At 69.7% G+C, this 40471-nt stretch carries 38 protein-coding genes, 1 tRNA gene and 1 pseudogene (1 of these 40 only partly in view); 15 read left to right on the top strand and 25 right to left on the bottom strand.

Translation table 11 applies throughout. The features are described from left to right. Positions 1-195: 195 nt before the first annotated feature. Genes WFI16_RS22015 through WFI16_RS22005 form a run of 3 tightly spaced genes read right to left on the bottom strand, consistent with a single transcriptional unit; the run spans position 196 to position 3270 of the window. Positions 196-1242, bottom strand: coding sequence for an AEC family transporter (locus tag WFI16_RS22015; RefSeq protein WP_419899997.1), 1047 nt, complete (start codon positions 1240-1242; stop codon positions 196-198). Next, positions 1236-2174 carry an NAD(P)-dependent oxidoreductase gene (locus tag WFI16_RS22010; RefSeq protein ID WP_419899996.1) on the bottom strand — a complete coding sequence of 313 codons (939 nt, stop codon included), beginning with the start codon at positions 2172-2174 and terminating at the stop codon, positions 1236-1238. Before WFI16_RS22010 ends, WFI16_RS22015 begins: the two co-directional genes overlap by 7 nt. Position 2175: 1 nt before the next feature. Further along, positions 2176-3270, bottom strand: coding sequence for a branched-chain amino acid aminotransferase (locus WFI16_RS22005; RefSeq protein ID WP_419899995.1), 1095 nt, complete (start codon positions 3268-3270; stop codon positions 2176-2178). 147 nt (positions 3271-3417) lie between these two features. Here WFI16_RS22005 and WFI16_RS22000 point away from each other — a divergent pair, with 147 nt between their 5' ends. Beyond that, on the top strand, positions 3418-3888 hold the full coding sequence (locus WFI16_RS22000) for an Lrp/AsnC family transcriptional regulator (RefSeq protein ID WP_419899994.1): 471 nt from the start codon (positions 3418-3420) through the stop codon (positions 3886-3888). A 13-nt stretch (positions 3889-3901) separates the two neighbouring features. Here the strand turns inward: WFI16_RS22000 and WFI16_RS21995 are convergent, their stop codons facing one another. Beyond that, complete coding sequence (locus WFI16_RS21995; protein WP_419899993.1) at positions 3902-4339, bottom strand: MerR family transcriptional regulator; 438 nt, start codon at positions 4337-4339, stop codon at positions 3902-3904. A 94-nt stretch (positions 4340-4433) separates the two neighbouring features. On the opposite strand from WFI16_RS21995, the gene WFI16_RS21990 reads away from it, so the two are divergent. From WFI16_RS21990 to WFI16_RS21975, 4 genes are read left to right on the top strand one after another with little or no spacing between them, the layout of a single operon-like run. After that, a complete protein-coding gene (locus tag WFI16_RS21990) occupies positions 4434-6662 on the top strand; it encodes a heavy metal translocating P-type ATPase (protein ID WP_419899992.1) in 2229 nt (742 codons plus the stop codon). Beyond that, positions 6659-7288, top strand: coding sequence for an SCO family protein (locus WFI16_RS21985; RefSeq protein WP_419899991.1), 630 nt, complete (start codon positions 6659-6661; stop codon positions 7286-7288). Before WFI16_RS21990 ends, WFI16_RS21985 begins: the two co-directional genes overlap by 4 nt. Further along, positions 7281-7742 (top strand): disulfide bond formation protein B, encoded by a 462-nt coding sequence (locus WFI16_RS21980; protein ID WP_419899990.1) that lies wholly within the window; start codon positions 7281-7283, stop codon positions 7740-7742. The genes WFI16_RS21985 and WFI16_RS21980 overlap by 8 nt, the downstream gene beginning before the upstream one ends. Further along, positions 7739-8383: a DsbA family protein gene (locus WFI16_RS21975; protein ID WP_419899989.1), complete on the top strand. Its 645-nt coding sequence runs from the start codon at positions 7739-7741 to the stop codon at positions 8381-8383. Before WFI16_RS21980 ends, WFI16_RS21975 begins: the two co-directional genes overlap by 4 nt. 25 nt (positions 8384-8408) lie before the next feature. Here the strand turns inward: WFI16_RS21975 and WFI16_RS21970 are convergent, their stop codons facing one another. The 13 genes from WFI16_RS21970 to WFI16_RS21910 all read right to left on the bottom strand — a co-directional run bounded on the left by WFI16_RS21970 (position 8409) and on the right by WFI16_RS21910 (position 22619). Continuing rightward, positions 8409-9314: a cation diffusion facilitator family transporter gene (locus tag WFI16_RS21970; RefSeq protein ID WP_007003887.1), complete on the bottom strand. Its 906-nt coding sequence runs from the start codon at positions 9312-9314 to the stop codon at positions 8409-8411. Between the two features lie 168 nt (positions 9315-9482). Next, the gene (locus tag WFI16_RS21965; RefSeq protein WP_419899988.1) at positions 9483-10715 is read right to left on the bottom strand and encodes an OprO/OprP family phosphate-selective porin; all 1233 of its coding nucleotides are present in this window, start codon (positions 10713-10715) and stop codon (positions 9483-9485) included. A gap of 261 nt (positions 10716-10976) precedes the next feature. Continuing rightward, positions 10977-11321 (bottom strand): hypothetical protein, encoded by a 345-nt coding sequence (locus WFI16_RS21960; RefSeq protein WP_419899987.1) that lies wholly within the window; start codon positions 11319-11321, stop codon positions 10977-10979. Between the two features lie 140 nt (positions 11322-11461). Continuing rightward, positions 11462-12109 (bottom strand): hypothetical protein, encoded by a 648-nt coding sequence (locus WFI16_RS21955; RefSeq protein WP_419899986.1) that lies wholly within the window; start codon positions 12107-12109, stop codon positions 11462-11464. Between the two features lie 230 nt (positions 12110-12339). After that, entirely contained in the window at positions 12340-12972 is a 633-nt protein-coding gene (locus tag WFI16_RS21950) for a hypothetical protein (RefSeq protein ID WP_007003883.1), read from the bottom strand. Positions 12973-13343: 371 nt separating this feature from the next. Next, positions 13344-14687, bottom strand: coding sequence for an Nramp family divalent metal transporter (locus WFI16_RS21945; protein WP_419899985.1), 1344 nt, complete (start codon positions 14685-14687; stop codon positions 13344-13346). 129 nt (positions 14688-14816) lie between these two features. Further along, entirely contained in the window at positions 14817-15221 is a 405-nt protein-coding gene (locus tag WFI16_RS21940) for a hypothetical protein (protein WP_419899984.1), read from the bottom strand. A gap of 72 nt (positions 15222-15293) precedes the next feature. Further along, positions 15294-18533, bottom strand: coding sequence for an efflux RND transporter permease subunit (locus WFI16_RS21935; protein ID WP_419899983.1), 3240 nt, complete (start codon positions 18531-18533; stop codon positions 15294-15296). A gap of 13 nt (positions 18534-18546) precedes the next feature. After that, complete coding sequence (locus WFI16_RS21930) at positions 18547-19788, bottom strand: efflux RND transporter periplasmic adaptor subunit (RefSeq protein ID WP_419899982.1); 1242 nt, start codon at positions 19786-19788, stop codon at positions 18547-18549. Further along, the gene (locus WFI16_RS21925) at positions 19788-21098 is read right to left on the bottom strand and encodes a TolC family protein (RefSeq protein WP_419899981.1); all 1311 of its coding nucleotides are present in this window, start codon (positions 21096-21098) and stop codon (positions 19788-19790) included. Before WFI16_RS21925 ends, WFI16_RS21930 begins: the two co-directional genes overlap by 1 nt. Before the next feature lie 77 nt (positions 21099-21175). Beyond that, complete coding sequence (locus WFI16_RS21920; RefSeq protein WP_419899980.1) at positions 21176-21544, bottom strand: hypothetical protein; 369 nt, start codon at positions 21542-21544, stop codon at positions 21176-21178. Positions 21545-21639: 95 nt separating this feature from the next. Continuing rightward, positions 21640-22179 carry a signal peptidase II gene (gene lspA, locus WFI16_RS21915; RefSeq protein ID WP_419899979.1) on the bottom strand — a complete coding sequence of 180 codons (540 nt, stop codon included), beginning with the start codon at positions 22177-22179 and terminating at the stop codon, positions 21640-21642. 17 nt (positions 22180-22196) lie between these two features. Then, positions 22197-22619: a hypothetical protein gene (locus WFI16_RS21910; protein ID WP_419899978.1), complete on the bottom strand. Its 423-nt coding sequence runs from the start codon at positions 22617-22619 to the stop codon at positions 22197-22199. 546 nt (positions 22620-23165) lie between these two features. Between WFI16_RS21910 and WFI16_RS21905 the strand changes: the two genes are divergently transcribed. The 3 genes from WFI16_RS21905 (at position 23166) to WFI16_RS21895 (ending at position 25877) form a co-directional block, all read left to right on the top strand. Further along, positions 23166-23540 carry a hypothetical protein gene (locus tag WFI16_RS21905; RefSeq protein ID WP_419899977.1) on the top strand — a complete coding sequence of 125 codons (375 nt, stop codon included), beginning with the start codon at positions 23166-23168 and terminating at the stop codon, positions 23538-23540. 214 nt (positions 23541-23754) lie between these two features. Then, entirely contained in the window at positions 23755-24534 is a 780-nt protein-coding gene (locus WFI16_RS21900; RefSeq protein ID WP_419899976.1) for a response regulator transcription factor, read from the top strand. After that, positions 24525-25877: an ATP-binding protein gene (locus WFI16_RS21895; protein ID WP_419899975.1), complete on the top strand. Its 1353-nt coding sequence runs from the start codon at positions 24525-24527 to the stop codon at positions 25875-25877. The genes WFI16_RS21900 and WFI16_RS21895 overlap by 10 nt, the downstream gene beginning before the upstream one ends. A gap of 16 nt (positions 25878-25893) precedes the next feature. Here the strand turns inward: WFI16_RS21895 and tnpB are convergent, their stop codons facing one another. The 3 genes and pseudogenes from tnpB to WFI16_RS21885 form a co-directional block, all read right to left on the bottom strand. After that, positions 25894-26043: an IS66 family insertion sequence element accessory protein TnpB gene (gene tnpB, locus WFI16_RS26955; RefSeq protein WP_442970721.1), complete on the bottom strand. Its 150-nt coding sequence runs from the start codon at positions 26041-26043 to the stop codon at positions 25894-25896. A 131-nt stretch (positions 26044-26174) separates the two neighbouring features. Next, positions 26175-26474, bottom strand: a complete 300-nt coding sequence (gene tnpA / locus WFI16_RS21890; protein WP_419899974.1) for an IS66-like element accessory protein TnpA — start codon at positions 26472-26474, stop codon at positions 26175-26177. Between the two features lie 86 nt (positions 26475-26560). After that, positions 26561-27551: pseudogene (locus WFI16_RS21885) on the bottom strand (IS110 family transposase). A 185-nt stretch (positions 27552-27736) separates the two neighbouring features. Here WFI16_RS21885 and WFI16_RS21880 point away from each other — a divergent pair. The 3 genes from WFI16_RS21880 to WFI16_RS21870 all read left to right on the top strand — a co-directional run bounded on the left by WFI16_RS21880 (position 27737) and on the right by WFI16_RS21870 (position 30653). After that, the gene (locus tag WFI16_RS21880) at positions 27737-28540 is read left to right on the top strand and encodes a hypothetical protein (protein ID WP_419899973.1); all 804 of its coding nucleotides are present in this window, start codon (positions 27737-27739) and stop codon (positions 28538-28540) included. Positions 28541-28613: 73 nt separating this feature from the next. Then, entirely contained in the window at positions 28614-29057 is a 444-nt protein-coding gene (locus WFI16_RS21875; RefSeq protein WP_419899972.1) for a hypothetical protein, read from the top strand. A 381-nt stretch (positions 29058-29438) separates the two neighbouring features. Continuing rightward, complete coding sequence (locus WFI16_RS21870) at positions 29439-30653, top strand: Fic family protein (RefSeq protein ID WP_419899971.1); 1215 nt, start codon at positions 29439-29441, stop codon at positions 30651-30653. A 2041-nt stretch (positions 30654-32694) separates the two neighbouring features. On the opposite strand, the gene WFI16_RS21865 is transcribed toward WFI16_RS21870, so the two are convergent. From WFI16_RS21865 to gatC, 5 genes are all read right to left on the bottom strand, one after another. Further along, positions 32695-32787, bottom strand: a tRNA-Ser gene (locus tag WFI16_RS21865). Between the two features lie 143 nt (positions 32788-32930). Then, the gene (locus WFI16_RS21860) at positions 32931-33560 is read right to left on the bottom strand and encodes a glutathione S-transferase family protein (protein WP_419899970.1); all 630 of its coding nucleotides are present in this window, start codon (positions 33558-33560) and stop codon (positions 32931-32933) included. A gap of 89 nt (positions 33561-33649) precedes the next feature. After that, positions 33650-35101, bottom strand: a complete 1452-nt coding sequence (gene gatB / locus WFI16_RS21855; protein ID WP_419899969.1) for an Asp-tRNA(Asn)/Glu-tRNA(Gln) amidotransferase subunit GatB — start codon at positions 35099-35101, stop codon at positions 33650-33652. Continuing rightward, entirely contained in the window at positions 35098-36579 is a 1482-nt protein-coding gene (gene gatA, locus WFI16_RS21850) for an Asp-tRNA(Asn)/Glu-tRNA(Gln) amidotransferase subunit GatA (RefSeq protein WP_419899968.1), read from the bottom strand. Before gatA ends, gatB begins: the two co-directional genes overlap by 4 nt. Positions 36580-36585: 6 nt before the next feature. Further along, the gene (gene gatC / locus WFI16_RS21845) at positions 36586-36873 is read right to left on the bottom strand and encodes an Asp-tRNA(Asn)/Glu-tRNA(Gln) amidotransferase subunit GatC (RefSeq protein ID WP_419899967.1); all 288 of its coding nucleotides are present in this window, start codon (positions 36871-36873) and stop codon (positions 36586-36588) included. Positions 36874-36940: 67 nt separating this feature from the next. On the opposite strand from gatC, the gene ruvX reads away from it, so the two are divergent. The 4 genes from ruvX to WFI16_RS21825 form a co-directional block, all read left to right on the top strand. Continuing rightward, positions 36941-37423 carry a Holliday junction resolvase RuvX gene (gene ruvX / locus WFI16_RS21840; RefSeq protein ID WP_419899966.1) on the top strand — a complete coding sequence of 161 codons (483 nt, stop codon included), beginning with the start codon at positions 36941-36943 and terminating at the stop codon, positions 37421-37423. Positions 37424-37513: 90 nt separating this feature from the next. Beyond that, positions 37514-38686, top strand: coding sequence for a helix-turn-helix transcriptional regulator (locus WFI16_RS21835; protein WP_419899965.1), 1173 nt, complete (start codon positions 37514-37516; stop codon positions 38684-38686). Positions 38687-38816: 130 nt separating this feature from the next. Next, positions 38817-39758: an aspartate carbamoyltransferase catalytic subunit gene (locus WFI16_RS21830; protein ID WP_419899964.1), complete on the top strand. Its 942-nt coding sequence runs from the start codon at positions 38817-38819 to the stop codon at positions 39756-39758. Between the two features lie 8 nt (positions 39759-39766). Then, positions 39767-40471, top strand: partial view of a dihydroorotase gene (locus WFI16_RS21825; RefSeq protein WP_442970720.1) — the 5' portion only. Its footprint extends 585 nt past the window's final position; the window shows 705 of its 1290 coding nt (coding positions 1-705); it begins with the start codon at positions 39767-39769; the stop codon falls past the right edge of the window.

The raw sequence follows: 40471 nt of genomic DNA, 5'->3' as shown, positions 1-40471 counted from the left end.
CGACAGCGCTCTGCTCATCACCACCGGCCTCCTCCCGGCCAACAGGGTGAATCAGATTTCCAGCCGCCCGGGAATCCCCGTCCGAGTCAAACAGGTCGGATCATGCTCTAGCTCCGGCTGTTCTTCGGCGTATAGGCTGGCAAAGCAGCGCTGGCTAATCCACTGCGACCGAAGTGGCCACGAAATGCTGGCATCTTAGGAGCGCCGCCATACTCTCAGTAGGCGACGTTGCGGCGCAGGTCGACATGGTGTGATCGACTCATTGCTCTGTACTGTCTCGACCCGCCATATAAGAGTTTTGCGCGCGACTATTAGTTGGGTGACTTCAATCACGCGGATCTTGAGCGCCTGGCCGAGAGCCTTGGCGGCATCAAAGGCCAGTTCGTGTTGTCCCGGAAGCGGCGTGGAAATCGGGATGGTGCGCGACGTTGTCACCAGGCCGATGCGGTATCCGTCGGCCGCCGTGAAAAACGCCCTGGCGGTGGGTACGGCGGCCATCAGCAGGAGGACGCCCATGGCCTGGGACGGCAGATCGCACAGCGCGATGGTGATCAGGCCGGAGACGATCGGCTGCCGGTGCCGTCGCGGCAGGGGCTGCGAAGAAAAGGCCGAGCGCCACCAGCGCGCACGGGCTTGCCGCCAGGCCAATCTATGTCGACGGCTGTCGCAACCGATGCAGACAGGGGGATCCCGAGCGCCGCCCCCCGGCGCCGAGGAGGGGCGCGGTGACCATGGGGTTCCGCAGCAGGGAGAAGCCGATCTTCCGCCGCAGAGCCGGGCGCAGACCCCGGGCTGCCGCGCCGCCTCCAGGAGGATGAGCGCCGCAGGGAAGATCAGGGTGTCCGTCAGCACCGCGGCGATCGACACCATCCCGAAGCTCTCCCGCCCGAAGACGGCCTCGGCGATCGGAAAGCCGACATAGCCGATATTCGCCGAGCTGGCGTTGAGCCCGTTCAGGGCTGCCTGGCCCAGCCCGTCGCCGCGTCGCCGGCGCCACAGCACGGTGCCGAACAGGATGGCCAGGCCGCCAAGGGAGAAGGCCGCGATGAAGCCGGGCTGCCACAGCACGGCCCAGTTCGCCCTGGCCATCGCCCCGAACAGGATCGCAGGCAGCCCGAGCCAGGCGACGAAGCGAATGAGCTCCTTGCTGGCCGCCTGCCCCAGCCAGCCGAGCCGCCCGGCCACATAGCCGACGGCGGTGACCAGGACGACGGGCAGGACCGCGGCCGAGGCTGTCAGCACCCGGCAGCCTCGCCGGCGCGGCACGGGCCAGCTGCGGTGCGCGCCTCGATTGCCTTCCGGACGGCCACCATGTCGAGCGCGCCATGCCCTTGCGCGACGGCTTCCGCGTAGAGCGCGCGCCCGCAATCCAGCAGCGGCGTCGCGATCCCGGCGGCCCGCGCCGCCGCCGTGATCATCCCCTGGCTGTTCAAGGCGTCGTTCATCACCGCCTGCGGGAAATAGTCGCCGGACACCAGCTTGGGCAGCTTCACCCGGGTGACGTCGCAGGCCATCGGCCCGGCATCGATCGTCGCCTGGAAGCTGGCCAGGTCCAGGCCATGCCGATCGGCAAAATGGACGGCCTCCGCCAGGCCCGCGAGCATCTGGTTGAGGTAGAGATTGACCGACAGCTTCATCAGCAGCGCCTGGCCGAGCCCGCCGCAGACGATCGTCTCGCGGCAGACGGGGCGCAGCAGCGGCCGCACGCGCTCGACCGCCGCCGGGTCGCCACCCAGCATGCCGACGAGCTGGCCCGCTTCGGCAGGCTTGCGCGAGCCGGAGACCGGCGCCTCGACATAGCAGCCGCCCGCCGCTTCGATCTCGGCGCCCAGGGCCCGGGAATAGTCCGGCGGATTGGAGCCCATGCAGATGACCGTGCGGCCCGCGACCATCGCGGCAAAGCCCGGTTGGCCGCGGCCGAGCACCGCGTCGGTCGCCGCCGCGTCGACCAGCATGACGATCACCGTCCGTGCCTGGGCGAAGACCTCGGCCGGGCTGGTCGCGACCCTGGCCCCCGCGGCGCGGAAAGGCCCATAGGCCGCTGCCGATCGGTTCCAGACCACCAGGGCGGTCCCGGCGGCCATCAGGTTCCGGGCCATGGGCTGGCCCATGATGCCCAGGCCGATGAAGCCGATCCGATCACGCCCTGGGTCGGCTGAGGTCGCGGCGCCCAAGTCAGAGGACACGGGACAGCCAGCCATGCGGGTCCGGCGCCGTGCCGCGCTGGATGCCTTCCAGCATGGCGCGCAGCCGCGTCGTGACCGGCCCTTCGCGCCCGCCGCCGATGGCGAGGTCGCGGCCGCGATGGCGCAGGTGGCCGACGGGCGCGACCACCGCCGCCGTCCCGCAGGCGAAGGCCTCGGCCAGCTGGCCGGACCGCGCATCGCCTTCCCATTCGTCGATGGAATACGGCGCTTCCTCGACCTTCAGCCCGGCACCGCGGGCCAGGGTCAGCAGGGAATCGCGCGTCACGCCTGGCAGGATGCTGCCGGACAGCGGCGGCGTCCACAGCCTGCCGTCGGCGAAGACGAAGAACAGGTTCATGCCGCCCAGCTCCTCGACCCAGCGGCGCTCGACGGCGTCGAGGAAGACGGGCTGGTCGCAGCCCTCGCGGCGGGCCTCGGCCACGGCGGGCAGGCTGGCGCCGTAGTTGCCGCCGCATTTGGCGAAGCCGGTGCCGCCGGGCCCGGCACGGTTGATGCTCTCCGAGACCCACAGGCGCAGGGGCGCGGCGCCGGGCCCGAAGAAATTGCCGACTGGCGACGCGATGACGCAGAACAGATAGTCCGAGGAGGCCTTCAACCCCAGCGTCGCCTCGGTGCCCATCAGGAAGGGCCGCAGGTAGAGCGCCGCGCCCGGCCCGGTCGGGATCCAGCAGCGGTCGGCCCGGACCAGGGCCTGCAGCGCCTCGATGAACAGCGGCTCCGGCACCGGCTGCATGGCCAGCCGCGCGGCCGAGCGCTGCAGCCGCCGGGCGTTCTCCTGCGGTCGGAACAGCGCCGCCCCGCCATCGGGCAGCGCGTAGGCCTCCATCCCCTCGTACACGACCTGAGCGTAGTGCAGCACGATGGCGGCCGGATGCAGGCCGAGCTCGGCGAAGGGCGCGATCTCGCCGCCGTGCCAGCCCCGGTCCGGCGTGTAGCGCAGCAGGGCCACGTGGTCGGTGAAGTGGCGGCCGAAGCCGGGATCGCCCAGGGCGGCCTGGCGAATGGCCTCTGGCTGACAGCCGGGATGCGGCGGCGTGGCGCAGACCGGGACGGACGCGTCCATAGGTTGCTCCTGATGCGGTGGGGCCTGGTTCTGGCGTCCCGCATGCTATGCTTCTGCTGGAGCAATTACCTTGCGAAGGTCCCCCAAAGATCGGGTATAGCTGGCATAGAAGTTCGGGAAATACTCAAATGCTGGCTGATCGTGCCAATGCCGCTGGATGACATCGACCGTCGCATCCTGACCGCCCTGCAGCGCGACGGACGCCTGACCAACGTGGAGCTCGCGGACGCGGTGGGGCTGTCGCCCTCCCCCTGCCTGCGTCGCGTCAGGCTGCTGGAGGAGGCGGGCGTCATCGAGCGCTATGTCGGGTTGCTGAACCCGCCCAAGGTGGGCCTGGGCTTCACGGTCTTCGCCAGGATCTGGCTGAAGGGGCAGGACGAGGAAACCGTCGGCCGTTTCACCGCCGCCATCCTCAAGCTGCCGCAGATGGTCGAATGCTACCTCATGGCGGGCGATTGCGACTTCCTGCTGAAGGTGGTGGCCCCGGACCTCGAAGGCTATCGGCGGTTCCAGATCGAGCATCTCGGGCGGATCGAGGCCGTCCAGAGCATCAAGTCCGACATCCCGATGCAGCGGATCAAGCAGACGACCGAGCTGCCGCTGCAGGAGACCTGCTGAGCGGCGCAGTGCGTCACTCCCTGCTGGCGATCGCCGGGCTCCGCTCCCGCGGTGCCAGCGCCTCGACGATCCGGCAGTCCGACACCGTGCCGCAGCCGCACTGGTCGATCAGCGATCCCAGCTCGCCCCGCAGCGCCTGCAGGTCGGCGATCTTGCGGTCGATCTCTGCCAGATGCTCGCGGGCGATGGCGTCTACGGCGCCGCAGGGCAGGTCCGGCTGCCCGGCCAGCCCCAGCAGCGCGCGCACCTGGTCGAGCGAGAAGCCCAGCTCCCGCGCCCGGCGGATGAAGCTCAGCCGGGCGAGATGCGGTGCGCCATAGCTGCGGTAGTTTCCGGTGCTGCGGGCGGGCGGCGGCAGCAGCCCGACCTTCTCGTACCAGCGGATGGTCTCGACCTTCGCCCCGGTGGCCCGTGCCAGGGCCCCGATCGCCATCGTGCTGTCCGTCGACATGGCATTGACCCTGTAGCGGCTACAGGGTGCATCTAGGGAGCCCGAAGGGCCCTCCGCAAGAGCGCGGCCGCCCGCGACACGAAAGGTCCGAGGCATGGTGCAGGCTGCGGCGGCGCTGGATCCGGCGGAGGTCAGCCTCCGCTACCACATCCAGGGGATGGATTGCCCCTCCTGCGCCAGCAAGGTGGAAACGGCGGTCGGCCGGCTGGAGGGCGCCGCCGCCATCCGGCTGAACTTCCAGACCGAGGTGCTGGCGCTGCGGCTGGACGAAAGCCGCACCCCGCGCGCCGAGGTCGAGGCGCGCATCCGCCAGCTCGGCTTCGGCGTCGCCGCGGTCGAGGGGCCGCGCATCCTGGCGACCCTGGCCGAGCCCGAGGCGGCGCCGCCGCCCTCGCTCTGGCGCAGCCTGCTGGCCGAGAAGAAGCTGAAGCTGGCGCTGCTGATCGGCGCGCTGCTCGGCGCCGGCGGCCTCGTCGCCGGGGCTTGGCCGCAGGCGGGCGCCTGGCCCTATCTGCCGCCCGCCCTGCTCGGCCTGTGGTTCTTCGGTCGCAAGGCGATCGCCGGCGCCCGCACCGGCTCGCCTTTCAGCATCGAGATGCTGATGTCGATCGCGACCGTCGGCGCCATCCTGATCGGCGCCACCTCGGAGGCGGCGACGGTGGTGCTGCTCTTCACCCTGGGCGAGGTGCTGGAGGGTGTCGCCGCCGGCCGCGCCCGGGCAGGGATCACCGCGCTGACCGCGCTCGTCCCGCGGACCGCGCTGCGCATCGAGGGCGGCGTCGCCCGCTCGGTGCCGGCGCTCAGCCTCGCGGTCGGCGACCTGGTGCTGGTCCGCCCGGGCGACCGCGTCTCGGCCGACGGCGCCATCGTCGAGGGCCGCTCGGAGATCGACGAAAGCCCGATCACCGGCGAGTCGATCCCCGTCGCCAAGGCCGAAGGCCAGCCGGTCTTCGCCGGCAGCATCAACGGCTCGGGCAGCCTGCAGATCCGCGTCAGCCATCCGGCGACCGACAACACCATCGCCCGCATCATCCGCCTGGTGGAGGAGGCGCAGGAGGCCAAGGCGCCGACCGCCCGCTTCATCGAGCGCTTCTCCGCCCTCTACACCCCGGCCGCGGTCGCCGCCGCCGCCCTGGTGGTCGTGGTGCCGCCGCTGTTCCTGGGCGGCGCCTGGGTCGACTGGATCTATCGCGGCCTGGCGCTGCTGCTGGTCGCCTGCCCCTGCGCCCTGGTGCTCTCGACCCCGGCGGCCATCGCCTCGGGCCTGGCGGCGGGCACCCGGCGCGGCCTGCTGGTCAAGGGCGGCGCCGCGCTGGAGGCGATCGGCCGCGTCCGCAGCATCGCCTTCGACAAGACCGGCACCCTGACCGAGGGGCGGCCGCAGGTGACCGACCTGCTGCCGCTGGCGGGCAACGAGCGCGCGCTGCTCGGGCTGGCCGCCGCGGTCGAGAACGGGTCGAGCCATCCCCTGGCCCAGGCCATCCTGCAGCGCGCCGAGGCGGAGAAGATCCCGCTGCGCCCGGCCCGCGACGGCCGCGCCATCCCCGGCCGCGCCGCCGAGGCGACGGTCACCGGCAAGCGCGTCTCGGTGGGCTCGCCCGGCTTCGCGGCGACGCTCGCGGCGCTGCCGCCGGAGGCCACCGCCCGCGCCGGCGCCTGGGAGGCCGAGGGCAAGACGGTGGTGGTGGTCACCAGCGGCGGCATCCATGCCGGGCTGATCGCGCTGCGCGACGAGCCGCGCGCCGATGCCGCGGCGGGTCTCGCCGCGCTGCGCCGGATGGGCGTGCAGCCGGTGATGCTGACCGGCGACAACCCGCGCACCGGCCAGGCGATCGGCGCCGCGCTCGGCCTCGAGGTGAAGGCCGGGCTGCTGCCGGAGGACAAGCTGCGCGAGATCGGCGCGCTGAAGGCCAAGGGCCCGGTCGCCATGGTCGGCGACGGCATCAACGACGCGCCGGCCCTGGCCGCCGCCTCGGTCGGCAACGCCATGGGCGGCGGCACCGACGTCGCGCTGGAGACCGCGGATGCCGCGTTGCTGAACGGCCGGATGCTCGACGTCGCGGCGCTGGTCGGGCTGTCGCGGGCGACGCTGGCCAATATCCACCAGAACGTCGCCCTGGCGCTCGGGCTGAAGGCGGTCTTCCTGGTGACCACCGTCGCCGGCGTCACCGGCCTCTGGCCCGCCGTGCTGGCCGATACCGGCGCGACCGTGCTGGTGACGCTGAACGCGCTGCGGCTGCTGCGCCACCGCGGCCTGCCGTCCACCCTGTCGCCCACCCTGGCGACCCCCCTGCCCTTCCCTGATCCGAGGAGCCCCGCATGAGCCGCAGAGCCGTCCTGATCACCCTGGCGGTCGGCATGCCGATCAGCGGCGGCCTCGGCTGGCTCGCCTCCGAATGGATGCTGCCGACGCCGCGACCGGCCCCTGGCAGCCGCGGCAGCGGGCTGGGCGCGCCGATGGGCAGCCCCTTCGCGCTGACCGAGCATACCGGGCGGCAGGTGACCGACGCGACCTATGCGGGCAAGGTCCGGCTGGTCTTCTTCGGCTTCACCCACTGCCCGGATATCTGCCCCACCGGCCTCGGCTACATGGCCGACGCCATGGACGGGCTGACGCCTGCCGAGGCCGCACGGGTGCAGCCGCTGTTCATCAGCGTCGATGCCGGGCGCGACACGCCGGAGCTGCTGGCGGGCTATGTCGCGGCCTTCCACCCGCGGCTGGTCGGGCTGAGCGGCACCGAGCCCGAGGTGGCGCAGGCGGCGCGCGCCTTCGGCACCCTCTACGCGAAGGTCCCGACCGGCGGCGATTCCTACGTGATGGACCATTCCGCCTCGATCTACCTGATCGGCGCCGATGGCCGGCTGCAGGGCTTCCTCGACACCCACGAGCCGCCGGCGACCGCCATCGGCAAGATCCGGCTCGCCCTGGCCAGCGCCCCCGATGCCTGACGCGACCCTGAACCCCGCGCCCGCGCCGGGCGAGCGGCGGCGCTGGACGGCGCTGTTCCTGGCCTGGCTGGTGGCGCTGGCCGCCAGCCTCGGCGCCCTGTTCATCGGCGAGGTCATGGGCCAGGCGCCCTGCAGCCTCTGCTGGTATCAGCGCATCTTCATGTTCCCGCTGGCGGTGCTGCTCGGCATCGCCTGCTATCGCGGCGACACCGGCATCGGCCGCTACGCCCTGCCGCTGGCCGCCATCGGCTGGCTGCTGGCGGTCTGGCACGCGCTGCTCTTCCACGGGCTGGTGGCCGAGGCCGTGCAGCCCTGCAGCGCCGCCGGTCCCGCCTGCGACGGCGCGGGCATGTTGCTGGCCGGGCTGGTGCCGCTGCCGCTGCTCTCGCTCGCCGCCTTCAGCCTGCTGCTGCTCCTGCTGAGCCTCGCCGCCCGGGGAGAGCGCCAGCCATGAACCGCCGCTTCCTCACCCTCGGCACCGGCGCCCTGGCGCTGGCAGGCTTCGGCGCCGGCGCGCTGCTCTGGCCGGGCACAGACCTGGCCGGGCCGGTGCCCGCGGGGCAGGACGACCGCTTCGTCCGGCCGCATTCGCCGGTGATCGGCAAGCGCGACGCCGCGGTCACCCTGGTCGAGTTCTTCGACCCCTCCTGCGAAGCCTGCCGCGCCTTCCACCCGCTGCTGAACCGCATGCTGGCGCAGCATGCCGGACACCTGCGGATGGTGCTGCGCTACGCGCCGTTCCACGAAGGCTCGGACGAGGCGGTGCGCATCCTCGAGGCGGCGCGGCTGCAGGACCGCTTCGAGCCGGTGCTGGACGCGCTTTTCGCCCGGCAGCCGGACTGGGCGATGCATGGCGCGCCGGATCTGGAGGCAGCTTGGCGCATCGCCGGCATCGCCGGTCTGGACCTGCCGCGGGCCCGGCGCGACGCCCGCCGCCCGGAGATCGGCCGGGTGCTGGCCATCGACGGCGAGGACCTGCAGGCGCTGCAGGTGCGCCAGACGCCGACTTTCTTCGTCAACGGCAAGCCGCTGCTCTCCTTCGGCCCACGCCAACTCTACGAGCTGATCCTGAGCGAGATCGAGGCGACCGGCTGACGGCGCCTCGATCGCGCTCCGGCGCTCAATGCCGGGCTGCTGCGATGCGGCCCGGCGGATCGACCTGCACGGTGACATGGTCGATGCCGTGCATGGCGTGCAGCCGCGCGGCCACCGCCGACGGCAGGGCCAGCGGATCGGCGCCCGGCGTCGGCGCGACATGCAGGGTCGCCACCACGCTGTGGTCGGACAGGGTCCAGGCATGGAAATGACCCGCCTCGGCGACGCCCGGGACGGACAGGACATCCTGCTCCACGGCAGCGCCATCCAGTCCGCGCGGCATCGCCTGCAGCAGCACCTGCAGGGACTCCGTGACCAGGCTCCAGGCCGCCCGCACGACCAGCGCCGCGACCAGCACGGAGAGGATCGGGTCCAGCACCGTCCAGCCGGTCAGCATGATGCCGACGGCCGCGGCGATGGCGCCGACCGAGCCCAGCAGGTCGCCCATCACATGCAGCAGCGCGCCGCGCAGATTGGCGTCGCCCTGGTCGCCGCCGCGCAACACCAGCGCGCCGATGATGTTCACGGCAAGACCGATGGCCGCGACGATCAGCATCGGCCCTGCCAGCACCTCGGTCGGCGCGCGGAAGCGGCCGATCGCCTCCCAGGTGATCCAGGCCACCAGCAGCAGCAAGGTGGCGCCATTGGCCAGCGCCGCCAGCACGCGGACGCGGTGGAAGCCGTAGCTGCGCGCTGCATCCGGCGCCCGCGCCGCGACGCGATAGGCGATCAGCGCCAGCAGCAGCGCCGCCGCGTCGGAAACCATGTGGCCGGAATCGGCGATCAGCGCGAGCGAGCCAGAGAACCAGCCGCCGATGGCCTGCACCACGGCGTAGCTCGCAGTGCCGATCAGGACGAAACGGACGCGCCGCTCGCTGCCTGCGGTGACGCGCGTGCCGTGGTCGTGGTCATGCCCTGCCTCAGCGCCCATGGTGGGCCGCCTTTACCGTCAGTCCTGGGCCGCGCCCGTCGATCCTGTCCATGTCGGGAACCTCGATGTCGTTTCGACGCAGGATATGCAACCTCTAGTGACTAGAGCTTCAAGCAGGATCGACAGGCCTCGGGCGCATGGCTCGGTCGAGCCATGCGCCGTTCACCCTCAGAGGCTGAAGACCACCGCGAAAGCCAGGCTCTGGAAGTCACGGTCGCGCCCGGGCAGGCCGAGGCTGCCATTCTGGTATTGCGTCGTCAGCTTCAGCTGCTGCGTCGGATACCAGTTCAGCGCGGCGGTCCAGATCGACTGACGGCCGCCACGGACAGGGCTGTCGCTGAGATCGACGGTGCTGTAGCCGGCGACGGCCTCCAACGCCCCCCAGTTCTGATTGAAGTCGATGTCGGCCGCACGCCCGCGCCGCCAGGTCGCATTGTTGTCGGCACGGCGGCGCGGCTCGCCCAGCAGGGGATAGGCGAGGTTGAGGTACCAGCCATCGAAGCTGCGGCTTGGACCACTGGGCGTGTCGATGCCGATGATCTGGTACTCGGCCGCGTAATGCATCTTGCCGACCATGCCGGACAGCTCGGGGCCATAGGCCCAGGAGGAATCGGCCGCCATGCTGCGGGTGTCGATGTAGCGGAAGCTGTTCAGCCGCAGCTCGGGATAGTCGCGGAAGCGCTGCGACGAACCGCTGTTCGAGCCGGGATCGGCCTGGAAGGCGCCGTTGAAGCCGAGCTGCACCTTGGTCTCGGCATCGAGCGCCAGCCAGGCGGCGCGGCCGACGACGCCGCGCTGGTCGTTGTCATAGGGGGTGGAGGCCACGCCCTGGGTCGCGAAGGCCGAACCGTAGAAGCGCTTGCCGAAGACCTCGCCGCCGGCGGCGAAGCGGGTATCGCCCGAGGCGACGCTGGTCGCCATGGCGGTGATGCTCGGCCGCTCGATCGTCAGCAGCTCGGAGGAGCTGCTGGCATAGGCCAGGGTATGCGGCAGGGTCCAGGCGCCGACCTGCAGGTTCACGCCGTTGATGCCCTTATAGGCGATCGAGGCCTCGAAGATGCGGCCGCCGCGCGGCGGCTCCTGCGGCGTGGAGGGGCCGAATTCCCAGGTGAAGTTATAGCTGAAGTCCTGAGCGGCGGTGCCGCGCAGGCCGAGGCGTCCGCGACGCATGTTGGCGCCGCTGGAGAAGCGGTCGCCGAGACCGTCCGGCTGGCCGAAATAGGAACCGGCATGCAGGTCGAGGCGGGCCACCGGCGTCATGGTGAAGTTGCCGTCCGCCAGGCGGAGCGTCGGACGGATGCCGGACCAGGAGAGGCCGTCTGCCGGGGGCGTGGATTGGGCATGGGCCTGGCTGCCGAGCGTCGCCGCCAGGGCGCCGACAGCAAGAGTGCGGAAGATCAAATCTCTGACTCCGATGGGGAACGGGCTCCCTCTACGAACCAAGGAAAATACCGACAACAATAAATCAGAAATTAATTCGTGAATTTTCGAATTTACCCTCAAATATTTCTAGATTGAATTCTTCCATTATTATTTTGAACCAATCCAGAAACATCTCGAGACAAATCAGGCCTGCGAACGGCCAGGATTGAACTTCTCTTCCTGCTGGCCGCGGGGTCGAGGACCTGGCCAAGCGGCGAGCGCGGCTGGACACCCCGAAGGTCACGGCGGCGCATGCCGGCCTTCGTGCCGGAGATGGCGGGACAGCGGGTGGCCATCATGGCTGATGCCGTCGGCGTCGCTGGCCGGCGCATTGTTGGTGAGCGCCAGGGTTTCCTCGAAGACCGGCAGATGCCGCCGGGTGGTCGCCATCCGCCGTGCGAAGGGACTGCCCATGGCAGACTGCGATTCACCCGCGCCGCCGGCGCCCATGGCGCCTCGCGTCACAGCCATCGGCGTGGCCAGAGGGTCGCCGACGGCGTTGTCGCTTTCATTGGCGAAGGTTGGGGTCGCGACGAGCGCGGCCATGACGGCGAGGGCCGTCAGGATTGTTCTGCCCAGGGACATGCCGTGAGCCTCCTTCGATCTGCTGCTGACCCCGTCCCGTTCCAGGAATGCGTACAGGGGTCCGAACGGGGCGCGCGACCCAAGCCGTCTCCGGCAAGGCGCGGAAGGGCCGGCACGATGGGATGCCGGCCCGCTTGAAATCAGGGCTGGCCGGGCAGCTCGAGCTCGGTGACGCGGTAGGGGCGCGCAAAAAGATTGGCGCCGGTGCGCGAGGTCATGTTGAAGGCCAGGACGACGCCGGTCTGCTGGTCGACGACATAGCGCATGTCGTAATTCGCCTGCGGGTCGATCTGGCTGCGCAGCACGCTGTCGACCACCCAGGTCGGGCGGTTCGCGCCGTTGAGGTCGAAACGCCCCTCCCCGCTGACACGGAAGCTTTCCTCGAAGGGGAAGAACTGCGGATGCGGCACCAGCGCGCTGACCAGGGAGTAGCTGACCTGGGTCGTCTTGCCGACCGCCATCGGGAAGAGGCCGGCGATCGCGGCGCGACGCTCGGCGTCGTTCACCGGATGGGTGCTGATCAGGCCGCCGACGAGACGTTGCGTGGAACCGTCGGGATTGCGCAGCAGGCAGGTCGCCGGATCGGCAGGATCGGCGCCGGCATAGCGGACGCGAAGGACGTCGTTGCGGACCGCCACGGTGCCGGCCGGCGGGCAGACCACGCCGGCGATCGGTGCCGTGCTGGTCGGCGCCTGCGCGCTGGGCCTCTGCGCGCCAGTGGTTTGCGCGCATCCCGCCAGAAGGCCGACCGCCCCCAGCACCAGAAGGATTGCACCTGTCTTCGCCATGATCCTGCTCCTAGGGCGTTGCTTGCCCCTGGTCTTAAGAGCGGCAGCGAAGAGAGAATAACAATTCAATATGAGACGCCGAATATCGTTGATGCGCCCCTGAATTACTTAGGAATACAGCGTTAACCTGGAAGAAATATAGCGACCTCGATTGTTGCTCCGGTTTACGTCCGGCAATGCTGCGAGGTTGCGGGCTGGCCCCTGACGATGGCCAGCCCGCCAGCTTCGCCTTATCGGCTGGCGACTTCCAACTGGGTCACGCGGAAGGGACGCGCGAAGAGGTTGCCGCCGGTCCGCGACGTCAGCGTGTAGGACAGGATGACGCCGGTTTCCTTGTCGATGTTGTAGATCATCGTGTAGTTGCCGGCCGGATCCATCTGGCTGCGCATTCCGCCCTCGACCACCCAGGCCGGCCGCGCCGCACCGTTCAGGTTGTAGGAGGTCTCACCGGCGACCCGGAAGGTCTCCTCGGTCGGGAAGAACTGCGGATGCGGCACCAGCGCGCTGACCAGCGAATAGCTGACCTTCGTCGACTTGCCGACCGCCAGCGGGAAGAGCCCGGCGATCGCCTCGCGACGCTGCGCGTCGTTGACGGGATGCGTGCTGATCAGCCCGCCCACCATGCGCTGCGGCGCGCCGCCCGGCGTGTTGACCAGGCAGGTGCCCGGGTCGGACGGGTCGGCACCGGCGTAGCGGACATGCGTGTTGTCGTCACGCACCGCGACAAGGCCAGCGGGCGGGCAGACCACGCCGCTGATCGAACGCGGCGCCGCCTGCGCCGTGTCGACGCCCCGGCTGGCGCCGCAGCCGGACAGGATCGTCGCTGCGCCCAGCAGCAGAAAAAGTGCTCCAGCCTTCGCCATAACATTGCTCCTCGGGTGTTTGTTGCCCCGAGTTTCTATGCGCTTCACCGACGCAACCGAACAAGAAGCGGCGCGAGGCATCTGCAATACTGCAGCTCAATGATGCCAAGCATTATTGGAACCCAGCATTCCATTTACAATCGAGCAATCCTGGCGCCGGATTGTTAATGGCTGCACGTCTCGCGACACGATCGGAAACGCTGCAGCGCGGCGATGTGCAAGAGCCTCGGCCCGAATCGCGCGGCGATGCCGTCAAAGGTGAAGTTTTGAGGCTGGGACATGATTCTGCGGCGAGGCAGCAGGCGCGACGGGCGACTGGACCGGCAGGAGGAGGGCTGCCTTCGGCCTCCTCCGCCCCGCCGACGGCGCGATCAGCCGCCGAGGATCATGTCGAGCAGCAGCTTCACGTTCAGCCCGGTGATCAGCGCCGCGATCGACCAACCGAGGACGAGCTGCCAGCGCGGCGCGGTGAACGCGCCGAGGCGTGCGCGGTCGGAAGCGAAGAGCATCAGCGGGATGATCGCGAAAGGCAGCTGCAGCGACAGCACCACTTGGCTCAGGATCAGCAGCTGGGCGGTGCCGGAGGCGCCGTAGAACCAGGTGACCAAAACCGCCGGCACGATGGCCACCAGCCGCGTCAGCAGGCGGCGCAGGAAGGGCGGCAGACGGAACCGCAGGAAGCCCTCCATCACCACCTGCCCGGCCAGCGTCGCGGTCACCGTCGCATTGATGCCGCAGAGCAGCAGTGCCAGGGCGAAGAGCGTCGCCGCCAGCCCGCTGCCCAGCAGCGGCGCCATCAGCCGGTAGGCGTCGCCGATCTCGGCGATCTCGGTATTGCCGCTGGTGTGGAAGGTGGCCGCCGCGGTGATCAGGATGGCCGAGTTGATGAACAGCGCGAGCACCAGGGCGATGGTGCTGTCGAGGGTGGCGAAGCGAATCGCCTCCTTCTTCGCCGCGACCGTGGGGGCCACGTCACGCGACTGCACCAGCGCGGTGTGCAGGTAGAGGTTGTGCGGCATCACGGTCGCGCCGAGGATGCCGAGGGCAAGATAAAGCTGGGTCTGGTCGGTGACGATCGAGCGGGCCGGGACATAGCCGCGCAGCACGTCGCCCCAGACCGGGTCGGCCAGGGCGATCTGCGTGGCGAAGCAGCCGAAGATCAGCAGGATCAGGCCGAGGATCAGCGCCTCCAGCCAGCGAACGCCCTTGTGCTGCAGCCAGAGGATCAGGAAGGCGTCGAGCGCCGTCAGCATGACGCCGTAGAGCAGCGGGATGCCGAAGAGCAGCTCGAGCGCGATGGCGGTGCCGATCAGCTCGGCCAGGTCGGTGGCGCAGATGGCGAGCTCCGCCAGCAGCCAGAGCGGATAGGCCACGATCTTGGGGAAGCGGTCGCGGCAGAGCTGCGCCAGGTCGCGCCCCGTGGCGATGCCGATCCGCGCGCAGATCGCCTGCAGCAGCATGGCCATCAGCGAGGAGGCCAGGGCGACGCTCAGCAGCGTGTAGCCGTAGCCCGAGCCGCCGGCGAGCGCCGTCGCCCAGTTGCCCGGATCCATGTAGCCGACGGCGACCAGGTAGCCCGGGCCGAAGAAGGCGAAGAAGCGCTTCAGCGCGCTGCCGGCATTGGGGACGGGGACGGAGCGGTTGACCTCCGGCAGGCTGGGCGGCCCGAGGCTGTCCGGTCGCGCGGCGGGCTGCGTGGTCTCGGCCAGGCTCATGCCGGTCCTCCAGAGTGTAGATTCAGCTACACCTTAAGGTCGGCGCTTACGCAGACAAAGTGACGTCGCAGTAATGTCCCATGGGCAAGGAGAGACGGCGCCCGCTCCAGGCCGGCGCCGTCCCGTTCCTCAGAAACGCGCCTGGGCGCTGCGCCCGGCCGGGTTCTTGATCTGCATCGTCACCGCCGCCCCGCGGGCCGGCGCGGTGCGGGCCTCGCCGACCAGGCTGTTGCCCTCGCCCGGGACCAGCTGGACGACCTCGCGCGCCTGGCCGGTGCCGATCAGCAGCGAGCCGGAGAAGCCCGCCGCAGGCACCGGCTTGCTGCCCTCGTCGTAGAGATGGATGGTGACCTTGCGCTCGGTCACCAGCAGCTCGGCATGGACGCCGACGACATCCTGCATGCGGCCGCCATGCGGGCCCTGGTCGGCATGGCCATGCCCGCCGCCGGCGCTGCCCGGGGCAACATTCCCCTGGGCCAGGACAGGCCCGGCCAGGCTGGCCGCCGCGAAGGCGGCGAGAAGAAGCTTCCTCATCGTGTTTCCTTTCCACATCGAAGGCTGGAAGGGCGCCGCCACCGCGGCGGCGCCGATGTCATGCCAAGGGTGTCATTCCGCCGGCGCAGGCGCCGGGGCCGCGGCCTCCGCCTCGGCCGGCCGGGCGACGCGGCCGAAGCGCACATAGAGCGCTGGCAACACGAGCAAGGTCAGCAGCGTCGCGCTGATCAGCCCGCCGATGACGACGGTGGCCAAAGGCTTCTGCACCTCCGCCCCGGCGCCGGTGGCGATGGCCATCGGCACGAAGCCGAGCGAGGCCACCAGCGCGGTCATGGCGACCGGCCGCAGCCGGGTCGTGGCCCCCTGGAAGACGGCATCCCGAAGCGATAGCGTGCCGCGCGCCAGCAGGTCCTTGATCGAGCTGGCCATGACCAGCCCGTTCAGCACGGCGACGCCGGACAGCGCGATGAAGCCGACCGCCGCGGGCACCGAGAAGGGCAGGCCCCGCAGCCACAGCGCCAGCAGCCCGCCGGACAGCGCCAGCGGCACGCCACTGAACACCACCAGCGCGTCCCGCACCGAACCCAGGGCGGCATAGAGCAGCACCAGGATCAGCGCGAAGCAGGCGGGCACCACGACCATCAGCCGGGCGCGGGCCTTGGCCAGGTTCTCGAACTGGCCGCCCCAGGTGACGCTGTAGCCGGGCGGCAGCTGCACCTCGCGCTCCACCCGCGCCCGCGCCTCGGCGACGATCGAGCCGATGTCGCGGCCGCGCGCATTGGCCTGGATGACGACGCGGCGCCGCCCCTGCTCGCGGCTGATCTGGTTTGGCCCTTGCACCACGGTCAGGCTCGCCAGCTGCTGCAGCGGCACCGAGCTGGCCGGGCGCCCGGCGATCGGCGGCAGCGGCACCGGCAGGCTCTTCAGCGCCTCGAAGTTGTTGCGCATCGCCTCCGGCAGGCGGACGACGATGGCGAAGCGACGATCGCCCTCATAGACCATGCCCGCCTCGCGGCCGCCGACGGCGGTGGCCAGCACCGCCTGGACATCGGCGACGCTGAGGCCGCGCCGCGCGACCTCGGCGCGGTTCACCGTGACCTCGAGGAAAGGCAGGCCCGTCGCCTGCTCGACCTTGACGTCGGCCGCCCCCTGCACGCTGTTCAGGATCGTGGCGATCTGGCTCGCCGCCTGCAGCATCGGCCCGTATTCGTCGCCAAAGACCTTCACCGCCAGGTCGCCGCGCACGCCCGCCAGCAGCTCGTTGAAGCGCATCTGGATGGGCTGGGTGAATTCCAGCGCGTTGCCGGGGATGCCGGCGACCGACTGCTCGATGCGGCGGACCAGCTCGGCCTTGGACAGCGACGGGTCGGGCCACTGGTCGCGCGGCTTCAGGATGATGAAGGTGTCGGAGGCGTTGGGCGGCATCGGGTCGGAGGCGACCTCCGCCGTGCCGGTCTTCGAATAGATGATCTGCACTTCCGGCAGGCGCGAGATGCGGCGCTCCAGCACCGACTGCATGGCCTGCGACTGCTGCAGCGAGGTGCTGGGGATGCGCAGCGCCTGCATCGCCAGGTTGCCTTCGTCCAGCGTCGGGATGAATTCCTGGCCAAGCCTGGAGAACAGCGTCAGGCTACCCAGGAACAGCAGCGCGCCCAGGCCGATCACCGGCAGCGGCGCCCGCAGCGTGCGGTTCAGCAGCGGGACATAGGCCGTCTTCAGGCCGCGGACGATCGCGACCTCCTTCTCCTGCACCTTCCCGGTGATCCAGATGGCGATCAGCGCCGGCACCAGCGTCATCGACAAGACGAAGGCGAAGGCCAGCGCCAGGATGACGGTCAGCGCCATCGGGATGAACATCTTGCCCTCGACGCCGGTGAAGGTCAGCAGCGGCGCATAGACCAGAATGATGATGGCCTGGCCGTAGAGCGAAGGCCGGATCATCTCCTTGGCGCTGTCGGCGACCGTCCGCAGCCGCTCCTCGAGGGTCAGCAGCCGGCCCTTCTCGTGCTGCCGCTCGGCCAGGTGGCGCAGGCTGTTCTCGGTGATGATGACGGCGCCGTCGACGATCAGGCCGAAATCGAGCGCGCCGAGCGACATCAGGTTGGCGGAGATGCCGCCGCGCACCATGCCGAAGGCAGTTAACAGCATGGTCACCGGGATGACCAGCGCGGTGATGATCGCCGCCCGGATGTTACCCAGCATCAGGAACAGGATGACGATGACGAGCAGCGCGCCCTCGCCCAGGTTCTTCGCCACCGTCTGGATGGTGGCGTCGACCAGGATGCCGCGGTCGAGCACGGCGGTCGCCTCGATGCCCGGCGGCAGCATGCGGCCCAGGCCTTCGACGCGGGCATGCACGGCGGCGGCGACGGTGCGGCTGTTCTCGCCGATCAGCATCAGCGCGGTGCCGACCACCATCTCCTGACCGTTGCCGCTGGCGCTGCCGGTGCGCTGCGCCTGGCCGATGGCGACGCGGCCGACGTCGCGCAGCAGGATCGGCGCGCCCTCGCGGGTCGTCACCACCACCTGCTCCAGCTCGGCGACGCTGGTCACCCGGCCGCCGGAGCGCACCACCAAGCCCTCGCCGCCACGGTCGATATAGCCCGCGCCGGTGGAGACGTTACTGCGCTCGATGGCGCTGGTCAGGTCGCCGAAGCTCAGGCCCAGCGCCATCAGCCGCGCCGGGTCCGGCTGCACCACGTATTGCTTCACGTAGCCGCCGATCGCATCCACTCCGGCGATGCCGGGGATGTTGCGGATCTCGGGGCGGATGATCCAGTCCTGCACGGTGCGCAGATAGGTGGCGCGGTCGGCCTCGCTGGCCAGCTTCTCGCCTTCCGGCGTGACGTAGCTGCCATCGGCCTGCCAGCCTGGACGGCCATTTGCGACGACGTCGCCCTGGCGCCGCGCCGCGAAGCGGACCGTCCACATGGTGACCTCGCCGAGGCCGGTGGAGACCGGGCCGAGCCGCGGCTCGACGCCCTCCGGCATGCTCTCGCCCGCCTCGATCAGGCGCTCCAGCACCTGCTGCCGGGCGAAGTAGATGTCGGTCGACTCGCTGAAGACCGCGGTGACCTGGCTGAAGCCGTTGCGCGAGATCGAGCGCGTGCTCTCGAGCCCCGGGATGCCGGCCAGCGCCGTCTCGATCGGGAAGGTCACCTGCTTCTCGATCTCGTAGGGCGAGAGCGAGGGCGCGACGGTGTTGATCTGCGCCTGGTTGTTGGTGATGTCCGGCGTGGCGTCGATCGGCAGCCGGGTCAGCGCCCAGCCGCCGATGCCGATGGCGACCAGCGCCATCAGCAGCACGGTCCAGCGGTTGCGGACGGAGAAGTCGAGGATGGGACCGATCATCGGGCTGCGGTCCTCAATGCCCGTGACCGGCTTCGGACTTGCCGAGCTCGGCCCGCAGCACGAAGGCGTTGCCCACCGCGATCCGCGCGCCCTCGTCGAGGCCGAAGATCACCTCGACATTCTCGGCATCCTCGCGGCCGAGCGCGACCTCGCGCATCTCGAAGCCTTCCTCGTTGCGCAGGAAGACCACCTGCTTGCCCTCGACCTCCTGCACTGCGCCGCGCGGCACCATCAGGTCGACCGGCTGCGCGCCGGTGGTCAGCTGCGCGGTGACGAAGCCGCCGGCGCTCCAGGCGCCGTCCGGGTTGGGCAGCGCGGCCACGGCCCGTGCCGAGCGCGTCTCCGGATCCAGCACCGGGCTGAGGAAGATGATGCGCGCCTCGGCACGGGCCTCCCCCTCGCCCTGGATGGCGACCGCCTGGCCCTGCCGCGCCATCGGCAGGTCGCGCGGCGGGATGGTCATCTCGACCCAGAGCACCGACAGGTCGGCGACCGAGAAGAGCTCGGCATCGGCGGCCGCATTGCCGCCCAGGATGGCGGCGCGGGCGGTGACGCGCCCGGCGATCGGCGCGCGCAGCTCGAGCCGCCGCAGCGAGGCCGCGGGCTGGCGCGGCAGCGCCGCAATCTCGGCCTCCGCCAGGCCCAGGGCCAGCAGCCGCTGCCGCGCCAGGTCGAGCTTGATGCGGGCATCCTCGGCCGTGGCGCGGGCCTGCAGGAAATCCTGCTCGGCCGAGACGCGCTGGCGCCAGAGGCGGCTCTCCCGCGCCAGCAGGGTCTCGGCCAGGGCGGCGGTGCGGCCGGCGGCCAGGAACTCGCCCTTGGCGTCGGCGACCTCGCGGCTTTCCAGCACGGCCAGCACCTCGCCCTGGGCGACCTCGTCACCCAGGCTGTGGCGCACCTCGGCGACGATGCCGCCGAGGCGCGGGGTCACCTTGGCCTGGCGGTCCTGGCTGGCGGCCAGCACGGCGGGCACCGCGGCTCGGCGAAGCAGCTGGCCGCCGCCGACGGCGGCGACCACGATGCCCGAGGCCTCGACCTGCTCGTCGGTCATGGCGATATGGCCTTCCTCGCCATGGCTTTCCTCGCCCTCCGCATGGGTGTCAGGCTTGGCAGCAGGAGTGGGCTCGGCGGCGCCGGCGGCGGCAGGGACCTGCAGCCCCATCAGCAGCCGCGCCTGGTCCGGGACGGCGGGAAAGGCGATGGCGAAGGCCAGCCCGCCGATGGCGGCGCTGGCGAGGAGAGTTGCGCGGCGCATCAGCGGCGAGCTCCAGAGGGTTGTTCGCCGCGCAGCCGCTCCAGCGCGGCCCGGCGGGTGTGGAATTCCTGGGTGGTCTCGACCAGCTGCGCTTGGGTGTCGGACAGGGCCTTCTGGGCGTCGAGCACCTCGAGGAAGGAGAACTTGCCCTCGCCGAACCCGGCCGAGGCGGAACGCGCCGCCCGCTCGGCCGCCGGCAGCGCGTCGCGCCGCAGGCTCTGCGCAGCCCGCCAGGCGAGCACCAGGCGGCGCTCGGTGGCCAGCAGCTCGGCGACCAGTGCCGCGCGCCCGCGCTGCGCCTCGGTCTCGGCGCGCAGCAGCTCGGCATTCGCCCGGGCGATGCCTCCCTGGTTGCGGTCGGAGAAAGGCAGCGGAATGCTGACGCCGGCGACGAAGCTGGTCTCGCGGCTGTCGCGCGCGTGGCGCACGTCGCCGTTCAGCGTGACGTCCGGCACGGCCGTTGAGCGCTGCAGCGTCACGTTGGCGCGCTGCTGGGCGATGGCGGCCTCGAAGCGGGCCAGGTCCGGATTGGCCCCCAGCCGCTGCAGCGGGTCGGCCGGCACGGGCGCCGGCACGGCCGGGCCGATGTCGTCGAACCAGGGCTGGCGCGCGGCGAGCTGCACCGCCGGCACGCCGATCAGCACCGCAAGCTCGCCGCGGGCGATCTCCGCCTCGCGCTCGGCGCGTTCCATGGCGATCTCGGCGGTGGCGCGGGTCACCTCGGCGCGCTCGGCCTGCAGCAGCGGGTCGCGCCCGGCATCGACCCGCAGCCGGGCGGCGCGCAGGGTCTCGCCCGCCAGGCGCAACCGGTCACGCTCGACCGCCAGGCTGCGCGTCGCGGCCTCGGCGGCGGCCATGGCGACCGTCACGTCGCGCGCGAGGTCCAGCTGGGCAGCGGTGAACTCGAAGCCCGCGACCTCGGCGCCGCGGTCGGCGAGGCCGATTCGCGCGGCTCGCTTGCCGCCGAGCTCGATCCGCTGCGACAGGCCGATCGTCGTCTCCAGGCTGCGCAGGCCGCGGCTGTCGCCGTTGCCCCCCATGCCGCCGAAGCTCTCGAAGCTGGTGTTCAGCTCCGGATTGGGACGCAGCGGCGCCTGCAGCCGGTCGGCATAGGTCGCGTCGCGGGAGAAGCCGGCGCCGCGCAGGACAGGGGAGGATTGCAGCGCCTGGCCGATCGCCTGGGCCGGCGAGGTGAGCAGGAGGGCGCCTGGCACCACCGACTGGGTCTGGGCCTGGGTCTGAGGCTGGGCTTGGGCGAGCGTCGGCCACAGCAGCACGCAGGCAGCCGCCAGCGTAAGCTTGGGAAGCATGGGGGAAACACCTGAGGAAAGCCGTTCAAGCAGGGCCGGGCACCACGCAGGGCGCCGGCCGGGAGAGTGCCTGAGGGCTAGGCTCGGGGTGGCCGGCTCAGCTGGTCGACGACGCCGGAGAGCAGCACCCGCGAGCGGCCGGCAAAAAGCCGTGCCCGCAGCGCGGGGGTGGCCGACGTCGCGGCCAGTTCAGGCGCGCGGGCGACGAGCTTGCTGCACACGGTATGAAGGCATTCGCAAAGCGCCTGGTCGGGCTGCGGGACCTCGCCATGCGGCCCCTGCTGCATCGAGACCAGGACATCCTGCGGCGTGCCGCCGGTCTGGGTCTGGGTCTGCGCCAGGCCATGCCCCTGCGTCGCCGCCACGGCCAGGAGGCACGCGAGCAGCGCGGCCGCGAAAACCCGGCGGCAGGTGGCGATGAAGGAAAACGTCCTGGCGGAAGCCATGCCGGGCGGCTTCTAGGTCAGCCGCAAGACGATGTCACGCATCGAAGCGTCTCGTCACATTGCTCGATTGAAGCATTTCCGCCGCATCCGCGCGATCAGGTGTCATGGCGGGGCGCTCCGGCCAGGCCATCCCTGCCCACGGTCCCTGCCGGCGCCTCGGCCGGCAACGGAAGCAGGGTGGCGGCGATAAGCAGCGCGGCGCCCAGGAAGATCGCGGTGTCGGCGAGGTTGAAGGCGGGCCAGTGGTACCCTGCTGCGTGGACGTCGATGAAATCGGTCACCGCGCCCTGGCGTAGCCGGTCCACGACATTGCCGAGTCCGCCGCCGGCGATCAGGCCAAAGGCGGCGCCGTGCAGCGGCCGGGGCTCCTTCGCCAGCCACCAGCCCATCAGCGGCAGGATGGCGAAGGCGAGGCCGGACAGCAGGATCGGCGTCGCCGGGCTGTCCGTCGCGAGCAGGCCGAAGCTGACGCCGCGGTTGTAGCCCAGCGTCAGGTTGAGAAAGCCGGTGATGGGAATCAGCCGCGGCGGGTCCATCACCTCGGTCAGGATCCACCATTTGCTGACCTGGTCGACCGCCAGGGCCAGCAGCCCCGCGACGATGGCGATCGCCCAGCTCCGCGCGGCGGAAGGCATCGGTCTGGCCTGCGGGGTCACCGGACGGTCCGCGGCTGGCCCAGGCATTCGGCCAGCCCGGCCCGCACCTCCTCCACCGCCGGGCGGTCGGGGAAGAGGGTCGCAGCCAGGCGCAGGGTGACCTCGCTCTCCGTCGGCCCCAGCGGCGCCACCAGCACGTCCATGCGTGGATGAAGGCGGGTGCTGTGGCCCTGGCTGGGACGCAGCTCGGAAATGGTGATGCGCAGACGGTCGCTCTGGCCGTCGGCATGGTTGGCGGTGATCCGGCCCTGCTGCGTCGCCTCGTCGATGATGCAGGCGGCGACGGCGTCGCGCGCCGCGGGGAAACGGCCGAGCGCCACGGGGTCCTGTTCGCGCATCCGCTCGACAGGGGTGGCGCCGCAGGCACCGAGGATCAGCAGGGCGGCGACGGCGAGGCCGCGTGAAGGGGGGGCGGGCATTGAAGGTCTCCGGCAGCCGGATTGGCGCGGGCGGAGGCTAGAACCTCCAGTCGCTGGAGGTGCAAGCAAAAATTCCAGCAGAATCGAAAACAATCTTGCCTGTTCCCGCAAATACCCGCGACAGTATACAATAACGACGAAGACATCGATGGGAAGGCCTCCGTCATCGGCGCGAGACCCGGCGAAACCCGCCGCCGATCGTCTTTCATTTCTCATCGGTCAACAGCGTTTCGGAAGCCTAAACTGTATATTGCGGAATGTGTCTGCTTCGCATCACTTCGCGGGTCCGTCGGAAAGCCGGTTCCGCGCTGCTTGATGCCGCCCCCGCCGCGGGCACATTCAGGGGGCAGGCCACGGAAGGCCTCAGGAGAAAGACGATGACCGACGCAGCCAGCCAGGGCAGCCGCCCCGGACCCTAGGACGGCCCGCCCCCCGGGCCCGCTCTCGGAAACCTGCCGCCGCGCATCGCCGGACGCCGCCGCCTTCCTCACCGCCTCCCACCTCCTCACACGCCAGACATCAAGAACCGACAGGAGCTCAGACATCATGTCTTCCCGCTGGATCGCATTCCCCGCCCTCGCCATCGCCCTCTCGCTCGGCGCCGGCGCCGCCATGGCCAACGAGACCAGCCTCGCCGCCGGCAATCCGACGGCCCAGCGCATGGAGGTGACGCGCGGCGGCATGGGCGCCGGGCCCCGCTTCCAGCCGCTGGGCAGCCCGCTGCGCAACGCCATGCCGGTCTCCGAGCGCGAGCTGCCGGCGCTCGAGGAAAGCCTGGCGCTGGGCAACAACGCGCCCAGCAGCGACGCCTTCGGCCGCACCTATGACGGCCACCCGCTGGCCCGCCACATGGCCGAGGCGGAAGGCCGCCAGCGCCAGCTCGAGGCGGCCCGGGCGCAGGCGCGTAACCCCGGCAGCTGACGCCGCCAACCAGCAGGCCGCGGGCCGGGGGGCAATCCTCCCTGGCCCGGTGCCGTTCAACGGCGGGCGTGGCCGACGCAAGGCTGCCCCTCCGAAGGGTCATTGGCATCCGCCGCCGCCACGCCGCTAAAGCGGCGCGCAGCCGGGGGTGCCGGCGCGCGCCGGGCGCGACCACCGGCCGACCCCGCCATGTCCGGGGCCTGGGAGACGCTTCATGCCGCAGCTTCCTGCGGAGGATGACTCTGTCGTGCCGCCGGGCGTCCCGCCAGGCACGCCGCCTGCCGATGCCGACATCAAGCATATCCTGGTCGTCGACGACGACGAGGACCTGCGCCGGCTGCTGCTGACCTATCTGCGGCGGAACGGCTTCCGCGCCACCGGCGCCGCCGACGGCGCCGAGATGGCGCTGATCATGGAGACCGCCCCGGTCGACGCCATCGTGCTCGACGTGATGATGCCGGGGCAGTCGGGCTTCGATCTCTGCCGCGGCCTGCGGATGCGCAGCAACGTGCCCGTCATCCTGCTGACCGCGCTGGGCGAGACGGTGGAGCGGGTGCTGGGCCTGGAGCTCGGCGCCGACGACTTCGTGGTGAAGCCCGCCGAGCCGCGGGAGATCCTGGCCCGCATCCGCGCCGTGCTGCGCCGCGTTGGGCGCGCGCCCTCCTCGGTCCAGGTCGCGGCGCGCAGCCTGGCGCGCTTCGACGGCTGGACGCTGGACACGCGCCGGCGCGAGCTGCGCCGGGTCGACGGCGTCGAGGTCGAGCTGACGGGGGGCGAATACGACCTTCTGCTGGCGCTGATCGAGCGGCCACAGCAGGTGCTGAACCGCGAGCAGCTGCTCGACCTGGCGCGCAACCGGCCCTATGGCGGGCTCGGCCGCTCGATGGACGTGCAGATCAGCCGCCTGCGCGCCAAGCTCGGCAACGACGCCGACCTGATCCGCACCATCCGCGGCAGCGGCTACATGCTGACGAGCCCGGTCCTGTGGGCCTGATCCGCCGGGTCTTCCCGGCGACCCTGCTCGGGCAGACGCTGGCGACGCTGCTGATCGGCTTCGTCCTGCTGCTCGGCGCCGTGGTCGGGCTGCACGACTACCTGCAGCGCGCTATCGTCGACCGCAGCATCGAGGAGATCCTGGCACAGCGGATGGCGACGCTGCTGGAGACGCTCGACGCCGTCCCGGCTGCCCAGCGCGACACGGTGGCGGCGGCCCTGGCGCAGCCCGACCTCGCCGTCCGGCGCATCACCGGCTGGCTGCCGGAGCCGGAAGAGGCGGGCGAGCCGGCCTTCCGGCGGATTTCCGAACGCGCCCTGTCGCTGGCCAAGCCCGTGCGGGCGCTGCGCATCCAATCCGGCACCTTCGACCCCTCGATGGGCCATCTGATCGGCATCGTCGGCCTGGCCTGGCTGGCCGACGGCACCTGGCTCGAGATCCGCCTGTCCAGCACCGACATCATCTCCACCGAGATGCGCCTGCTCTACGCCTATCTCGGGCTGTTCGGCATCAGCCTGCTGGCGGCCATGGCCTTCGCCTCGCGGCTGATCGCCGGGCCGCTCGCCACGCTGGCCGCGGCGGTGGCGCGACTCGACCTTGCCCGGCCGCCGGCGCCGGTCGCTTCCTCCGGCCCGCGCGAGGTGCGCCAGCTGGCCGAGGCGATCAACACCATGGCCGCCCGCACCTATGACGCCTTCCGCCAGCGCACCCTGGCGCTCGGCGCGCTGTCGCATGACCTGATGTCGCCGATCGCCCGTCTCCGGCTGCGCGCCGAGGACCTGCCGCCGGGCGCCACCGACCCGATCCGCCAGGACCTGGCGGAGATGGAGGCGATGGTGGCGGACGTGCTGGCCTATCTGCGCAGCGGCGAGCCGAGCAGCGAGCCGCTGCGCCCGGTCTCGGTCTCCGCCCTGGCGCGGACGGTGGTCGACGAGTTCCTCGAGGCGGGCCAGGTGGTGATGGAGCACAGCCTGGACGAGCGGGCCATCGTCCCAGGCCGCCGCGTACCGCTGAAGCGGGCGCTGACCAACCTGGTCGCCAATGCGCTCCGCTACGGCCGCGACCCCTGGGTCGAGGTGACGGTGTCCGGCACCGAGGTGCTGCTGCTGGTCGGCGACCGCGGCCCCGGCATCGCCACGGACGACCTGCCGCATGTCACCAAGCCTTTCTTCCGCGGTGACGCGGCCCGCAGCCGCGGCGGCGGCAGTGGCCTGGGCCTGGCGACCGTGGTCGCGATCGCCGAGGCGCATGGCGGGCAGCTAGAGCTGGCCAGCGTCCAGGGGCGCGGTACGCTGGCGACATTGCGGCTGCCGCTGCAGGCCGCGGCGGACCGCAGAGAGTAGTGTTTTTAGGAACGTTTCACTGAACGGCTGCTCCAGGCTTTGCTCGCACCGCAACGCGAAAGCCGCGGTTGCCCCGAAACACATAGAGATCTCCGGCATAGGAATCGCGCCCGAGCGCCTGCTGCACCTGCAGCGCCAGGCCGCGCCGCATGTCCGTATAGCCCACCGCCAGTCAGACGCACAGGCTCGCAGACGTTGGGATCATGCGCGCAGCGCCGCCATCACCCGCCGCAAGGCAGCGGCGCTGATCGCCTCGCCAATGCGGATCACCGTGCCGACAGGTAAGATAATCTCGATCTAGCCGGCGGCGACCGGGTTCGCCTGGGTCGGTGCCGCCATCGGCACGACCGCAGTGCCGGGCGGCGCGGCAGGACCATCCGGCGATACCTGCAGCGGCACGAACATCGCCGCCGGACCGGCCACCAGTCTCCCCCGCCGCACCTGCCTGCGCCATGCCCACAGCATGCTGCTGCTCACCTCGTGCCTGCGGGCAACCTCGACAAAGCAAGCACCAGGACGCTCAGCCTCCGCCACCATCCGGAGCTTGTCCTCCACCCGCCATTGGCGACGGCGCTCAATGCCAGTGATGATCTCCATTCAATCCGGCACCTGTTCTTAGCAACGCTCTTACGAGCGTCGATAAGATCACAAGACAGATTCAGGCCCATGTCGGAAGGCGGCCTTCACCGCAGGGGAACGCAGAACTCGGTGCCGTCGCGCCACATCCGGTGCAACGCGACGGTTAGCTTGCGGGCGACGGCCACCTTGGCTCGGCGCATGCCCAATGCGTCCGGCGACAGCAAGGCCCCAATTCTTAAGCGCCGACCACTTGCCGGTGCGGGTCAGCAGCACGTTCGCGGCGTCATAGAGGGCCTGTCGTGCCAGGCTGTCGCCCTGCTTGCTGATGTGCCCGACGCGATCCGTCTCATCCAACTGGTAGCGTCTCGGCGTCAGGCTAAAGCGAGCGCCGACGGCTCGCGAGCGGCTGAACCGCGTTGGATCATCGACGGCGGAGCAGAAGGTCAGCCCCGTCACCGGTCCGACACCTGGCACTGTCATCAGCCTGCGGCAGACGTCATCGTCGCGCAGACCCGCAAGCACCAGGCGGTGCAGGCGATCGCGTCCGGTCCGCACCCCATCCCAGGCGTGCAACAGCGGCTCCATCAGCGCCTGCATTCCCACCTGGCCCTTGGTAAGTTCGCGCACACGTCCACGGGAAGCCGCCTCGCTGAACTGCCCGACCTTAAGCCCGAAACCACGCAGCAAGCCACGAATACCGTCGTCGAGGTCGCGCAGCTTGGCCACCAGCAGCCTGCGGCCACTGAGCAAGGCGCGCAGCGCCTGCGATAGTTCCGACTTCACGTGCACCGCCTTATACCAGCCAGTGCGCCCCACCTGCGCCATCGCCCGCGCGTCGTTCCGGTCGGTCTTGACCGGCATCGCCTTGGTCGTGGCACGCAGTTGACGGGTCTCGAGGTGCACCACCGACAAGCCCGCCTTGGCCAAACCCGCATGGAGCGACTGCGACAGGGGTCCGGCCTCCAGGCCAACGCAGCTGAAAGGAAGGCCGGTGCCCATCAGGGCCGCGGCCGTGGCCGCCGGCTCGCTCTCCACCTTGAACTCGCGCTGGATCGCACACTGCGCGTCCACGATGCAGATGCTGCTCGTCTCCAGTTAGACGTCGATCCCGGCGTAGTGGGTCATCTCGGTGTCTCCCTCAGCTCATGACCCGCGTAGGGTCACATGGAAGAGCATCCGGCCGCAGTAGCATCCGCTACCTCGTCGACCCGAACCACGCCGATGCTCGCGCCACGCCCCGCGAAGAGCGCGATCTGGTCATCGCCGCGCGCAACAGCCGCGTGCTGGCCTTCGACAACCTCTCCAGCTTGGATGCGGACATGGCCGACGCCCTGTGCCGCATCGCCTCGGGCGGCGGCTTCGGCGAGCGGATGCTCTACACCAACGGGGAGGAAAGCACCGTCTTCGTGCAGAACCCAATTCTACTGGACGGCATCCCGTCCCTGTTGGCACGCGGCGACCTCGCTGACCGAGCCATCAGCCTCACCCTGCCGACGATCCCCGACGACAAGCGCAAGCCCGAGGCAGAGGTGTGGAAGGACTTCGAAGCCGCGCGTGCCGGCATCCTGGCGCTGCTGCTGGACGGCCTGCGCACCGCCATGGCGCGGCTGCCCAACCTGCATATCGACCGCCTCCCCCGCATGGCTGACTTCGCCCGGCTGAGTGCCGCCATGGCGCCGGCCTTCGGGTGGACAGAAGCCGAGATGCTGGCCGCCCTGGAAGAGAACAGGGCCGCGGCGGTGGCGGGAGTGATCGAGGCCGATGCGCTGGCGCTCGCCATCCGCGGCCTCGCCGAAGAGCGCGGCCGGTGGATGTGCTCCCCGACCGAGCTGCTGGAAGCCCTCAATCAGCGCGTCTCAATGGACAGGATCAAGCAGCGAGACTGGCCGCGGGACGCGCCCTCCTTAGGGAAGCGGCTGCGGCGCCTAGCGCCCGCCCTGCGGCGCAGCGGCGTGCTTCTGCAGCAAGAGGGGGGCGGTCGGAAGGGGCGCCACGTCGTCATCGAGTGGGCCGGTGCCGCCGACGCCAGCCAAAGCGCGCCCACCACCGAGCCGCCGGCCGCGACATGGACTGGCGACCTGTAGCCGGTCCGGCTGCCGCCGCGGCCGGAACGGGCGGAACAGCCAGCCTCGTATCGTGGCTTGGGGGAGGCGCCGCATGAGCCAGCATCCCCTGATCCAGCGCGCAGAAGAGGCTGGCGTCAGCATCTTTCTGGAAGGCGGGCGGGTGCGGTGGCGAGCAAGCCAGCCGCCCCAACCCGATTTGCTGGCGGCTCTGAAGGCCTCTCAGGAAGAAATTGCGCAGGCTCTGGCGGCAGCTGATAGCGTTGCGGCCGAAGCGCCCCCTGCCGGAGAGGTCGGCAGCACCGCCGCGATGGCGACGGACGTGGCCTCGCCACCGGCCTATCCGCTGCCCTTCCTGCCGTCCCGCTCCTGGCCGCCAGGGAGCCTAGAGGCGCGAGCCGTGCGTTACCTCGCCGAGCCCGGCGCGGAAATCATCTCAGGCCGGGACGGGTGGCTATACGTCACCCTGCCTGATGACCGCTTCATATACCTGGCGCCAGCTTTGCTGCGCCGCATCGGATGGACGGAAGTCGGCTGAAGCCCTGAACAGGCGTCCACCGGCCTGTGCCTCAAAGCGGCAGGGTACCACCGTGCCGTCGCGATACGCAGACTAGCGCTGGCCGATGCCGCTCTCGGCGGAGTGCATGCGGTCGCCAGGGATGGCGAGTGGACCGTGAGAGGGCGGCAGGAGCGCATGTCACATCGCTCCTTGTCCATCGAGGCCCTTGCAACGATTGTCACGATGCCATGCAGAATCAGGTGGTGTTACCGCCCAAAACCGGCTCTATCTATGCGCAACAGCAGGACACGGAAGCCTGAATTTTCCGGTTTTCGCCCTGTTAAACATAGGCTTGCGCGGACAAAAGCGATGACAGATCAAAGGACATATGAGCGGACACATCCTTGGATCAGCTTCAAGGTGGATAATAGCCGCCTTCCTGCAAAGGTTTGGCTAGCGTTCGGAGAGATCCAGAGTAAGTGCGAGCACATCGCTGGCGCCCCCCTGCGCCCCGAAGTTCAGAGCCATCTCCACTCGATCTTCCTTGCTAAGGGGCTGATGGCCACCACGGCAATCGAAGGCAACACTCTTAGCGAAGAAGAGGTAGGCAAGAGAATTGCCGGCGAACTCAAATTGCCTCCCTCCAAAGAGTATCTTGGAAAGGAAATCGACAATGTCCTGAATGCCGCAAATGGGCTTTGGGATGATGTGGGTAAGCCCCTGACTGTCGAAGATCTAAAGCGGTACAATTCCCAAATTCTTGAAGGCCTAAAGATCGAGGAACCCGCAGTCGCCGGTGAAATTCGCGAGCATAGTGTTACCGTTGGTCGATACCTGGGGGCACCTGCAGCGGACTGCGAGTACCTCCTGCAAAAGATGTGCGATTGGCTCAATACCGACTTCAAACCCATAGAAGGCATGAATATTGTCTTCGGGGTCATGAAGGCAATCTTTGCGCATCTGTACATTGCTTGGATTCACCCATTTGGCGATGGAAATGGTCGCACAGCACGGATGGTCGAAGTTCGCCTATTGCTGGAGGCAGGAGCTCCTTCTTCTGCCGCTCACCTGCTCAGCAATTATTACAATCAGACAAGAACTGAGTATTATCGCCAGTTAGAGTACGCCAGCAAAAGCGGTGGAGATGTTCTGAAGTTTATTGAGTACGCATGCCAAGGCCTATGCGAGCAGCTGCGCGAGCAGATATCCGTGATTCGAGGTGAGCACATTGAAGTAACATGGTCGAATTATGTTCATGAACTATTTAAAAGTGAGAAAACCGCAACTAGTCGGCGAAGGCGGATGTTGGCGTTGGCCATCTCCGAGCATTGGGAAGGTGTAGAGTTCAGGGATATTAGGGGGCTCTCGCCTCAAATCGCGGAAGAATATGCCGGAAAGACAGCAAAAACTATTGTTCGAGACCTGGATGCCCTCGAAGACATGGAAGTAATTTTTTCTGAAGCACGAAACTACAAGCCTAATATCAAAAAGCTCTCTGCATTTCTTCCGGCAGTTCTTCCGAATGGTCAGCCAGCCATTTCAAGGCTTGAGCGGGTGAGGGCTAAAAGCAGTTCGCGCACAGGAGCTAAAGCTCAGCGCTCGGAAGCGTCGGCTAGTTTGAAACTCGCTTCATAGATTGAGATGCCGGGATGGCGCCTCAACCGGCAGTTCACGCCTTGGCTTGCTTGCTGAGTGATCTATCTAGCTTTCGATTCGCCATTGCTGCTTCGTGTAGCGATGGCGGACAAGCTGGCGGCTGGACGGCCAACGAGTGCTCTGCGCGGGGAGACGGGTAACCTGGCGCTTCTGCTGGACGGCTGCGCACCGCCATAGTGCGTCTGCCCAACCTGCATATCGATCGCCTCCCCCGCATGGCTGACTTCGCCCGGCTGAGTGCCGCCATGGGGCCGGCCTTCGGGTGGACAGAAGCCGAGATGCTGGCCGCCCTGGAAGAGAACAGGGCCGCGGCGGTGGCGGGAGTGATCGAGGCCGACGCGCTGGCCCTTGCAATCCGCGGCCTTGCAGAAGAGCGCGGACGGTGGATGTGCTCCCCGACCGAGTTGCTGGAGGCCCTGAATCAGCGCGTCTCGCTGGACAGAATCAAGCAGCGGGATTGGCCGCGGGACGCGCCCTCCCTGGGGAAACGGCTGCGGCGCCTGGCGCCTGGCGCCTGCCCTGCGACGCAGCGGCGTGCTTCTGCAGCAAGAGGGGGGGGGCGGTCTGAAGGGGCGCCACGTCGTCATCGAGTGAACCTTTGCCACCGACACCAGCCAGCGCGCGCCCCGCCACCGCGCCGGCGGCCGCGACATGGACTGGCGTTCTGTAGTCCGCCCGGCTGCTGACACGGCCGGAACGGGTGGAACAGCCAGCCTCGTATCGTGGCTTGGGGAGAGGCGCCGCATCAGTCGGCATCCCCTGGCCCATTACACAGAGGAGGCTGGCGTCAGCCTCTTCACGGGTACGGTGGCTAGCAAACCACAGCCGCCCCAGCTTAATCTGCCGGCGTCTCTCAAGGCCTCTTCTGGAAGGCATGGCACGGGCTCTGGCGGCAGCTGATCGCGTTGCGACTGACGCGCGCGCCTGCTTGCAACGCCAGCGCGACCGCGGTGTGGGTAGGCACCGCCTCGCCACCTTCCGTTCCGGTCGCCGCGTTCCGGGCCGCCAGGGGGCCTGAGGGCGGCCGCAGGGCCGCTTGCGGGCAAGCTGGACCTAGGTGCCCCGCCCATGCCTACCGTCAGCGTCCGCCGTGCCTTCCGTCGCGCTGGACGCGTCTCGGGGGTCCCGCCGCGGAGCGGGGCCGGTGGATGAGCTTCTTGACGGAGCTGTTGGAGGTCCTGAACTACCGCGTCCGCCAGACAGTGCTAGCCCAGGGCGCGCCACACGTAGGCCGGAGGCCGCAATGACTTGCCCCGACCTGCGGCGCAGCGGCGTGCTCTGCCAAAGGGCAGCGGCAGCCGTAAGGGTCGGCGCTGCCTGTGCCAGTCAAGGTGTGCCCACCACCGAACCGAGGACCACACATGGACTGGCGAGCTGTAGCCCCTGCCCGGCCGCTATCTCGACCGGGACAGGGGGAAGCGCCCGCCCCGTATCCTGGCTTAAAGGGGGTAGCGCCGTTGACGCTGGCCTACGGAGGCGCGCGGCACGGCCAGCCTCAGCCCCTCGGGGTGGAACAGCAAATGGACTAGCGCGGAACGGTAAGGTTGACTCTCCCGGCCTCACTTTATGAATAAATTTCAGACCCTTAGAGCGCTGCGGAACGGTTGAAACGGCGGAACGGAAAATTCCGAAGACTGCCGGCATGGAATGCGTCGCCTGGGCGTCCACAAACCGACCATCTGCTCAGGGAGCGAGCTTGCAGCCTCGGAGCGGGCAGCCGGAATGAGGCGGAACGGCAAATGGAACGGCAACGCAGAAACTGCCGTTCCCTTATTTCTCCTGACATATCAACCCTTAATGCAATCCCGGAACGGCCGGAACGGCGGAGCGGCAATTTACGGGGACTGCCGGTGGCGCACGTGCGCACTTGGCGCCCCGTCGCCTATCAGCGACGCCTCAAGCCAGGTCGGCGAAGGGGCGTGATATGGGCTCTGGCAGGAGCAAGCCTCTGCCGCGTTGGGGGTAGCGTTGGGGGTAGATCGGGCCGACCGGCCGGAAACTCGCAGAAAACATAGGGAAGTGGCGGAGGGGATGGGATTCGAACCCACGAAAGGGATTATCTCCCTTTAACGGTTTAGCAAACCGCCGCCTTCGGCCACTCGGCCACCCCTCCGCAGGGACTTGAAGTTACACGGCGTATGCGAGGCTGCTTCTAGCGTCCCGACCTGCCGCCGTCAAATCGTGCAGGGCAGTTTTGGGCGAAAAAGCTGGGGATAGAACGGCGAAGGTCTCGCCGCCCTGCCCCCTCCCCGCATTTCAGCCCAGATGCGCCGCCATGCCCCGCGTCACGCCCGGCCGCGCCATCATGCGCGCATACCAGGCGCCGACGGCGGGGAAGTCGGCGAAGTCGACCTTGTGGCGCTCGTGCCGCCAGGCCCAGCCAAGGATGGCGAAATCGGCGATGCTGGGCTCGCCCTCGGTCGCCACGAAGTCGCGGCCGGCCAGGCGGCGGTCGAGCACGCCATAGAGGCGGCGCGTCTCGGCGCCGTAGCGCTCGAGCCCATAGTCGCGGGCCGGGCCTTCGGGCCGCCCCAGGAAATGATGCACCTGCCCCGGCATCGGGCCGAAGCCGCCCATCTGCCACATCAGCCATTCCCAAACGGCGATGCGCCCGCGCGGATCGGCCGGCAGGAAGCGCCCCGTCTTCTCCGCCAGGTAGAGCAGGATCGCGCCCGATTCGAAGACGCTGACCGGCTGGCCGCCCGGCCCCTCGTCATCAACGATCGCCGGGATCCGGTTGTTGGGCGAGATCTTCAGGAAATCCGGCTGGAACTGCTGGCCCTTGGTGATGTCGACGACCTCGACCTTGTAGGGCAGCCCCATCTCCTCCAGGGCTACGCTGATCTTGCGGCCGTTGGGAGTGTTCCAGGTGTAGAGGGTGATCATGGTCTGGCGCTTCCTCTGCCGATCTTGCCGACAGGGAAGCACGCGCCGGGGCCTGCGTCAGCCCCGGCGCCATCGGGAAAGCCGGGCGGTCAGCCCAGCTTCTTCTTCAGCAGCTCGTTGACCAGGGCCGGATTGCCCTTGCCCTGCATCGCCTTCATCGTCTGGCCGACGAAGAAGCCGAACAGCTTGTCCTTGCCGCTGCGATACTCTTCGACCTTGCCGGCATTGGCGGCCATCACCTGGTCGATCACCGCCTCGATCGCGCCGGTGTCGGTCACCTGCTTCAACCCGCGCTCCTCGACCAGCACGCCCGGCGCCTTGCCGGTCTCGAACATCACCTCCAGCACCTCCTTGGCCAGCTTGCCGGAGAGGGTGTTGTCGGCGATCAGGTCGAGCAGCTCGCCCAGATGCGCCGCGGTCACCGGGCTGTCGCCGATCGAGTGGCCGGTGCGGTTGAGGCCGGCGAAGAAGTCGCCGGTCAGCCAGTTGGCGGCGACCTTGGGATCGCGGCCCTTGGCGACGGTCTCGTAGAAGGCGGCCGTCTCCTTCTCCAGCGTCAGCACATGGGCGTCATAGGGCGTCAGGCCGAAATCGCCGACATAGCGGGCGCGCCGGGCATCCGGCAGCTCCGGCAGGGCGGCCTTCAGCTGGTCGACCCAGGCCTGCTCGATCACCAGCGGCGGCAGGTCGGGATCGGGGAAGTAGCGGTAGTCATGCGCATCCTCCTTGGAGCGCATGGAGCGCGTCACGCCGCGGGTGGTGTCGAACAGGCGGGTCTCCTGCACCACCTCCTCGCCGCCTTCCCAGAGCTCGACCTGGCGCCGCGCCTCGGCCTCGACCGCCTGCATGACGAAGCGGATCGAGTTGACGTTCTTGACCTCGCAGCGGGTGCGGAAGCCCTCGCCCGGCTTGCGGACCGAGACGTTGACATCCGCGCGCAGCGAGCCCTGCTCCATGTTGCCGTCGCAGGTGCCGAGATAGCGCAGAATCTGGCGAAGCTTCGTCAGGTAGGCACCCGCCTCCTCCGGCGAGCGCAGGTCCGGCTCGGAGACGATTTCCATCAGCGCCACGCCCGACCGGTTCAGGTCGATGTAGCTCTTGGTCGGATGCTGGTCGTGCAGCGACTTGCCGGCATCCTGCTCCAGATGCAGGCGGGTGATGCCGATCTGCTTGGTGCTGCCATCGGCCAGCTGGATCTCGATCTGGCCGGTGCCGATGATGGGATAGGCGAACTGGCTGATCTGGTAGCCCTGCGGAAGGTCGGCGTAGAAATAGTTCTTGCGGTCGAAGCGCGACCACAGATTGACCTGGGCGTTCAGCCCGAGGCCGGTGCGCACCGCCTGCGCCACGCACTCGCCATTGATCACCGGCAGCATGCCGGGGAAGCCGGCATCGACGAAGCTGACCTGGCTGTTCGGCTCGGCGCCGAAGGTGGTGGCGGCGCCGCTGAACAGCTTCGCCTCCGAGGTCACCTGGGCATGCACCTCGAGGCCGATGACGACCTCCCAGGTGCCGGTGCTGCCTTCGATGGTGTAGCTCATGCCGCGGCCCTCACCGACGGGGTGGCGGTGAAACCGGCGACACGCTCGATGGCGCCGCCGACGGCGAAGACCGTCTCCTCGTCGAAGGGACGGCCGAGGATCTGCAGGCCGAGCGGCAGGCCGCGGGCGTCGAGCCCGGCGGGGACCGACATGCCCGGGATGCCCGCCAGATTGGCGGTGATGGTGAAGACGTCGTTCAGATACATGGCCACAGGGTCGTCCTGCGTCTCGTTCCGCCCGAAGGCGGCGGTGGGCGTGGCGGGGGTCAGGATGGCGTCGACCTGGCCCCAGGCCTGGTCGAAGTCGCGCTTGATCAGCGCCCGCACCTGCTGCGCCTTGACGTAATAGGCGTCGTAATAGCCGGCCGAGAGGACGTAGGTGCCGATCAGGATGCGGCGCTTCACCTCGGCGCCGAAGCCGGCGGCGCGGCTGCGCTCATAGAGCTCCTTGAGGTCCGCCCCTTCCTCGCGCAGGCCGAAGCGCACGCCGTCATAGCGGGCGAGGTTGGAGGAGGCCTCGGCCGGCGCCACGATATAATAGGTCGGCAGCGCGTACTGGGTGTGCGGCAGGCTGATGTCGACCAGGGTCGCGCCCTCGGCCTTCAGCCAGTCCATGCCCTGGCGCCACAGCGCGTCGATCTCGGGCGACAGGCCCTCGACGCGGTATTCGCGCGGGATGCCGATGCGCAGGCCCTTCACCCCCCGCGCCACGGCGGCGGCGAAATCCGGCACGGCGCGGTCGGCGCTGGTCGAATCCTTCGGATCGAACCCGGCCATGGAGTTCAGCAGCAGGGCGCAATCCTCGACGGTGCGCGCCACCGGCCCGGCTTGGTCGAGGCTGGAGGCATAGGCCACGATGCCGAAGCGCGAGCAGCGGCCATAGGTCGGCTTGATGCCGACGACGCCGCAGAAGGCCGCCGGCTGGCGGATCGAGCCGCCGGTGTCGGTGGCCGTCGCACCCAGCGCCAGCCGCGCCGCAACCGCCGCGGCCGAGCCGCCGGAGGAGCCGCCGGGCACCAGCACGGCCTCGTCGCCCTGGCGCTTCCAGGGGTTCTCGACACCGCCGAAGGCCGAGCTCTCGTTGGAGGAGCCCATGGCGAACTCGTCCAGATTGGCCTTGCCCAGGAAGACCGCGCCATCGCGCAGCAGCTGGCTGGTCACCGTGCTCTCATAGGGCGGCTTGAACTCGCCGAGGATCTTGCTGGCCGCCGTGGTGCGGATGCCGGCGGTGCAGAACAGGTCCTTCACCGCCAGCGGGATGCCGGTGAGCGGCCCGGCCTCGCCCTTGGCCAGCGCCGCGTCGGCGGCGGCGGCCTGGGCCAGGGCGGCCTCGGGGGTGACCGTGATATAGGCGTTGATCCGCGGGTTCAGCGCGGCGATGGCGTCCAGATGCGCGGTCGCCAGCTCGGTCGCGCTGATCTCGCGACGGGCCAGGGCGGCGCGGGCGCCGGCGATGGTGAAATCGGTCGGGGCGGTCATCGCGGCTTACTCCACCACCTTGGGAACCGAGAAGAAGACGTCCGCGCGGTCCGGCGCATTGGCCAGCACCTGCTGCTGGATGCCGCCATCGGTGACCTTGTCCTCGCGCAGGCGCAGCTTCTCGGCGCCACCGCCGGCCATCGGCTCGACGCCCGTGGTGTCGACCGCCTGGAGCTGCTCGATCCAGCCCAGGATACCGTTGAGTTCGGCCTCGAGGCGGGGCAGGTCGGCCTCCTCCACCCTGAGGCGGGCAAGCGAGGCGACGCGCCGGACTGTGGCGGTGTCGAGCGACATTCTGTTTTTCTTCCGGAAGTGACAGGTCGGGTTTGCGCGCAAACGGGGCCGGACCATAAACACCGGCATGCCCATCATCAACCTGAGCGAGCTCCGTGCCGCCCTTTCCCCCGGTCAGCGGCTGATCGGCCTGGATCCGGGGAAGAAGACCGTCGGCGTTGCCCTGTCCGACGTCTCCCTGATGCTGGCCAGCCCGTATCGCGGCCTGGCCCGGGCCAAGCTCGGCGTCAATGCGGCCGAGATCGCCGCCATCGCGGCGCGGGAGGGTGCCGCCGGGCTGGTGGTCGGCCTGCCGCTCGGCCTCGATGGCAGCTTCGGCCCGGCCGCCCAGGCGGCGAAGGACTGGGCCATCGCCCTCTCGGCCGCCACCGGCCTGCCAGCCGCGCTGTGGGACGAGCGGCTGTCCTCGGCCGCGGTCAACCGCATGCTGATCCAGGAGGCCGACCTGACCCGGGCGAAGCGGGCCAGGGCGGTCGACGCCGCGGCGGCCGCCTACATGCTGCAGGCCGCGCTGGACGCCTCGCAGACCGCGGCAAGCTGGCCACGGTGACAGGTTGAGTTCACGCTTCCGTTAACCTTACCCTGGCGCAACAGCAGCCGATCGGTCAGAGTGCGGCAGCGCGGTAGCACAAGGTCCGGCATGGCAGAGGATCGCCTGGCTTCGCTGATCGGGGATATCTACGCTCTGGCCACCGGCCCGACCGGGGAGCGTGGCTGGCCGGACATCATCGACGACGTGGCCGAGATGGTCGGCGCCCAGACGGCGGCGCTGCATCTCTGCGACGCGCGGCAGCAGCGGACCGCGGTGCTGGCGGCCCGCAACCTGCCCGCCGATGTCGTCGCCGATTACGAGAGCCATTTCTTCACCCGGGATGTCTTCCTGCAGCGGCAGGACCCGGCGCTGGGCGCCCACACCCATCTCAGCCAGGACTATCTCAGCGAGGCCGAGCTCGAGGGTTCCGAACTCTACAACGACCTGCTGCGCCACCGCATGGGCAATGCCTTCTACGCCGCGCACAGCCGGGGCGAGCTGGATGACAAGATGCTGGTGCTCGGCCTGGCCCGGCCGCGCGAGGCCGGCCCCTTCACCGCCGAGCAGTCGCTGCTGATCAGCCGGCTCTGGCCCCATATGCTGCGCGCCATCCGGGTCGAGGACCGGCTGCGCAGCAGCCAGGCGGTGGCCGGCATCGGCTTCGCCGCGGTGGATGAGCTGGCGATCGGCCTGGCCATCCTGAAGCCGGACCGCCGGCCGCTGTTCATGAACCGGACGGCCCGGCGGATGCTGCTCGACCGCGGCGGCCCGATGCTGCAGACCGCCGAGGGCCGGCTGCGCCTGCTGCAGCCGGGCGGCGATGCGATGTTCGCGACCCTGCTCGCCCAGGCCACCGTCAGCGGCGGCGCGCCGCGCAGCGGCGGCTCGATGCGCTGCGGCCGGGCCGATGGGCGACTGGCCATGGCGCTGATGCTGGTGCCGTTCCAGCCGGAGACGCGCGGCGCGCCGCTCGGCCTCGGCGCGTTGCCGATCCTGCCCGGTCCGCTCGCCCTGCTGATGGTGACCGATCCCAATGCCCGGCCGAACCAGCTGGCCGACCAGGTGATCGCCATGTTCGGCGTGACGCGGGCCGAGGCCGAGGTCGCCGCCAGCCTGGCCACCGGCCTCAGCGTCGAGGAGGTGGCGACGCAGCGGGGCGTCCGCCTGACCACGCTGCGCAGCCAGGTGCAGTCGCTGCTGGCCAAGACCGGCACCAACCGCCAGGGCGAATTGCTGCGGCTGCTGCTCTCCCTGCCCCGCCTGGCCGCGCCGGAAGGCTGAGGCCGGCGGCGCCGCGCCCGGTCTGGCGCAGGGCCCGGGCCCTCGGCCGGGCCGGCTGTCCCGCAGCGCGCCCCTTCCGGCCGGCGCCACCTCTGGCTATGGTCCTCCGCCTCTAGCCGGACTGGTCCTCATGCTGCCCTATCCTCACCGGCACCTCCTCGCCCTGCAGGGTCTGGAGCCGCCCTATATCGCCGATCTGCTCGATCTGGCGGAATCCTATGCCCTGCTGAACCGCAGCGGGAAGACCCAGCGCGACCTGCTGAAAGGCCAGACGCTGATCAACCTGTTCTTCGAGGACAGCACCCGCACCCGCACCAGCTTCGAGCTGGCCGGCAAGCGGCTGGGCGCCGACGTGATCAACATGTCGGTCTCGAACAGCAGCGTGAACAAGGGGGAGACGCTGCTCGACACCGCCTCGACCCTGAACGCCATGCATTGCGACCTGCTGGTGGTGCGCCACGCCCAGTCCGGCGCCCCGGCGCTGCTGAGCCAGAAGGTCGATGCCGCGGTGATCAATGCCGGCGACGGCACACATGAGCACCCGACCCAGGCGCTGCTCGACGCGCTGACCATCCGCCGCCGCAAGGGCCGGCTGGAGAACCTGACCGTCGCCATCTGCGGCGACGTGCTGCACAGCCGGGTGGCGCGCAGCAACATCCACCTGCTGCTGGCGATGAACTGCCGGGTCCGGCTGGTCGGCCCGCCGACGCTGATGCCCTCCGAGGCCGGGCGGCTCGGCGTCGAGGTCTTCCACGACATGAAGGCCGGGCTGAAGGACGCCGACGTCGTCATGATGCTGCGCCTGCAGAAGGAGCGCATGGCCGGCGGCCTGGTGCCCTCCGCCCGCGAGTTCTTCCGCTTCTACGGGCTGGACGCCGCCAAGCTGGCGGTGGCCAAGCCGGATGCCATCGTCATGCATCCCGGCCCGATGAACCGCGGCGTCGAGATCGACAGCGCCATCGCCGACGACCCGGTGCGCAGCGTCATCGGCGAGCAGGTGGAAATGGGGGTCGCGGTCCGCATGGCGGTGCTCGACATCCTCTCGCGCAACCAGCGTCGCAACGCGCGGTGACCCCTCCGATGTCCCTGACCACCATCCCCGACACCCTTTTCGTCAATGCGCGGCTGGTCGATCCGGCCAGCGGCCTCGACGCCCCCGGCAGCCTGCTGGTCAGCGGCGGCCGCATCGCCGACCATGGCGGCTCGCTCGGCCAGCCGGACGGCGCCACCGTCATCGACTGCGGCGGCGCCGTGCTGGCGCCCGGCCTGGTCGACCTGCGCGCGGCGCTGGGCGAGCCCGGCGCCGAATACCGCGAGACCATCGAATCGGCGGCCATCGCCGCGGCCGCCGGCGGCATCACCACGGTCTGCGCCCTGCCCGACACCCAGCCGGCGCTGGACGATCCGGCGCTGGTGCAGTTCCTGCTGCGCAAGGGCGAGGCCACCGGCAGCCTGTCCGTGCTGCCCTATGGCGCCGCCACCAAGGGCTGCGCCGGGCAGGAGCTGTCCGAGTTCGGCCTGCTGAAGGAGGCCGGCGCCATCGCCTTCACCGATGGCGGCAAGGCGATCGCCAATGCCCGCACCATGCGGCTGGCGCTGTCCTATGCCCGGGCCTTCGGCGCCTTCGTCGTGCAGCACCCGGAGGAGCCGGCCCTGGCCAAGGGCGGCGCCGCCACCGAGGGCGAGCAGGCCACCCGCATGGGCCTGCCCGGCATCCCGCCGGCGGCGGAGGCCATGATGGTGATGCGCGACATCGCCCTCGCCCGGCTGACCGGCGGCCATGTG

The sequence above is a fragment of the Roseomonas sp. USHLN139 genome, from assembly GCF_037145735.1.
Lineage (GTDB): Bacteria > Pseudomonadota > Alphaproteobacteria > Acetobacterales > Acetobacteraceae > Pseudoroseomonas.
The sequence above is the reverse complement of the archived record's forward strand: the minus strand, read 5'-3'. Positions and strand labels throughout refer to the sequence as shown.

Coding starts and splice junctions, on each gene's coding strand:
- WFI16_RS22005 (WP_419899995.1), bottom strand. CDS start 3,270: ATGGACGCGTCCGTCCCGGTCTGCGCCACGCCGCCGCATCCCGGCTGT.
- WFI16_RS22000 (WP_419899994.1), top strand. CDS start 3,418: ATGCCGCTGGATGACATCGACCGTCGCATCCTGACCGCCCTGCAGCGC.
- WFI16_RS21995 (WP_419899993.1), bottom strand. CDS start 4,339: ATGTCGACGGACAGCACGATGGCGATCGGGGCCCTGGCACGGGCCACC.
- WFI16_RS21990 (WP_419899992.1), top strand. CDS start 4,434: ATGGTGCAGGCTGCGGCGGCGCTGGATCCGGCGGAGGTCAGCCTCCGC.
- WFI16_RS21985 (WP_419899991.1), top strand. CDS start 6,659: ATGAGCCGCAGAGCCGTCCTGATCACCCTGGCGGTCGGCATGCCGATC.
- WFI16_RS21980 (WP_419899990.1), top strand. CDS start 7,281: ATGCCTGACGCGACCCTGAACCCCGCGCCCGCGCCGGGCGAGCGGCGG.
- WFI16_RS21975 (WP_419899989.1), top strand. CDS start 7,739: ATGAACCGCCGCTTCCTCACCCTCGGCACCGGCGCCCTGGCGCTGGCA.
- WFI16_RS21970 (WP_007003887.1), bottom strand. CDS start 9,314: ATGGGCGCTGAGGCAGGGCATGACCACGACCACGGCACGCGCGTCACC.
- WFI16_RS21960 (WP_419899987.1), bottom strand. CDS start 11,321: ATGTCCCTGGGCAGAACAATCCTGACGGCCCTCGCCGTCATGGCCGCG.
- WFI16_RS21955 (WP_419899986.1), bottom strand. CDS start 12,109: ATGGCGAAGACAGGTGCAATCCTTCTGGTGCTGGGGGCGGTCGGCCTT.
- WFI16_RS21950 (WP_007003883.1), bottom strand. CDS start 12,972: ATGGCGAAGGCTGGAGCACTTTTTCTGCTGCTGGGCGCAGCGACGATC.
- WFI16_RS21945 (WP_419899985.1), bottom strand. CDS start 14,687: ATGAGCCTGGCCGAGACCACGCAGCCCGCCGCGCGACCGGACAGCCTC.
- WFI16_RS21940 (WP_419899984.1), bottom strand. CDS start 15,221: ATGAGGAAGCTTCTTCTCGCCGCCTTCGCGGCGGCCAGCCTGGCCGGG.
- WFI16_RS21935 (WP_419899983.1), bottom strand. CDS start 18,533: ATGATCGGTCCCATCCTCGACTTCTCCGTCCGCAACCGCTGGACCGTG.
- WFI16_RS21930 (WP_419899982.1), bottom strand. CDS start 19,788: ATGCGCCGCGCAACTCTCCTCGCCAGCGCCGCCATCGGCGGGCTGGCC.
- WFI16_RS21925 (WP_419899981.1), bottom strand. CDS start 21,098: ATGCTTCCCAAGCTTACGCTGGCGGCTGCCTGCGTGCTGCTGTGGCCG.
- WFI16_RS21920 (WP_419899980.1), bottom strand. CDS start 21,544: ATGGCTTCCGCCAGGACGTTTTCCTTCATCGCCACCTGCCGCCGGGTT.
- lspA (WP_419899979.1), bottom strand. CDS start 22,179: ATGCCTTCCGCCGCGCGGAGCTGGGCGATCGCCATCGTCGCGGGGCTG.
- WFI16_RS21910 (WP_419899978.1), bottom strand. CDS start 22,619: ATGCCCGCCCCCCCTTCACGCGGCCTCGCCGTCGCCGCCCTGCTGATC.
- WFI16_RS21905 (WP_419899977.1), top strand. CDS start 23,166: ATGTCTTCCCGCTGGATCGCATTCCCCGCCCTCGCCATCGCCCTCTCG.
- WFI16_RS21900 (WP_419899976.1), top strand. CDS start 23,755: ATGCCGCAGCTTCCTGCGGAGGATGACTCTGTCGTGCCGCCGGGCGTC.
- tnpA (WP_419899974.1), bottom strand. CDS start 26,474: ATGGAGATCATCACTGGCATTGAGCGCCGTCGCCAATGGCGGGTGGAG.
- WFI16_RS21875 (WP_419899972.1), top strand. CDS start 28,614: ATGAGCCAGCATCCCCTGATCCAGCGCGCAGAAGAGGCTGGCGTCAGC.
- WFI16_RS21860 (WP_419899970.1), bottom strand. CDS start 33,560: ATGATCACCCTCTACACCTGGAACACTCCCAACGGCCGCAAGATCAGC.
- gatB (WP_419899969.1), bottom strand. CDS start 35,101: ATGAGCTACACCATCGAAGGCAGCACCGGCACCTGGGAGGTCGTCATC.
- gatA (WP_419899968.1), bottom strand. CDS start 36,579: ATGACCGCCCCGACCGATTTCACCATCGCCGGCGCCCGCGCCGCCCTG.
- gatC (WP_419899967.1), bottom strand. CDS start 36,873: ATGTCGCTCGACACCGCCACAGTCCGGCGCGTCGCCTCGCTTGCCCGC.
- ruvX (WP_419899966.1), top strand. CDS start 36,941: ATGCCCATCATCAACCTGAGCGAGCTCCGTGCCGCCCTTTCCCCCGGT.
- WFI16_RS21835 (WP_419899965.1), top strand. CDS start 37,514: ATGGCAGAGGATCGCCTGGCTTCGCTGATCGGGGATATCTACGCTCTG.
- WFI16_RS21830 (WP_419899964.1), top strand. CDS start 38,817: ATGCTGCCCTATCCTCACCGGCACCTCCTCGCCCTGCAGGGTCTGGAG.